Origin of the sequence: Aquimarina rhabdastrellae (assembly GCA_947387485.1) — a bacterium.
In the GTDB taxonomy this organism is placed as follows: Bacteria; Bacteroidota; Bacteroidia; order Flavobacteriales; family Flavobacteriaceae; genus Aquimarina.
Map to the genome: position 1 here is coordinate 57,672 of CANDNT010000010.1, position 57,671 is coordinate 115,342.

49 protein-coding genes and 3 tRNA genes (3 of these 52 running past the window's edge) are annotated in these 57,671 nt (G+C 30.4%); 25 read left to right on the top strand and 27 right to left on the bottom strand.

All coding sequences use genetic code 11. The features are described from left to right. Together ACYEKI_RS14620 and thrC are read left to right on the top strand one after the other, a co-directional pair. On the top strand, positions 1–52 hold the final stretch of the coding sequence (locus ACYEKI_RS14620; protein WP_459211942.1) for a homoserine kinase. It extends 875 nt beyond the left edge of the window; only the last 52 of its 927 coding nucleotides appear in the window; the start codon falls outside the window, past its left edge; it ends in the stop codon at positions 50–52. Further along, on the top strand, positions 49–1,338 hold the full coding sequence (gene thrC / locus ACYEKI_RS14625) for a threonine synthase (RefSeq protein WP_459211943.1): 1,290 nt from the start codon (positions 49–51) through the stop codon (positions 1,336–1,338). Before ACYEKI_RS14620 ends, thrC begins: the two co-directional genes overlap by 4 nt. Before the next feature lie 54 nt (positions 1,339–1,392). On the opposite strand, the gene ACYEKI_RS14630 is transcribed toward thrC, so the two are convergent. Next, positions 1,393–2,283 carry a M28 family metallopeptidase gene (locus ACYEKI_RS14630; protein ID WP_459211944.1) on the bottom strand — a complete coding sequence of 297 codons (891 nt, stop codon included), beginning with the start codon at positions 2,281–2,283 and terminating at the stop codon, positions 1,393–1,395. Between the two features lie 369 nt (positions 2,284–2,652). Between ACYEKI_RS14630 and gcvT the strand changes: the two genes are divergently transcribed. From gcvT to ACYEKI_RS14645, 3 genes are all read left to right on the top strand, one after another. Further along, complete coding sequence (gene gcvT, locus ACYEKI_RS14635) at positions 2,653–3,735, top strand: glycine cleavage system aminomethyltransferase GcvT (RefSeq protein WP_459211945.1); 1,083 nt, start codon at positions 2,653–2,655, stop codon at positions 3,733–3,735. Between the two features lie 87 nt (positions 3,736–3,822). Continuing rightward, positions 3,823–4,644, top strand: coding sequence for a sugar nucleotide-binding protein (locus ACYEKI_RS14640; protein WP_459211946.1), 822 nt, complete (start codon positions 3,823–3,825; stop codon positions 4,642–4,644). A 51-nt stretch (positions 4,645–4,695) separates the two neighbouring features. Next, entirely contained in the window at positions 4,696–5,112 is a 417-nt protein-coding gene (locus tag ACYEKI_RS14645; RefSeq protein ID WP_459211947.1) for a thiol-disulfide oxidoreductase DCC family protein, read from the top strand. On the opposite strand, the gene ACYEKI_RS14650 is transcribed toward ACYEKI_RS14645, so the two are convergent. Next, positions 5,109–5,486 (bottom strand): S8 family serine peptidase, encoded by a 378-nt coding sequence (locus ACYEKI_RS14650; protein WP_459211948.1) that lies wholly within the window; start codon positions 5,484–5,486, stop codon positions 5,109–5,111. The genes ACYEKI_RS14645 and ACYEKI_RS14650 overlap by 4 nt on opposite strands. Positions 5,487–5,695: 209 nt before the next feature. Continuing rightward, positions 5,696–6,112, bottom strand: a complete 417-nt coding sequence (locus ACYEKI_RS14655) for a hypothetical protein (RefSeq protein WP_459211949.1) — start codon at positions 6,110–6,112, stop codon at positions 5,696–5,698. A gap of 506 nt (positions 6,113–6,618) precedes the next feature. Between ACYEKI_RS14655 and tssD the strand changes: the two genes are divergently transcribed. Continuing rightward, positions 6,619–7,020: a type VI secretion system tube protein TssD gene (tssD, locus tag ACYEKI_RS14660; RefSeq protein ID WP_459211950.1), complete on the top strand. Its 402-nt coding sequence runs from the start codon at positions 6,619–6,621 to the stop codon at positions 7,018–7,020. A gap of 695 nt (positions 7,021–7,715) precedes the next feature. Here the strand turns inward: tssD and ACYEKI_RS14665 are convergent. Next, entirely contained in the window at positions 7,716–11,279 is a 3,564-nt protein-coding gene (locus ACYEKI_RS14665; RefSeq protein ID WP_459211951.1) for an ABC transporter permease/M1 family aminopeptidase, read from the bottom strand. A gap of 6 nt (positions 11,280–11,285) precedes the next feature. Next, positions 11,286–12,155 carry an ABC transporter ATP-binding protein gene (locus ACYEKI_RS14670; RefSeq protein WP_459211952.1) on the bottom strand — a complete coding sequence of 290 codons (870 nt, stop codon included), beginning with the start codon at positions 12,153–12,155 and terminating at the stop codon, positions 11,286–11,288. A gap of 203 nt (positions 12,156–12,358) precedes the next feature. Here ACYEKI_RS14670 and ACYEKI_RS14675 point away from each other — a divergent pair, with 203 nt between their 5' ends. Together ACYEKI_RS14675 and ACYEKI_RS14680 are read left to right on the top strand one after the other, a co-directional pair. Beyond that, positions 12,359–13,489 (top strand): sensor histidine kinase, encoded by a 1,131-nt coding sequence (locus ACYEKI_RS14675; RefSeq protein ID WP_459211953.1) that lies wholly within the window; start codon positions 12,359–12,361, stop codon positions 13,487–13,489. Next, positions 13,482–14,180: a LytR/AlgR family response regulator transcription factor gene (locus ACYEKI_RS14680; RefSeq protein WP_459211954.1), complete on the top strand. Its 699-nt coding sequence runs from the start codon at positions 13,482–13,484 to the stop codon at positions 14,178–14,180. The genes ACYEKI_RS14675 and ACYEKI_RS14680 overlap by 8 nt, the downstream gene beginning before the upstream one ends. 85 nt (positions 14,181–14,265) lie before the next feature. On the opposite strand, the gene ACYEKI_RS14685 is transcribed toward ACYEKI_RS14680, so the two are convergent. From ACYEKI_RS14685 to ACYEKI_RS14705, 5 genes are all read right to left on the bottom strand, one after another. Continuing rightward, a complete protein-coding gene (locus ACYEKI_RS14685; protein WP_459211955.1) occupies positions 14,266–14,736 on the bottom strand; it encodes a hypothetical protein in 471 nt (156 codons plus the stop codon). 61 nt (positions 14,737–14,797) lie between these two features. Further along, entirely contained in the window at positions 14,798–15,934 is a 1,137-nt protein-coding gene (locus tag ACYEKI_RS14690) for a transglutaminase domain-containing protein (protein ID WP_459211956.1), read from the bottom strand. Between the two features lie 85 nt (positions 15,935–16,019). Next, positions 16,020–16,727: a class I SAM-dependent methyltransferase gene (locus tag ACYEKI_RS14695; protein ID WP_459211957.1), complete on the bottom strand. Its 708-nt coding sequence runs from the start codon at positions 16,725–16,727 to the stop codon at positions 16,020–16,022. Between the two features lie 77 nt (positions 16,728–16,804). Continuing rightward, positions 16,805–17,374 (bottom strand): Crp/Fnr family transcriptional regulator, encoded by a 570-nt coding sequence (locus tag ACYEKI_RS14700; RefSeq protein WP_459211958.1) that lies wholly within the window; start codon positions 17,372–17,374, stop codon positions 16,805–16,807. Between the two features lie 51 nt (positions 17,375–17,425). After that, positions 17,426–18,442: a Gfo/Idh/MocA family protein gene (locus tag ACYEKI_RS14705; RefSeq protein ID WP_459211959.1), complete on the bottom strand. Its 1,017-nt coding sequence runs from the start codon at positions 18,440–18,442 to the stop codon at positions 17,426–17,428. A 222-nt stretch (positions 18,443–18,664) separates the two neighbouring features. Between ACYEKI_RS14705 and ACYEKI_RS14710 the strand changes: the two genes are divergently transcribed. The 5 genes from ACYEKI_RS14710 (at position 18,665) to ACYEKI_RS14730 (ending at position 25,189) form a co-directional block, all read left to right on the top strand. Continuing rightward, a complete protein-coding gene (locus ACYEKI_RS14710) occupies positions 18,665–19,273 on the top strand; it encodes a hypothetical protein (protein ID WP_459211960.1) in 609 nt (202 codons plus the stop codon). Between the two features lie 178 nt (positions 19,274–19,451). After that, the gene (locus ACYEKI_RS14715) at positions 19,452–21,950 is read left to right on the top strand and encodes a PIG-L family deacetylase (protein ID WP_459211961.1); all 2,499 of its coding nucleotides are present in this window, start codon (positions 19,452–19,454) and stop codon (positions 21,948–21,950) included. A gap of 159 nt (positions 21,951–22,109) precedes the next feature. Next, entirely contained in the window at positions 22,110–23,795 is a 1,686-nt protein-coding gene (locus ACYEKI_RS14720; RefSeq protein ID WP_459211962.1) for a sodium:solute symporter family protein, read from the top strand. A gap of 180 nt (positions 23,796–23,975) precedes the next feature. Beyond that, the gene (locus tag ACYEKI_RS14725) at positions 23,976–24,590 is read left to right on the top strand and encodes a hypothetical protein (protein ID WP_459211963.1); all 615 of its coding nucleotides are present in this window, start codon (positions 23,976–23,978) and stop codon (positions 24,588–24,590) included. A gap of 92 nt (positions 24,591–24,682) precedes the next feature. Continuing rightward, positions 24,683–25,189: a macro domain-containing protein gene (locus tag ACYEKI_RS14730; protein ID WP_459212026.1), complete on the top strand. Its 507-nt coding sequence runs from the start codon at positions 24,683–24,685 to the stop codon at positions 25,187–25,189. 106 nt (positions 25,190–25,295) lie between these two features. Here ACYEKI_RS14730 and ACYEKI_RS14735 read toward each other — a convergent pair whose 3' ends face one another. The 16 genes from ACYEKI_RS14735 to ACYEKI_RS14810 all read right to left on the bottom strand — a co-directional run bounded on the left by ACYEKI_RS14735 (position 25,296) and on the right by ACYEKI_RS14810 (position 46,271). Beyond that, positions 25,296–26,018, bottom strand: a complete 723-nt coding sequence (locus ACYEKI_RS14735) for a thioesterase II family protein (RefSeq protein ID WP_459211964.1) — start codon at positions 26,016–26,018, stop codon at positions 25,296–25,298. Positions 26,019–26,059: 41 nt separating this feature from the next. Next, positions 26,060–26,821 carry a DUF5457 domain-containing protein gene (locus ACYEKI_RS14740; RefSeq protein WP_459211965.1) on the bottom strand — a complete coding sequence of 254 codons (762 nt, stop codon included), beginning with the start codon at positions 26,819–26,821 and terminating at the stop codon, positions 26,060–26,062. A 2-nt stretch (positions 26,822–26,823) separates the two neighbouring features. Continuing rightward, positions 26,824–29,229 carry a type VI secretion system protein TssR domain-containing protein gene (tssR, locus tag ACYEKI_RS14745; RefSeq protein WP_459211966.1) on the bottom strand — a complete coding sequence of 802 codons (2,406 nt, stop codon included), beginning with the start codon at positions 29,227–29,229 and terminating at the stop codon, positions 26,824–26,826. Next, positions 29,226–30,167 carry a PKD domain-containing protein gene (locus ACYEKI_RS14750; protein ID WP_459211967.1) on the bottom strand — a complete coding sequence of 314 codons (942 nt, stop codon included), beginning with the start codon at positions 30,165–30,167 and terminating at the stop codon, positions 29,226–29,228. The genes tssR and ACYEKI_RS14750 overlap by 4 nt, the downstream gene beginning before the upstream one ends. 6 nt (positions 30,168–30,173) lie before the next feature. After that, positions 30,174–30,629, bottom strand: a complete 456-nt coding sequence (tssO, locus tag ACYEKI_RS14755) for a type VI secretion system TssO (protein ID WP_459211968.1) — start codon at positions 30,627–30,629, stop codon at positions 30,174–30,176. Positions 30,630–30,651: 22 nt separating this feature from the next. After that, positions 30,652–31,152 carry a hypothetical protein gene (locus tag ACYEKI_RS14760; protein ID WP_459211969.1) on the bottom strand — a complete coding sequence of 167 codons (501 nt, stop codon included), beginning with the start codon at positions 31,150–31,152 and terminating at the stop codon, positions 30,652–30,654. Positions 31,153–31,162: 10 nt separating this feature from the next. Next, on the bottom strand, positions 31,163–32,314 hold the full coding sequence (locus ACYEKI_RS14765; RefSeq protein ID WP_459211970.1) for a hypothetical protein: 1,152 nt from the start codon (positions 32,312–32,314) through the stop codon (positions 31,163–31,165). 157 nt (positions 32,315–32,471) lie between these two features. After that, positions 32,472–33,371, bottom strand: a complete 900-nt coding sequence (locus ACYEKI_RS14770) for a TssN family type VI secretion system protein (RefSeq protein ID WP_459211971.1) — start codon at positions 33,369–33,371, stop codon at positions 32,472–32,474. Positions 33,372–33,391: 20 nt separating this feature from the next. Continuing rightward, positions 33,392–34,396 (bottom strand): hypothetical protein, encoded by a 1,005-nt coding sequence (locus tag ACYEKI_RS14775; RefSeq protein WP_459211972.1) that lies wholly within the window; start codon positions 34,394–34,396, stop codon positions 33,392–33,394. 2 nt (positions 34,397–34,398) lie between these two features. Continuing rightward, positions 34,399–36,837 carry an AAA family ATPase gene (locus tag ACYEKI_RS14780; RefSeq protein ID WP_459211973.1) on the bottom strand — a complete coding sequence of 813 codons (2,439 nt, stop codon included), beginning with the start codon at positions 36,835–36,837 and terminating at the stop codon, positions 34,399–34,401. An 11-nt stretch (positions 36,838–36,848) separates the two neighbouring features. Beyond that, entirely contained in the window at positions 36,849–38,579 is a 1,731-nt protein-coding gene (locus ACYEKI_RS14785; RefSeq protein ID WP_459211974.1) for a type VI secretion system baseplate subunit TssF, read from the bottom strand. 47 nt (positions 38,580–38,626) lie between these two features. Further along, positions 38,627–39,055 (bottom strand): GPW/gp25 family protein, encoded by a 429-nt coding sequence (locus tag ACYEKI_RS14790; protein ID WP_459211975.1) that lies wholly within the window; start codon positions 39,053–39,055, stop codon positions 38,627–38,629. 152 nt (positions 39,056–39,207) lie between these two features. Then, entirely contained in the window at positions 39,208–40,566 is a 1,359-nt protein-coding gene (locus ACYEKI_RS14795) for a DUF5458 family protein (protein ID WP_459211976.1), read from the bottom strand. Between the two features lie 42 nt (positions 40,567–40,608). Next, positions 40,609–41,058, bottom strand: a complete 450-nt coding sequence (locus tag ACYEKI_RS14800) for a hypothetical protein (protein ID WP_459211977.1) — start codon at positions 41,056–41,058, stop codon at positions 40,609–40,611. Between the two features lie 303 nt (positions 41,059–41,361). Beyond that, entirely contained in the window at positions 41,362–45,024 is a 3,663-nt protein-coding gene (locus ACYEKI_RS14805; protein WP_459211978.1) for an AAA family ATPase, read from the bottom strand. 38 nt (positions 45,025–45,062) lie between these two features. Then, the gene (locus ACYEKI_RS14810) at positions 45,063–46,271 is read right to left on the bottom strand and encodes an exonuclease SbcCD subunit D C-terminal domain-containing protein (protein ID WP_459211979.1); all 1,209 of its coding nucleotides are present in this window, start codon (positions 46,269–46,271) and stop codon (positions 45,063–45,065) included. Positions 46,272–46,386: 115 nt separating this feature from the next. On the opposite strand from ACYEKI_RS14810, the gene ACYEKI_RS14815 reads away from it, so the two are divergent. From ACYEKI_RS14815 to scpA, 6 genes are all read left to right on the top strand, one after another. Then, on the top strand, positions 46,387–47,463 hold the full coding sequence (locus ACYEKI_RS14815) for an anhydro-N-acetylmuramic acid kinase (protein ID WP_459211980.1): 1,077 nt from the start codon (positions 46,387–46,389) through the stop codon (positions 47,461–47,463). Between the two features lie 57 nt (positions 47,464–47,520). Continuing rightward, a complete protein-coding gene (gene udk / locus ACYEKI_RS14820) occupies positions 47,521–48,129 on the top strand; it encodes a uridine kinase (protein ID WP_459211981.1) in 609 nt (202 codons plus the stop codon). A 49-nt stretch (positions 48,130–48,178) separates the two neighbouring features. Continuing rightward, positions 48,179–48,517: an FtsB family cell division protein gene (locus ACYEKI_RS14825; RefSeq protein ID WP_459212027.1), complete on the top strand. Its 339-nt coding sequence runs from the start codon at positions 48,179–48,181 to the stop codon at positions 48,515–48,517. A gap of 11 nt (positions 48,518–48,528) precedes the next feature. After that, positions 48,529–49,899, top strand: a complete 1,371-nt coding sequence (locus ACYEKI_RS14830; protein ID WP_459211982.1) for a methylmalonyl-CoA mutase subunit beta — start codon at positions 48,529–48,531, stop codon at positions 49,897–49,899. Between the two features lie 133 nt (positions 49,900–50,032). Continuing rightward, positions 50,033–50,608, top strand: coding sequence for a hypothetical protein (locus ACYEKI_RS14835; protein ID WP_459211983.1), 576 nt, complete (start codon positions 50,033–50,035; stop codon positions 50,606–50,608). A 54-nt stretch (positions 50,609–50,662) separates the two neighbouring features. Further along, the gene (scpA, locus tag ACYEKI_RS14840) at positions 50,663–52,795 is read left to right on the top strand and encodes a methylmalonyl-CoA mutase (protein WP_459211984.1); all 2,133 of its coding nucleotides are present in this window, start codon (positions 50,663–50,665) and stop codon (positions 52,793–52,795) included. Positions 52,796–52,878: 83 nt separating this feature from the next. Here scpA and ACYEKI_RS14845 read toward each other — a convergent pair whose 3' ends face one another. Then, complete coding sequence (locus tag ACYEKI_RS14845) at positions 52,879–54,462, bottom strand: hypothetical protein (RefSeq protein WP_459211985.1); 1,584 nt, start codon at positions 54,460–54,462, stop codon at positions 52,879–52,881. A gap of 321 nt (positions 54,463–54,783) precedes the next feature. Here ACYEKI_RS14845 and ACYEKI_RS14850 point away from each other — a divergent pair. Continuing rightward, positions 54,784–54,865 (top strand) — tRNA-Ser (locus ACYEKI_RS14850). 17 nt (positions 54,866–54,882) lie between these two features. After that, positions 54,883–54,957 (top strand) — tRNA-Pro (locus tag ACYEKI_RS14855). Positions 54,958–54,972: 15 nt separating this feature from the next. Then, positions 54,973–55,046, top strand: a tRNA-Arg gene (locus ACYEKI_RS14860). A 302-nt stretch (positions 55,047–55,348) separates the two neighbouring features. Further along, positions 55,349–56,404, top strand: a complete 1,056-nt coding sequence (locus tag ACYEKI_RS14865; protein ID WP_459211986.1) for a ComEC/Rec2 family competence protein — start codon at positions 55,349–55,351, stop codon at positions 56,402–56,404. A 4-nt stretch (positions 56,405–56,408) separates the two neighbouring features. After that, positions 56,409–57,671: the 5' portion of an ABC-three component system protein gene (locus tag ACYEKI_RS14870; RefSeq protein ID WP_459211987.1), read on the top strand. Its footprint extends 9 nt past the window's final position; 1,263 of the gene's 1,272 nt are visible here — the first part of the coding sequence; the start codon lies at positions 56,409–56,411; its stop codon lies off the right edge, out of view. Next, on the top strand, positions 57,667–57,671 hold the 5' end (the start) of the coding sequence (locus ACYEKI_RS14875; RefSeq protein WP_459211988.1) for an ABC-three component system middle component 1. 556 nt of this gene lie beyond the right edge of the window; the window shows 5 of its 561 coding nt (coding positions 1–5); its start codon is at positions 57,667–57,669; its stop codon lies beyond the right edge, outside the window. Before ACYEKI_RS14870 ends, ACYEKI_RS14875 begins: the two co-directional genes overlap by 14 nt.

Below are 57,671 nucleotides of genomic sequence, written 5' to 3' on the forward strand. Positions count from 1 at the left end.
GATTCATATTTCTAAAATCAATACTCAAGGTATCAAAACTCTGTCCTCATGAAATATTATAGTTTACAACATAATTCTCCAAAAGTTTCTTTCGCGCAAGCTGTTATTAAAGGTATAGCTCCTGATAAAGGATTATACTTTCCTGAACAGATTACACCATTATCACCATTGTTTTTTGATGCAATTGAAACTATGAACAATAATACTATTGCTTATGAAGCAATAAAACAGTTTGTCGGCAATGAAATTCCAGAAAAAGATTTAAAGTCCATTCTTACAGAAGTCTTATCTTTTGATTTCCCTATAGTTGAGCTTAATGAAAATTTAGCTACACTTGAATTATTTCATGGTCCTACCATGGCTTTTAAAGATTTGGGTGCTCGATTTATGGCTCAATGTTTATCCTATTTTATCAAAGATCAAAAACAAGAGATTACAGTACTTGTAGCTACTTCTGGTGATACTGGTGGTGCCGTTGCCAAAGGTTTTTTAGGAGTTAAAGGCATTAATGTTGTTATTTTATATCCTTCCGGTAAAGTAAGTGCTATTCAAGAAAAACAGCTTACTACACTAGGTAATAATATCACTGCTCTTGAGGTCGAGGGAACTTTTGATGATTGTCAAGCTATGGTAAAACAAGCTTTTCTCGATACAGAAATTCAATCTCATCGACAACTCACTTCTGCAAACTCTATTAATGTAGCTAGGTGGCTTCCGCAATTGCTCTATTACTTTTTTGCTTACAAACAACTCAAGCATAAAAACAAGAAATTTGTTTTTTCTGTCCCTAGTGGAAATTTTGGGAATATCTGTGCTGGAATTGTAGCTAAAAAATTAGGACTACCTATTAATCATTTTATTGCTGCAACTAATAGCAATGATACGGTTCCTCAATTTTTAAAAACCAATAATTATATTCCTAAACCATCTGTGGCTACAATTTCTAATGCGATGGACGTAGGAGATCCTAGTAATTTTATTCGTATTTTAAACTTATATCATCAAGATGTTGCTAAGTTAAAACAAGAATTTTCTTCGTATAGTTTTGATGATACTTTGACAAAAAAGGCTATTCACAATCTTTTTTCAACTTATAAATATATAGCAGATCCTCATGGGGCTATAGGTTATTTAGGATTACAACATCACCATTTATCAAAGGAACACTATGGTGTATTTCTTGAAACTGCTCATCCTATTAAATTTAAGGATATTGTAGAACAAACTTTGAATACCACTATAGCAATACCTATACAAATACAAGAAGTATTACATAAAACTAAAAAGAGTATTGTTATAAATAACTATGCAGATTTAAAACATTATTTATGTTCATAAAAAGAAAAAACCCTAGGATTCCTAGGGTTTTTCTATCTCAACTAGTTTGAGTTTTTATTTTAAAAACTCTTTAAATACTTTGTATACTGTTTGTGTCGTAGAGGCTAGAAAATCAAAATTTACTGTCTCATATGCATCACCTCTGTGATTATGATATGGAGTAGTATCTCCTGAGCTAACTTCTTCTGTAACTCCTACAGTATTAAATCCAGCTTCAGTAAATATCTGACGAGCATCTTTATTTTGGTTATTCTTATATACCGTCATTTTAGACTCAACTCGATAAGCACTTTCAACTTCTAAATTAGGAGATTCTAACTCTATTGCTTGATCTCCATCTTTATCCCAACCAATTTGATCTATGATGTGTACAGAATGTACTTTTGCCTTATCACCTCTATCTTTGATTTTTTCGGCGAAAGCCATACTCCCTATAGATCCTTCTAATTCTTGATCTAAGAAAACAACAACAATATTTTTACTTCTATTCTCTATGTTTGCCAATTTTGGGGCAATAAATTGTACTAAAGCAACTCCTGTTGCATTATCATTTGCTCCTGGACTACCTTGAGCAGAGTCATAATGTGCTCCTAAAACAATATATTCGTCTGTTTTTTCTTGTGCATCGATTACTGCATAAATATTTATTCCTTTATAGGCAACGTCATTATGCTTAATTTTATACTCTTGCTTTTTTACGTCAAGATCATTTTCTTTTAAGTAGTCAAAAAGATACTCAGCAGCAATTTTTCTTTCTTCTTCAGAATTTCTACTACCAAGATCGATTTTTTTATTTATAGGCTCATATCCTGTTAATTTTCCTACAAAATGTTTTTCTGTAGATATTATTTCAGATAATGATGCTGGTTCATCTGACTGTGCTTCAGTCTTATTAGTAATCAACATCACACTTAATAATAGGGGGAATAAATAGTGTAATTTCATAATGATAATTAATGTGTTTTTCGTAATAACTTTGAGAACTAATTTTTAGTATATAAATTAATTAAAAAAACTATTCTTATAGTCGGAAATAATACGTTTTTTATACAAAAAAACAAAGAAACTATTAAATTCTTCTTCATTTTTTGATTTTAAAGTTCCTAATCTATTTATTTTGAGTAGTTATTCTTCTAAAAAAAGAATATCATTTTTACTTTTCTAGTATTGGTAAAACATAAAATTATTTAAAATACGTTCTGTTCTTGTATAAAATCATAAAGCCATTGGATAGCTACATAAAGTTTCATACATTCGGCAATCGTTATGATGGTCAACTAAAACTATACACTATACTAAAAAACTTTTAAACAAATGAAAAATACTGCATTAACAGAAACTCACGTCGCTTTGGGTGCAAAAATGGTTCCTTTTGCAGGATACAATATGCCTGTTTCTTATGAAGGAGTTAATATAGAACATGAAAACGTTCGTAAAGGTGTTGGTGTATTTGATGTTTCTCATATGGGAGAATTTTTTATCACTGGTCCTAATGCTTTGGATTTGATTCAGAAGGTAACTTCTAATGATGCTTCAAAACTTGTTGATGGTAAAGCGCAATACAGTTGTTTACCAAATGATAAAAATGGAATAGTTGACGACCTTATTGTTTATAAAATTGCAGACGAAAATTATTTATTAGTTGTTAACGCTTCTAATATTGAAAAGGATTGGGATTGGATTAGTAGTCATAATACTATGGGGGCTACAATGCGCAATGCATCTGATGAGTATTCGTTATTGGCTATTCAAGGTCCTAAGGCTGCAGAAGCTATGCAATCGCTTACAGAAGTGGATCTTACTGCTATGAAATTTTATACTTTTGAAATTGCTAATTTTGCTGGTGTAGATGATATTATTATCTCAGCTACTGGTTATACTGGTAGTGGTGGTTTTGAAATTTATTGTAAGAATGAGCATATCCAACAAGTTTGGGCTAAAGTATTTGAAGCTGGTGCTGCTCATGATATTAAGCCTATAGGATTAGCTGCTCGTGATACTTTACGTCTTGAAATGGGATATTGCTTATATGGGAATGATATTAATGATACTACATCTCCTATCGAAGCTGGTTTAGGATGGATCACAAAATTCACTAAAGACTTTATTAATGCTGATGCTTTAAAAGCTCAAAAAGAAGCTGGTATTTCTCGTAAACTAATTGCTTTTGAATTGGACGAAAGAGGCATTCCTCGTCAAGATTATAATATCGTTGATGATGAAGGTAATGCTATTGGTGTAGTAACTTCTGGTACTATGTCACCTTCTTTGGGTAAAGGTATTGGTTTAGGTTATGTCCCTAAAGATTTATCTAGTGTAGGTTCAAAAATCAATATCCAAATACGTAAAAAAGCTATTCCTGCTACAGTTGTTAAATTGCCTTTTTATAAAGGTTAATTACTGTTAATTATATAACTTTTAATAAGCTAAATTTCAATATTATGTATTGAGGTTTAGCTTATCTTATCATATGTCATTTTTATTTTGAAAAGGATCTTAATTCTTGGTGCTAGTGGTTTTATAGGTAATGCGCTCTATAAAGAGCTTCATTCTTATTATGATACCTATGGTACTTATTATACTCCTACTCCACATCTTGATGACAATCAAAAATTCTTTTTATTTGATCAAGAAAAAGATACTATTCTTTCTATAATAGATACTATTAATCCTAGTATTATTATTGCATCTCTACGAGGTAATTTTGCTGCGCAAATCACCGTTCACTTGGATCTCATCGATTGGTGTAATCAAACTGGTGCACATCTTATCTTTTTGTCTAGTGCAAATGTTTTTGATTCGTTTATTAATTATCCTTCTTATGAGTATGATAAAACTTTTAGTGAAAGTGTTTATGGTCGTTTTAAAATAAAAATAGAGAACGCATTAATGCGTATGCCTAAACAAAATTATGTTATTGCTAGGATTCCTATGATTTTTGGAGCTACCAGTCCTCGTGTTTTACATCTTAAAAATGCGCATAAGTTTAATGCTCCTATAGAGGTTTTTCCTAATGTAATTATCAATGCTACTACAATCTCAAAACTAACACAACAATTACATTATATCATTAACAAAAACCTAACAGGTATTTATCACTTAGGTAGCACTAATCTTATACATCACTATGATCTTATTATTGAATTTTGCAATCAACTAATATTAGATTCTCCTATTTTTAAGCAGGTTTATAGTTCTAATAATGATCGATATCTCGCTGTATTGCCAAAAGATAACTTGTTACCTAATCATTTACAAATCACAATCGAAGAGGTTATTGATCAAGTTTTAATAAATAAGTTTTAATTATTTCTAAATACCATTTTTCATTTTCAAATTCATCTTATCTTTGTATGTATGAATACTAAAGGGAAACAAATTATATTATTTGACGGTGTTTGTAATTTATGTAATAATGCTGTCAACTTTATTATTAAACATGATAAGCATGATACCTTTAGATATGCTTCATTACAAAGTGATGTCGGCAAGCATTATATCAATAAGTTTAATATTGATACTCAATTATTAGATTCTATTTTACTTATTAAAGAAGATGCTGTTTATTATCATAAATCTTCGGCTGCGTTACATATTGCAAAAAAACTTTCTGGTGGTTATTCTCTTATGACTATATTTTTAATCATACCTAAACCTCTTAGGGATTTTGTATATGATTATATTGCTAAAAATAGATACAAATGGTTTGGCAAAAAAGAAAGTTGTATGTTACCTTCTCCTAAAACAAAGAATTTGTTTCTTGATCAGATTTAATTCTCTTTATAATTATTAATTGTAGTAATGTAGTTTAATTCTACACTTTTTACATTTTTATATTTCATCAATTTTTTAACCAATACTTTTTCTTTTCCTTTTGGTACTTTAAATATTCCTATTTTAAGATCATCTATTTCTGCAATCAGCTTTTCAAAACTTATTTTATATTCTTTCTCTATATTTTTGATCGTGTCTTTATAGTCTTCTAATGTCAAAAAAGAAACTATCAATTCTCCTTCTACATAATTATCCATGCTATTTTTGGGCAAAGCACTTGGTGTTTCTAATGGTGTTCTATCCTCTTTGGATGAAATTCCTTTTGCACATCCTATAAGTGTAAAAACACATATCCCTACAATAATTCTATACATCTTTGTTGCTTTTCTCTTCAAAAAATACAAAAATAATACCACACTAGATCTCATTCCAGTATTAAATCCACTAAAATGCTCTTTTTAGTTCTTACTTAGCCTAATCTGTACTCATTTAAAAAGTAAAAAGACTATTTAAACAATTTAAATAGTCTTTTCTTTGATCCCCATCAACCTAAAATGTAATACTTATGTAGTATACATTTTTTTTAGTTCATCATTTTTGAGCTATACTCTTGAATTAATTTAGCTTTTTCTGTCATATACTCTCCTAAACGTTTTGCATCTTCAGCACTAATATTTCCATTAATTTCTTGCGCTTTTGTAGCTAACTCTTGTCCTTTTTGTCCTAAAGCAGCAAAAGCAGACATATCTTTTTTCTCTGCAGCTTCTTTATACTCATTTAAATAAGCTTCATAAGCATTTACATACTCTTGAACTTCTTTACTGTCAAAACTAGGAACTCCATTGGCAGCCTTTGCTGTAGTTTTTTTCTCTTCTTTTTTTGCTTCTACTTTTTCTGTTTTTGTAGCAGTTGTTTCTTTTTCTGTTTTTGCTTCGTTCTTACATGAAACACCAATTGTCAATGTAGCGATTGCTAATGCACTTAAAACTATTTTTTTCATATTATAGTAAATTAGGTTGTTAATTTTACAGTACAAAAGTACATCATCGTACATCTTTTAAACAACCCTATAAAAGGTTAAAATATACTCCCTGAAAATGGGGATTCATTCATTTTTACTTTTATAAATCTATAAATACATATCAAAAACACTACTTTTTACTATTACACCATAACATCATTATGGCAATACCACAAATTTCAATAATTCACTAAAAATCTTTGCATTAGACACATTTTATATAGTATAAAATAGTACCTTTAAGGTAAGAAATGACAATTTAGAATCTTCCTCTTTCTTATAAAATAAACTGTCATCCTTAATACACCCGTAGGTATATTCTATACTTACTATGGGCATCCGCCCTATGTATTTTCAGTTTATTTATTTGGTAGAGTATTTTTTATCTTGTCGTGACTCGTTAATCTCTTTTTATATGTTTAAATCCTATAAGAACATATAAAAAGGTCAATCAATTAATTATTTAAATAAAAAATCAAAACATTATGGGATCATTTAGAGCTACATTAGAGTTTGCAGGAAAAGAATACGACGTCCTAGACTTAAAGACTTCTTTTAAAAGAGAAATTGACAGAAAAGGTAAAGTTTCTTCGAGTGTATCTTCTCCAGACGGAATTACTATTACTGTTGAATCTACTGAAAATACAGATATAGCTGAAGCTACATTAATTAGCCAGTTCAAGCCTGTTGACGGAAAGGTTATCTTTAAAAAGGTAGACCAAGATTCAAAAATGAAAGAATTAGAATGGAAAAATGGTTATATCGTTTATTACGAAGAGAATCTTAATGTAAATAACGAAGTACCTATGACCATTACTTTTACTGTATCTGCAGAAGAAGTTAGTCTAGGTAAAGCATCTATCAACTATCGTTGGCCTATTGCTTAATGATATAAAATATCAAAGGAGTAAAATTTTTACTCCTTTGATTTCTTTCTTCTATTTCATCTTATCATTTTTAAATAACAATACTTATTCTCTTTAGTTTAGAAAGTATTCCCAACATGAGCTTGTAAAAGTCACTGTCGAGTATAATCCTAAAGAAATAATAAAAACTGCATCAATATACCTACTTTTAAAAGGTTCACAACTAGAAGAAAATAAAGCTCCTATAACTGCAAATAATCCTGAAAAAAGAGGTATTAAGATAAAAAGTGTTGCATACATAGAAAAGCCTATTTCTTTATAAAAAATGCTTACTTCTCTATTTTGAGCGCACACAATGAGATGAAAACCTATAAGTAATAGGTTACAAAATAAGATTAGTTTTTTTAACATGGGGAATTAACTAACTATTTCTAGGTTTCCAAAGTATTATTTTTTCGTTATAAAATAAAATCTTTGATGAAAGCTTATTCCCACAAAACACACTACAATCTGTGTATCAAAAAATTACAACACTTCTTTTGTTCTCAATAGTTTCAATACTTCAATAACAACTATCAATATTGTCTCCTCATATATAGTAACAACTATTTCCATTTCAACAAAATTTATCAAATCTACAGAAATTAAAAGAGCTAGTACTGTATATTGTACTAGCCCACTACTCAATTTTAATCTCTAGATGAAAATCGAGATTTTCACAATGCTATTGTATTATCTAATTGGTTTTTATCTAATCTTGTTCCATAAGGATCTATACTTATATATTGAGGTTTTTCATCTACTATAAAACGTATTTCTTGTTCCTTTTGATGAATTCGTTTTGTATTCAGTATTATAATATCATCTTGGTCGGTAATTTCTTTAGGTTGCTTTTTAAACATACCCAATGTAATAGGTTCGTCTATTGCTATTGGTGATTTTTTTCCTTGCTTATCACTATAACGTTGTGCTTTTACAGTCAATCTTATTTCATATTTTCCATTCTTCATCTTTTTTATAGTCTTCTCTTTAATACTTAAATCATAAGTTATAACGCGTTTAAACCAATCATCAATAAGTTGATGATATTCTTGAGGAGTTACTTTATACACTTCATTAATAAACTCTAACGAAGTTGCTTTTAGTGCTGTAGTATCTCTATATCTAGTTATTAACTTTTTTAATACACCATTTACTTGTTCTTCTCCTATTAACTCTTTTAAGGCTAACATTACTGTATATGCTTTTCCGTAAGCCAAATAGTTTTCTCCTTCACTTAAATATAAAGGGGATTCTTCTTCATTACTATATGATTTCCCTCTAAAATAGCGATCTATTGCCGATCTACTCAATTGCCATATTGCTTTTTTACCATGAGTTTTTTCCATGATTACAGCTTCTGTATATTTAGCAAAACCTTCGATAAGCAAAGTTCCTCCTGGAGCTAATTTTGGTGCTAACATTCTTCCCCACCATTGATGCGCTACTTCATGAATCGTACGCTTAGAAACCACATCAAACCCCAAACTATCTTCTACATTTGTCAAGTACAATCGATCTTCGACCATACTTATCACTCCTGGATGTGCATATCCTCCAAAACTCCAATGTTTAGGTACCTCAACAAATCGAATATGAGATAATGGATATTCTCCATAATTAGTATCACAATACGCTAATGTTTTTTCTATTACTTCTTGCATGCGCTTAATATTTATCTCATGCGTTTTGTGATAATAGTTTTCTATAGTTATTCCTTCATAATTATTAATTTCTCGTTTATAATCTCCAGAAAAATATCCTATTGTTGGTACTATTGCTTCTTCTGCTTTAAATCGATAATAATTGCGTCCGTCTTGAGTCCATTGATCAATAAGTTTTCCTGTTGAAATTCCTACTTGATCTTCGCTTGTAGAGAAAGTCGTTTCAAAACTTAATTTATTATAACTCACTTCTTCTTTATCAAAATGTCCTATATCAACAGGTATTACTTCGCGTTTTGATAGTTCTCTTAACTGTCGTTCTTTATTATTTTTTAGTTCTCTATTTAAACTATATCCTAATTGTGGTGCTATTTCTAGAAATTGGATATAACTTCCGTTTTGTAATACTGTTCTATTGGTTTCATATCTGCCATATGTTTTCTTTATTTTAAAAGAAATGCTTACGGTTTCTTTAGGTAAAATAGGTTTATTCATTTTGAATAAAAAAGTACCTGTATTACTGTCTCTTTCAACCAATTTTCCATTTTGCAATGTTATATTTTCTATAGGAGCCTTTTCTGTAATAAACACCGTATCAATTATTTCTTCATGCTTATTTATAAGTTCGTAATTTATAGTGGCTTCATATTTATTTTGTTTTGGATATATCGCTATATCAGATTGAATTGAAATTGGATATAGCTGTGGTAATGCTTTATATTTTACATAGTTCTTTTCATATAAAGCTTGATTATCCCATCTTTCGCTCTGCGTATAAAATACATTCTTGATATGTAAATTATAATATATCCATCCTCCAGTAGTAAGATATAGCACTGTTACGGTAATTAGAGCATATCGTTTTTTACTGCTCCAATTAACTCCTATTGTTTTCCACAATTCTTTTGTTCCTTTTAAATTCCCTCTTTGCCATATGTGTAATGTTATTAACATGAGTATTCCTCCAAAAAAACTCCAATACACCCCATGATCTATAAAAGTATTTAGTCCTAATTCATATCCACTTATAGCACTGTATGAAGGCGGAACTATATTAGCTAATTTTATTAATGGATGTCCTAAACCAATAGAAGAACCTACTTGAGAGCCTAAAAGTGTTAACACTATTGCCATCACTCCCATACCTACATATTTATTGGTTACTATAGTCTGAAAGAAAAATGCTAGAAATGCATACACCAGATATAAAATTCCTTGATGAATATAGACTAAAAGGTATTGCTCAAGTTCGATATGAGTATATCCATTATATAATTGAAACCCTATACTTAATATTATTGCAGTTGTAATAATTGTAAAAGGAATACTCATTATAGCAATCAATTTTGTGCTATAAAAAACAGTGTTAGATATTGGTAATGTATCTATAATCTGATAAAAATTTTGATTGCGTTCTCTCCAAATCAGTTCTCCACTATAAAACACAATTAATAACAACATAAACTTAGGTAATGGATCTGTAAATAATTCTATTATTAAAGCTGTAGTAGGATACATACTGCTTTGATACTCTCCCCCTTGATGAATTCTTAAATAAACCTCGGTAATCACTATGACTATCCACAAAATAAACATGAATACGAATGACAAGCTCTTATAAATACTCAAGCAATTCATCTTAATAAGAGCTAAAATACTTCTCAAATAATGTCTGCTATCACATAACTGTTTTACACTATAATATTGATATATTGTTGTAGCATTAGTTATGACTTCTTCTTTTACGCTCTTTATTTTATGTTTTGTTATCTTAAATCGAAATAATGTATATGTTATCACCAATATCAGCACACTTAAAACCATCCATATCACACGATTAATCAATAAGTTACCACTCATACTTATTATTAAGTTACTTTTTTCATGGGGTGTCCAATATTGAGTTTGTTCAAAAAATGCATTTAATCCAAAAGGATCAAAAATTGCTCCCCAAAAGAGTGCTGAAGCGTCTACTTGACTTGAACTTGCCATTAATGGAGAATTAAATGCTACTGAGGTTATAAAATAAAGTGCATAAATGAGTATTGCACTTGTATATATAGCGATACTATTTCTTGACAGTATAGCGACACTTGTAATTATTGTAAAACAAATAAAGATATTGGGGATGATAAGAAATAACCAGCTACTTATATAGCTATTTATAGCCATAGGCATAACCATTTCTGGGTCGTGCATAGGTAATTCAAATCCTATCATAAGTCCCAATAAGAAAAAGGTCATACAACTTAAACTTGCTATGTAAATAGCTATACATCTACTTATAAAAAAATCGTATTTCTTGAGCTTTGTAGTATATATTAAAGTTTCCATTTGATATTCTTTATCTCTTAGTATTCCGCTAATCGCAAAAAACATGATAAAGAATACGCTTCCTAAAGTAAACACTCCACTTTTATAGGCAATTTGATATGGTGTATTTATAAAAAGACTTCCTGCCACAGCTCCTTTTGTAAACACTATACCTAGAAATAATATTATTAAAGAGCATGCCCAGAATAAACGTTGTTTGAATTGAAAAAACAACTCAAAGCGAATCAATTGTAATATTAGCATAGTGGTTTATAGTTGTGTTTGTGAAAAATAAAGGTCTTCTAGATTAGCTTTTTTAGGACTGAATCCTTTTTCTGGATTCTCATCACTTAATACGGTAATTTGTGTTTGTCCTGCAATCAACTTGGTTGCGATAACTTTATACTGTTCTTTGTATGAGATTAACTCTTCTTTGGTTATTAGTTTACTCCAAACTTTACTCTCTAGTGTCTTAACCAATTCTTGAGGTTTCCCTTTAAGTATAATTTGTCCTTGATCAAAAATTGCCATTTGGGTACACAAATCATATACATCATCTACTAAATGTGTAGACAGTATAACTATCACATGTTCTCCTATTTCACTTAATAAGTTCAAAAAGCGATTACGTTCTTCTGGATCTAATCCTGCTGTAGGTTCGTCTACCAATATTACTTTAGGATCTCCTAATAAAGCTTGTGCAATACCAAAACGTTGTTTCATACCACCAGAAAATGTTGCTACTGCTTTTTTGCGATATTGGTATAAATTGGTTTGATACAATAAACTTTCTACTTGTTTTCTCCTTTCTTTTACATTAATCACTCCTTTTAACACGGCTAAATGCTCTAGTAATTCTTGTGCAGAAACTTTGGGGTATACTCCAAATTCTTGTGGCAAATAGCCTAAACAATTCCGAATATCATTAGGGTGTTTAACAATATCTTTTTGGTTAAAATAAATAGTTCCAGAAGATGGTTTTTGAAGTGAGGCTATAGTTCTCATTAAAGAAGATTTACCTGCTCCATTAGCTCCTAATAAACCAAACATACCATCTTTTAGCGTAAGCGATACATTATTTAAAGCCAATACTCCATTAGCATATCTTTTGGTTAAGTTTTCAATCTGTAACGTGTTCATACGAATAGTTTTTATCACTACGAACCTACAGCGCTAATTAGTGTATCACTAATAAAAAGGATAAAACCAGACTCTTTTTATATAGAAGTATCTTGTATACTCTCCAACTAGTGTTCATCCAAAAAAACAGTTGTTTTGTATTCATTTGATATCGGTTTATCAAGTTAATTGTTTCAACCGTTCAATACCTTTAATTTTGCAATATGATTGCTTTATTAAAAAAATACAAAGGATTTCTTATTGGTCTAATCGTCACTAAGCTTCTAATTACTTATTTAATATCTATTGATCGTCTTCTTATAGATGAGTCAGAGCGTTTAATTAATATTATAGGTTTTCTCTTTTGGTGGTTGATTATTTCCATTCCTTTTCAATTTTTTTCTTTTTTTAAAAAACATCGCCTTGTCGTTTTTAAAATTTTAGGAATCCTTGCTATTTTTATTATGCTCATTGTAGTTGACTCTATTATGAATATCCCTGATAATCCTGCTACAATTTGCCTTTTAATTACTTTATTTTTTGCGATTACATATCTTATTACACCTAAGTTTTTTCATCAATATAAAACCTGGATGATCGTTATTTATGTATTGATTCTAGGATACTTTGTCAATGTGAGATTATTTTCAGAAAGTATGGATTATTATATAAATCAAAAGAAAAGCTTTGCACTTTCTCTGTTTTTTATTCCGCTTCCTTTTATCATGGCTTTATGGTTGTACGAACAATACAAATGGGTAAAGTCTATTCGTTCTGAAAAGACAAAAGCTGAGCTTGCGCTTTTAAAAAGTCAAGTAAATCCTCATTTCTTTTTTAATACACTTAATAATTTATATGCTCTTAGTGTCAAAAATTCACCTAAAGCTCCAGAAGTAATTTTAAAACTTTCAGACATGATGCGTTATACTATTTATGAAGGTAAAAAAGATTGGGTAACCCTTTCTGAAGAAATTGAATATCTACAAAACTATATTGAACTTCATCAAATTAGGTATCATCAAAAAATAGATATTTCTTTTATATACGAAGGTGATACCTCTCTAAAAGTCACTCCGCTTTTATTCATTATTTTGTTAGAAAATGCCTTTAAACATGGAGCCGAAACCTTGACAAAAGATGCTTTTATTCACCTCTCCTTATCTTCATCTGGTGATAAAATCATATTTAAAGTCATTAACAACTTTGATCCAGAGAGCACTTCTAAAACAGTTGGTATAGGATTACAAAATTTAAAGCATAGATTAGCTTTGGTTTACCCCAAAAAACATATATTAACTTTGGAGCAGCATAACGAAATTCATACTGCCATTTTAACTCTTGAAACTAATGCTTGATTATATTATTATAGATGATGAGCCTCTTGCGCATGAACTTATTGAAGGATATTGTGATATGTTACCGCAATTGAATTTAAAAAAGCATTGTTATAATGCTATGGAAGCTCTTGAATTCCTTAGTAAAGAAAGTGTTGATCTTATTTTCTTAGATCTAAATATGCCTAAACTAAAAGGGTTTGATTTTTTGAGAGCTTTACCTAATCCTCCCAAAGTTATTGTAACTACAGCTTATAAAGAGTTTGCTCTAGAGGGATATGAGCTTAATATTGTTGATTATTTATTAAAACCTTTTAGTTTTAATCGTTTTACAGCTGCTATAAACAAACTTACTCAAACAGAGGCTACAATTAAAGAGCATCAACCTACAAAAAGCACTCATATTTCTTCTTCTCGCTTTTTTATAAAAGGGGATAAAAAACAGCATCAAATACATATACCTGACATTTTATATATCGAAGCCTATGGTAATTATACCAAGATATTTTTAATTAATGAAATGCTAATTACTCATGAAAAAATATCCTATTTTGAGAACTTATTATCTTCTCACGATTTTTTAAGAGTACATAAATCTTTTATTGTGGCTGTAGCTCAAATTAAAGCTATTGAGGGTAATCGTATCGTAATAAACGATATAAAAATCCCTATAGGACAAACATACAAAAGTCAAGTTACTAAACTATATTAACTACTTAATTGAGATATACATCTTTCTCTGATTTCCCATAATGCTTTAAAACTATACGGACATTTATTTTCTATTATCCATTCTTTTAAAATGCTTGATGATATGTTACTTTAAAAGTATTAACCTGATCAGGCTGTATTTCGATTTCTTGAATAATATCGTTTTCTATTGCTGTAAAATCAGATTGTTTTGTAGTACTATCTATCGATTTTCCATTTATTTTTAAGTAGCAATGTGCTTCTGGAATATATGTCAATTTATATGTTTCTAATACACTTTTTATTTTTGGTGTATTGTTTGCATTCATTTTAAACATTCCTAATATTAATGCAACATCTTCTTGTTTCCATAATGTTGCTATTTGTTTTAATAAAGCATGTTTTGAACTACAAGTTCCTTTTTCTTGAGATAAAACTAAACTTAAATCATATCGATTACTATTTCTACCATAGGGTAAATTTTTAATATATTTTAATACTGTACTCCAATCTTTTATTCCTTTTTGATTGAGCAATTGTATTATTTTTTGTTCATCGTTATATTCTCTTGTCACCATGATTTATAGTAAGTTTTATTAAAAAAAAACACCCTATAAATATAGGGTGTTTTTAATGAATTTATTTTTTTGGTGCTTCCCAAAAAGCTTCTGGATTATTTGTTTTATAAATAACAAATTTAGTTCCGCTTTGAGATGCTATTTCCTCTTTATCTGGCTTTTGAGTAGGATAATCAAGAGGCGATAATGAGATATATTCTATGGTCTTTCCTTTCTCTTGAGTTTCTAAATTGTATCCACTATTTACAGGGGTTTCAAATCTATATAAATTTTTTGCCATGTATTCGTATAAATGATATTCTTTGGTTGTTGATGCTTTAAAATTCCAATTTGCATCTGGATTAAGGATTAATGGTTTATCGTTAATTAATCGCTCTCTAACTTCGTCAATTCCTAACAATTCTCCTTTTTCATTCATTACATAAGAATCATGTGTAGGATCAATCCATAGCCATTTCTTCAATTCTTCTGCATAAACCATATTAATCACATGACATTCTGTATCGTTAGGATCTTTAGGTAAGCAAGTCACAAATCTTGATTTAATTCCCATTGCAAGATAGCACTCATTAAGTACTGTTGCTAGACCTCTACAGTTTAATCCTCTTCCTTCTGCTTTACATACTTTCAACATATTCATAGCATTCTTTACTTGAGGGTTTCCATGTTGCCCATCATGAGGAATCACTCTATGCACCCAGTGTAAAAGGTTTAATATTTTTGATACTTCATTACCAGTACCTGCTATAGAATCAAGTTTTAACCCTTTTCTTAACGCTACAAGGTTGGGATCATTTTTATCTTGATATGTAAACTCTGGTATTTTTCTATTATCTGCCGAGTTAAATACATGTGCATTTTTAAGTGTTTCTATAAAAGGTGGTGCATATTTTATTTGAGTATATGCTTTCTTTGTACCGTTTAATAATATTATAAAATCAAATTGCGTATCTTCTTTTACATCTACTGTAATTGAATCTATATCAGTGTAAAAAGTAACTTTTTCATTCTTGGATCTAGTAACATACACATCAGGTTTTGCTTCTGGTACTATTGTCCAATTATTTTTATTAAAAACCTTTCCATCTCGGATACTAACTAAATTTGAGTTTGCTTTTATTACAGGAAGTTTTTCTTGTGCACATAATAGTTGTCCCATCATTACAACTATCATTAATACTGTCGTCGTTATTCTCATAATGTTGCTGTTTTGTTTTACGACGACACAATGATTAAAATGTAACATTCTAAAAAATAAAAAATACTTGTTTTATTCTATTTATTTATCTTTTTATCGCTTTAATTCCCATAAACGAAGGGAAATCATTTAGTTCTTCATAATGTTTAGCATCCAGTATTTTAAAAGCTTCAACAGGTTTAGGTTCTGTTAATTGATCAATATAAAATCCATTATTAACTATAGGTATAATATATTCTTGTAATGGTCTACGATAGGTATGCATTTCTATTGGTTTTCCAAAACCATTCCACACACAAGAAACATTTTCTAATGCAAAATATTGATCAGAAGTATAATATTGGTAATCAAAAAAGGGATGTTGTGTCGAGATCACAAGTTCTCCTTTGGGACGTAATACTCTACAAAATTCTTGTATCGTATTATCCCAGTTTTCAATATATCCCATCGCCAATGCACAAACAATTTTATCAAAACTAGCTGTTTTTATTGGTATAAATGGTTCGCTCAAATCTTGTATAAAAAAGGTTCCTTTTTCTGGATTACGTTTTTGAGCTAATTGAACCATTGTAGGACTCAAATCAAATCCTGTAACTCTCGCGCCTTGAGCAAGAAGGATTTCGGCATACTTACCTGGACCACACGCAGCATCTAGAACATCTTTATCTTTAACTTCTCCTAATAAAGCTAAGGTGCTAGGCCTATCATAATATGCATTATGAGGTTTGTGATCTATTAGATTATCATAATTATATGCAATGGTTTCGTAGGCTTCTAGAATTTTATGTTTCATGTCTATAGCGTTTTGTTTATTTAAATTACAAAAATGCTATATCATTGTTTAAGTATGACTTGATCCAGATCAAGAAATCACCATTCTTTACTAATTTTATTACGTATCCTGCTCAACGTTTCTGGAGTACTATTAAGATAAGAAGCAATCACTTTTTGAGGAAATTCTTGCATAAACTCTGGATGTATTTTTAATAACTCTTTATATCGTTCTAATACACTTATTTCTTTTCTTAATAACATACTTCTAAAACTAGGTTTCAAGAAAAATGTTCCCAATTGAAAAAAGCGTTGTGATTGACTAATTAAATTATGAATTTGATCCATATGGATAGCATATACTATGCTTTTTTCTCTAATCTTAATGTATGACGAACTGGGTCTTTGAGTAGTAAAACTTTGATAATCTATAATCCAATGATGTTTACTGTATAAATTTATGATTTGCTCCTCATTATTGGTATCGATTTCATATTGATATGCAGTTCCAGAAGCTAGTATATAAATGTTTTTACAAATTGCTCCTTCTTTTAATAAAAATTCATTCTTCAATAAAGTTTCGCTCCTAAAAGATTCTGCTAATAGAATTAACTCACTTTCTGTAAATAAACTTTCTCCAAATATCTGTTTAATAAAAGTCAACTTCATTATATAACAAAACTAATTGCTTTTACCATAAGATCATAATGTCATTATATGCTATGAATTAATAATCTCTAATTGTTTTATAATTTCTTCTTTGGTTACAGGATAAGGTTTTTCAGTTCTAATCGTAGCATATACATCGTCAAAAACAGACAGATACGATCCTCGTTTTGCCTGAATCTTTTCAACTGATTTTTTACCGTTTATAATAGTAGTTAATATGCCCTGTTGAGATTCGTCTTCTATACCAAATAGCACATCATTAATCGATACTCCTGTTCTTAGTTGTGTTTCTTGTACATCTGATCGATGCTTTATAAAAGAACCTGTTGTACCATGTAAGACAAATGCAGGTTGTGGATCTGCTACCAACATACTCATTGTTAAATATACCTGCATCCCATTAGGATAGGATAACTGTATTTGTGCATAATCATCGACTTCTGTATTGGGGCGAAACTTACCTAGTTGTTTAGACCATGTTTGAGGTTGTCCAAATAACGAAATTGCTCCATCGATAATATGAGGCCCTAAATCATATAATAAACCACTTCCAGCAATATCCTTTTTTTCTTTTACTGCCTTACTTCCTATTTCATATCGATATCTATCAAATCGAAAATGCACTTCAACAAAATCCCCTAACTTTCCTGAAGTTATTATTTCTTTAACCGATAAAAAATCACTGTCATATCTTCTATTTTGATACGCCAAAAGGTGTAATTGCTTTTCTTGTGCTAAATCAAAAAGCGTTATCACTTCATTTACAGAAACTGTAAAAGGTTTTTCCATCAAAACATGCTTACCAGCTTCTAGTGCTTGTTTAGCATATTCATAATGAGTTGCATTAGGTGTATTAACAATAACCAATTCTATCGCTGGATCCTCTAAAAGTGCCACTACCGAGGCATAACTTTTGATATCTGGATATGTCTCTTGTGCACGTTTTTTTGTACGCTCTACTACAGCATCTAGTTCAAATCCTTCGTGTTTATCAACAAAAGGAGCATGAAATACGCTACCCGAAAGTCCATAAGATAATATTCCTGTTGATATCGTTTTTTGTTTCATTCTTTAACATTGTGCTTACAATAGTATGGTATACATACTATTTTTAATGTTAATATACCTATAAATATTTCACTTTGATTAAAGTCTTTTGATACTTCTTATCTATTCTCAAAATCCACACTCTCACATCAACCCATAAAACACTAACAATCAAACAAAAGCAACCTTTAAAAAAAATAAGCATCTCACTAAAAAAAGAATCATAAAAATCAACTTACTTAGATGAAACGAATAGTACTATTACTACTTTTATTTAATACCATTATAATTAGTGCTCAATTCGCCGAAAACAATGCCATTTACTCAACAACAGCACTTAATTTTGGTAATTACTTTGGAACAGATATTAGTTTTAATTATATCTATAAAACAAAATATGCTTTCAAATTTGGATATACTGGAAATATACGAAAGCCTAAATCGTTACCAGAAGATTATCATACTGGTTTATTTAATGGTCTTTCTTTTGGCATATCTAATCCATATGATCAATTCGAAAATTATCATATTAGTTTTGGAAAAGTTTATAAACTGAATACCCGTGGAACCTTAAGAGTTCATATTTCTATTGGTTTAGGGTATAGTATAATCAAAGAACCTGAAAATTGGGTAAAGTTTGACTCCTCATTTTTAGTTCAAAATTACGTATGGACTTATAATGGCTATAAAACGCTAAGTTTAGTTTTAAATCCAAAAATAGAGCTACCATTCTCAAAAGTTTATGGATTCATACTCTCACCTATGCTACAAATAAACAAAGACAGAATATACTTAGGTATCTCTGTAGGACATATGTTTGGATTATTGAGAGGTGATAAAAAACAACACTAATCGTATATAAAACAGTAGTTAAGTAATTATCTATTTTTCCTTTTTATTACCAAAAATATTATAGTCAAGATCAAAATAACATAGATATTCTAGTCTTGTTAAAGTATCCTTAAACCAAAACTGTAAATCTTATATATTTCTATATTTGAAACTTTAGTATTAAAAAGTAAGAACAATCATGCGTAAATTACTTCTCGTAATCTTCATTAGTATAGTAACTCCATATACTATATTAGCTCAACAACCTAAAAAATTAAACGCTTCACAAATTCACGAGGCTATAAAGAAATTGAACTTCTTGGGATCTGTATTATATGTAGCAGCACATCCTGATGACGAAAATACTCGTATGATTTCATATATGGCCAATGAGGTAAAAGCTCGTACAGCTTACCTCTCTTTAACTCGTGGTGATGGTGGTCAAAATTTAATTGGTCCAGAGATTCGAGAATTATTGGGTGTGATTCGCACACAAGAATTATTGGCTGCTCGTCGCACAGATGGTGGTGAGCAAATGTTTACTCGTGCAAACGATTTTGGATATTCAAAACATCCAGATGAGACCTTATCGATCTGGGATAAAGATAAAGTGCTAAGTGATGTGGTTTGGGCTATACGTAAGTTTCAACCAGATGTAATCATTAACCGTTTTAATCATAGAACTCCAGGAACAACGCATGGACATCATACGACCTCTGCTATGTTAAGTGTAGAAGCTTTTGATTTGGTTAACCAAAAAAATCAATATCCAGATCAATTACAATATGTAGATACTTGGCAACCTAAACGTTTATTTTTTAATACCTCATGGTGGTTTTATGGAAGTAGAGAAAATTTCGCGAAAGCTGACAAATCTAATTTAATATCGTTTGACACTGGAACATACTATCCTTCTTCTGGTTTATCAAATACAGAAATTGCATCATTAAGTCGTAGCCAACACAAATCTCAAGGTTTTGGTAGTACTGGATCTCGTGGTAGTCAAGAAGAATATATCGAATTGATTAAAGGTGATATGCCTAAAGATAAAACCAATATTTTTGAAGGCATTGATACTTCTTGGAATCGTGTTAAAGGTGGAAAAGCTATTGGTGCTATTTTATATAAAGTTGAAAAAGAATTTGATTTTAAAAATCCTGCTGCAAGTTTGCCAGAATTGGTTAAGGCTTATCAATTAATCCAAAAACTTGAAAATAAACACTGGAAAGCAATCAAAACACAAGAAATCAAAGATATTATAGCAGCATCAACTGGGTTATATCTTGAAGCTGTTGCTACACAAGCTGCAATTGCTAGCGGACAAACAACTAAGCTAAAATTAGAAGCTATTAATCGTAGTAATGCCGCTATGCAGTTAAAAGAGATTGTATTTACTCCAGCAAAACAAAAAGAAACTCCTGCTATTGCTTTAAATCCAAATAAACGATGGAATAAAACTATAGATTATGCAATTGATTCATCGCAAGAAATTACTTCTTCTTATTGGTTAAACCAAAAAGGATCTTTAGGACTTTATAATGTACAAGATCGTTTATTAATAGGTAAACCTGAAACGCCTAGACCAAACAAAGCGACTTTTGTTGTAACTATCAGCGGAATTGATATTCCGTTTACCAAAGAAATTGTTTACAAAGAGAATGATCCTGTAAAAGGTGAAGTTTATAAACCATTTGAGGTAATTCCTGAAGTTTCTGTAGGTATAGAAGAAAAAGTAATCATTTATGCCGATGGTCAAGCCAAACAAATTCCGGTTAAGATTAAAGCTGGTCGATCAAATATCTCGGGTACAATACAATTGGACATTCCGCAAGGATGGCAAGTTTCACCTAAAACAGCTAACATTAATCTAGCACAACAAAGCGAAGAGCAGGTAATTTCTTTTACCCTTACTCCTCCTACTACACAAAGTGAAGGTTATATTATTCCTAAGGTAACTATCGGAAATAATACTTATAGTAAAGAAATAAAAACTATTGATTATAATCATATTCCGTATCAAACTGTAGTGCTTCCTGCTACTTCAAAAGTAGTACGTTTAGACATTAAGAAAAAAGGACACAACATAGGTTATATAGAAGGTGCTGGAGATGTTGTTCCAGAGAGTTTAACTCAGATTGGATATAAGGTTACTACTATTGATCCAGAACATATCACAGCAGCAACTTTGGCTAATTATGATGCTATCGTAGTAGGAATTAGAGCTTATAATACGGTAGAAACTTTGAAGTTTAAGCAAAAATTCTTACTAGATTATGTTAAAAATGGTGGTAATTTAGTTATTCAATACAATACAAGTCATCGTCTTAAAGTAAAAGAAGATTTAGCTCCTTATAAACTAAGTTTATCTAGAGACCGCGTTACCGACGAACATGCTTCTATCAAATTCTTAGCACCTAAACACGCTGTGTTAAATACACCAAATAAAATCACAGACAAAGATTTTGAAGGTTGGGTTCAAGAACGTGGTTTATATTTCCCTAACAAATGGGGTAAAGAATTTACACCTATCTTAGCGACATCTGACAAAGGTGAATCTACAAAAAAAGGTAGTTTACTTGTAGCACCTTACGGTAAAGGATATTATATCTATACAGGGTTGAGTTTCTTTAGAGAATTCCCTGCTGGAGTTTCAGGTGCATACCGTTTATTTGCTAATATATTATCTTTAGGCAATTAATACACTCAACATGGAAGAACAAAAAAACAATTTAAAGTGGAAACCTTTATATACAGCTGTACTCGTTGCAAATTTCTTGTATATTTTATTTTTCTATTTTATAACCTATAGTTATTCTTAAACTCCCTTTAATCAATTATTGAATAAAAAAAGTTATTTATGCAAACCTTAGATTGGATCATTCTTTCGGGAACTTTATTGTTTATTGTACTTTATGGTAGTTGGAAGACCCGAGGCAGTAAAAGCGTTCAAGATTATATTAAAGGTGGTAATGAAGCAAAATGGTGGACTATAGGATTATCGGTTATGGCTACACAAGCCAGTGCCATTACATTCTTATCAACTCCAGGACAAGCATATCACAGTGGTATGGGCTTTGTGCAATTCTATTTTGGATTGCCTATTGCTATGGTGATTATTTGTATGGTATTTATACCACTATATCACAAGTTAAAAGTATATACTGCTTATGAATATCTAGAATCGCGTTTTGATCTCAAAACGCGTACACTAGCTGCTATCTTATTCTTGATACAACGTGGTCTAGCTGCCGGAATTACTATTTTTGCTCCTGCAATTATTCTATCTGCTGTATTAGGATGGGATTTAAACATCTTAAATATTCTTATCGGTATTCTAGTAATCATCTATACGGTAACTGGTGGTACCAAAGCCGTAAGTGTTACTCAAAAACAGCAAATGGCGATCATCTTTTCTGGGATGTTTATTGCTTTTTTCTTAATCATTAGTTATTTACCTGAAGGTATTACCTTTTCTAAAGCACTTGACATTGCTGGTGCTAGTGGAAAGATGGAAGTTTTGGATTTTTCTTTTGATCTTAACAATAGATACACCTTCTGGAGCGGAATTATAGGTGGTACATTTTTGGCTTTATCATATTTTGGTACAGATCAAAGTCAAGTGCAACGTTATCTTTCTGGTAAATCGATTAAAGAAAGTCAGTTAGGTTTATTATTTAACGGATTACTTAAAGTACCTATGCAGTTCTTTATCTTATTGGTAGGTGTTATGGTTTTTGTATTCTATCAATTTAACGCTTCACCGCTAAACTTTAATCCTGCTACCAAAACAGCTGTAATGGATTCTGAATACTTACAAGAGTATAAAAAATTAGAACAAAAGCATGCCGAAATTACTTTTGCAAAACAAGAAGCAATCCAAGAATATGTTGCTCATCCAGAACAAGCAGCAACAAATAAATCCAAAATCTTTCAATTAAATCAAGATGAAAAAGAAAACCGTGAAGCTGCCAAAACTTTAATTAATAAAGCAAATGATACGGTTGAAACTAACGATAAAGATTATGTTTTTATTCACTTTATACTAAATAACCTACCTAGAGGATTAATAGGTCTTCTATTGGCTGTTATTTTATCCGCTGCAATGTCATCTACTGCATCAGAGTTAAATGCACTAGCATCGACAACAGCTATCGATCTCTATAAACGTAACGTAGGAGAAAAATCTGAAAAGCATTTTGTAAATGTATCTAAACTCTTTACGCTTTTATGGGGTATTCTAGCCATTATTGTGGCTTGTTATGCTAATTTATTTGATAATTTAATCCAATTGGTAAATATTATCGGTTCTATATTTTATGGTAATGTTTTAGGGATTTTCTTATTAGCATTCTTCTTTAATTTTGTAAAAAGTAATGCTACATTTCTAGCTGCTCTTATTACACAAGCAGTAGTAATTTTAGGTTGGTGGCAAGATTGGATGCCTTATTTATGGTTAAATCTTTTTGGTTGTGTATTAGTTATTGTTTTAGCTATCCTATTACAACCTTTTATACCCACAAAACCTAAACCTGAAAACGTATAGTAGTTAGTTTTTCTATTATAATTTATTAAGACTAAAACACCCTGGTTTAAAAATAAACTAGGGTGTTTTTTTGTTTTTATTTATGCTACCTCTTAATCATATTTATTATTTTTAAATTTAATAAAGTATGATATTAAATTGTATTCAATAACCTCATAGAATTCTTATTTATAAAACAGAATGAATATTTACATATCTGAAATAATTAATAAAATCAAAAAATTTTCCAATAAACTTGAAAGTAATTCTAAACTTAAAGACAAATTTTGGGTATTAGTAGACGATTTAAAAAGTTCAAAAACAGTATATATTTTTAGAAATGAAAATCAATTATTAATTTCTAATAACGGAAAAGTAAAAAAAGTTCATTGGGATTATTTAGGTAATGATTCTATTTTAATCGAATCTAATGATAGTTCATTTTTTTATAGATTAGGTTTTTTAGATGAAAATTTTCTAATTCTAAATATTGATGGTACTGAAAATTATTTAACTTTAATGAATGAAGCTTTCATTATAAAAGAAATTCAAACATTAAAAAATGTTTTTGATTTTTTACAAAAAGAATATATCGAAGATATATCTACCGATGAATCAAAAAATGAAAAAAATGATTGGACCATTAAAGAATATTCTACGAAACATGGATTAATCAAAATCCATTGTTTGAATCCTAAGAGATATTTTATAGGAGATAAAGTTTTTGTTAATAATCAAATAGCAGAAGATGGAAGTTATGATTTAGACTGGTATTCTAAAATCAACGTAAAAGATGGTATTATCGCTGAAATTTAATTATAAATCAAATATTTCTCTAGTGTATCTCCATCTTATCAATTTTATCTCCTATAGAAAAAGCTTTTAAAGATTTATCTAACATCAAAATAATCCATGGAAAATTTGAATATGTAAAAGAATTTGATTGTTTAGTTAGTCCTGCAAATTCTTTTGGTCTAATGGACGGAGGAATTGATCTTGCTATTCGAAACTATTTTGGGATGAAAATCCAATATGCTGTTCAAAGAAGAATTCAAAAAGATTTTTATGGAGAACAGTCAATAGGAACATCTTTTATTGTATTTACAGAAAATGAATATCATCCATTTCTTGCTCATACACCTACCATGCGAGTTCCTTCTGACATATCTAAAACAGATAACGTTTATAATGCTTTCTTTGCTATGTTAACTGCCGTTACTAATTACAATAAAAACAATAATATTAGAATAGAGAAAGTACTTTGCCCTGGAATGGGTACTGCTACTGGAAAGATGAATGCTACAGAAGCAGCACGACAAATGTCTCTCGCCTATAAAAACTTTTTAAATCCAACAACAAATATGAATTGGAAAAATTTAAATAATCGCCATAAAGAAATAATAGGAAATAATTAATACAATTATTTATTCGTTTATGCTTTTATTCAATGTAAATCAAAAATTATATCTAATCTTAATTCTTCTATAGAATCCTAATTATTTTTAACATTTTTTATTCTGCTTAATACATTGTTATCTTGTTATATCGTGCTATTATATTAACAATCTCCTTGGTTTGGTTATATATAAAAAAATGATGTCCTGGTAAAATATTATTTTTAAAAGATGATATTGTAAATTGCTTCCAATTTTCGATTTGATCAGATGTTTTTTCTTGATCTCCCATAATAGCATGAATAGGAGTCTTTATTATCATCTCTTCTTCTATTCCTTCTTTTTCTTCTAATATTTGAAAGTCTGCTCTTATAATTGGATTAAAAAACTCATATAATTCTTCATTAGTTAAAACTTCTTCGGGTACTCCTCCTAATTCTCTCAAAACATCTTGGAAATCGTTATCTGGTAACAGATATCTTTTCTCTTTTTCAATAATTTTACCATTCTCATCCTTTTCTTTAGCTCCTGGACCTGCATTACCTGATACAATTAATTGTACTGGAGCATCTCCTTTTTCTTCCATTCTTTTTGTTACAGATAGCCCTAACGTAGCTCCCATGCTATGTCCATATATAATATAAGGTTCAGCATTTCTTAGCTTACATATCTGACTTACATAGTCTTCTATAGCTTCAATTTTGTCTGTGATTAAATCTTCGCCAAATCTTTTTCCTCTGCCTGGTAATTCTAGAGCATAAGTTTTAAAGGTATAACTTCCTATCTTCTTTCGTAAAAAATCATAGGAATAACAATTTCCTCCTGCAAAATGAAGTAAAAACAATTGCATAAATATCTTTATTATTAATTTATTCTTCTTTAAATAATTTACTATCGCTTTCTAAAAAACACAATCACTATTAATCCTAAAAACAATACATTACATACCATTATCTTTTTAATAATACCATTGGTATATTCAATATTGTAATTAATATTTTTATCTACTTTTAATTGCATTTGATTAATCTCATTTTGATAATGTTGATGTAGACTATCTATCTTTTTATACAATACAGAAACTTCATTACTCATTACTCTATTGTTGTTATTCTGCATCAAAAAGGAATACGAAATACCATTGAATTTTTCCTCTAGAGCAACATCTTCTCCATGTGCTACATACAGTTTTTTCATACTTGGTACTCTTTCTTCTATCGTTGAAATAGGCGGAGTCACTGTTGATAACTGATAATCTCTTTGCATTTTTACAAACAGATAAGTCATAATTAACACTAATAGCACTCCTATTCCTAAAAAAATACGATGTTTCCATTTTTTAAACGAAAACCCTTCTGGTTCTGGGTCTATATAAAAAGTTGTTATCTCTTCGTCATCATCTATAGCTGCAAATCTTGTTTTTAATTCTAAAAACTCATACCTGTCTAATGTATATTTATTGAGATATGTAGTTACTTTACGTTCTCTTACTAACCAATTTAATACTTCTTTTACATAGCGCTCTGTGATTTCTGGATTATCTATTTTCCATAAAATATCTTCTGGCGAAAGTGTTGCTGGCTTTTCTTTATCTTCAAAATACATGATCCTTAAGATCACCTCATGTATTGGTAAATCTGTTGTGGTACTCATAGCTATAAAATATCTTGGGTGCTTATGAAATAGTATTTTTCTCGACTTCCGTCTAAATAGATTTCGGTATTATCATCAACCAATTTTTCTTCTAATACTTCTATTTTTTTACGTAATGTTTTTATTACAATAGTAAATTCATCAAAAGATGATTTTACTCTGCGTTTTATATGTCTAATTTTTAATCTATGAAAAAGTTCATTCTGCACTGGTAAGCCTGTTTTTGCAAAAATTAATTCTGCAACAACTTCTCGCTTTCTCAAGCTTTTCTTCAGCATACTTTCATTGATCTTTTTAATATATGTTTTATACATTCTATAGACTACTCTTCGCTCTTTTCGTTTAAGGTTTTCTTTCGCAAAAAGCGGTATTAAAGCCTTATAATTGTCTATTAAATTTTCTAATTCTTTTTTATTAAGTAAGTATCCTGATCTTAAATCTGTATTGTCTGCTATACTCAACTGTTCGTCTTCATAATAACGTTCATACATAAAGTTCCTGGGCAAGAAATCAACTTTGTTATTGTATATAGAATCTTTAAGAATCATTGATGTAATCTGTTGTCCAGGTTTACTTCTTAAAAACCCTAATTCTGCAGCATAATGCTCTAATGATTTTATAAACGTATCGTTAAAAGCTATTGTTTTAGTAAGTACCGAATCTAATGTAGTATCAAAAGATGTAGGTAATAGACTTTTATTTATTTTAGGGAAAGCTATTCCTCCTTGATATGTACTGTGTTTGGGCGCATCATACACATAGATATTATCCTGTGCTGGAATATTAACAAACGTATTATTACTCTTGATCAAGTCATTATCTACTATATATGCTCTTATAAAATCGGCGTGTGATTTACCTACATTATTTAATATTGCCTTTGATTGTAAGATATATTCTTGATAAGTATCTGATGCTTTACTTTCTAATTGGTAAAAAATCAATCTAGAAGAGGTTTCTCCTAATTTATGTATTATTGGTGTTATATAGGATGGTGCATAATATTTTTTTGCTCCTGATACTAAGATTATTGTATTTGAAAAGCTTTTACTAGGAATACCTTCTAGTGCATAGTCAAAACATTGTGCAATTCCTTCTATATTACGCTTTTGTGTTTCTACAGTTTCATCTTCTAAAAAAACTTTTTGTAAATAATCAATCCAAGCCGAAAAGGATTCACTTTTGGGAAAGGTGTAAAATTTACCACAACCAAATGAACTTGCACTAAAGCTTATTTTATATCCTTTATATTTTTCACTTTCTGTAAGTGTCAACCATATACGCTGTAACGAAGTTAATATCATTAATTGTTTTCTTCTAATATCTTCACTACAATCAAATGCTAAATGGAAGTTAAGGACTTTATGCTCTTTTTTAATTCGTTCTATCTCTCGTATAAAAACATCTCCTCCATCGACATTTATCAATTTATTATCATAATGATTCCATACACTTAATGGAATTCCTATAGGAACTGTATCTTTTTCTTGTACTATTTGTGGATGATTTGCTTCTAAATTAAAGAGGTATTGTCCCTCTATAGCTCTAGTTTTTATGTATTTATTTTGAATACTATCTTCTGTAACAACTTGTATACTATCTGTATTATTTACTGCAAAAACCTGTTGTTGACCTATAGCTTTTACTAATGCACTAGGAACCCATCCTATTTTTTGTTTTAAAGAATCAAGTGGCATGATTTTCTTTGTATTAGAAACTAATGCTGCTGTCCTCTTTTCGTTATATTTATAAAGATACACGATCTGATTCATTAACATTTTTGAGCCTTGTTTTTCTTTAAACATAGGATCTTTATATATCGTTACCGAATCTTTTTTAACATGTTCTTTTATTTGATATAAGGTATTTAAATCTTGAATTCCTAAAACATATCTCTTAGGTCTATAGTTATACTCGCTAAGTTTAGGATGTCCAAAATGTAACAAATTATCTTTGTGTATCCATCCTACATACGGTACTGTTTTTGCATCAGAAAAAGTATATTTCCCACTAGATAAAAATGCAAATATTCCTTTAGGTTTCCCTATAATACTAGGATCTGCCTTTACTAATTCATAAAAATCATTTTCCTGATTAATAACATAATACGGTGATAAGAATTGTTGTTCTTCTCCTTTTTTTTGCGCATAAGCATCTAAATACACATTATTATGTGCCCTATCTGAATATACTTTATAAAACTCTTTATCTTTTTTTTGTCTTTTGTGAGGTTCATAGCTATCTAAAAAATTATATGTACTACGATCAACCTTATCTACCTTCTCATATTTCTTTACTTGTGCTTCTACTGTCGTAAAAAACAAAGCGTTTAATATAAATGCTGTTATAGTTATATAACATTTTTTTAACCCCAATATTCTATTATTATACTTTATATACGAAATCATTTATTTATAACGCTTTGTATTACTTCTATTCGTTTAAGACAGTTAAAAGTGTCTATAGCTACTTGATTTATCTCTAATGTCTTACTCCCTTTTCCTTCTAAGTAATGTAGTCCTTGACAGTAACTGTATAAATCATTATACCGATCTCCATTGACTACTACTACTACCTCATCTGCATCATTACAAGTATATCGTTGTTCTATATGCTTAAGGTTTCTGTAGTAAATCTTTTTTTCTTTGATTGTAGCATCTGCTATCGCTTGCAATCGCTTCTTGATATCATTCTGAGCAAGGGACAATGAATCTACTGGGTCAGAATCTGCTATGGCCTCAAACAAGGGTAAGATCTTTATATTATGATATACTGGATAGCGAGCTGTATTGGTTTTCAGCTTTACTATATAATCACCTGGTTCTTTATATACATAAACAACCTGACCTTCATAAGCATCTACTGTTCCTGTTTCTCCAAACTCCCAAAACCACGAGTCGACACCTGGTGCATATGAAGAAAACACTAACTCTTCTCCTACATACCCTACATCTATCCCATGTATCTTGGGTATAGAATCTATTGCTTTTTTTTGTGGTAAGGATATAATTTCTATATATTTTGAAACCTTATATTTATCATCAACCTCAAGGGTTATCATATATTTCCCTTTTTCATCAAAAGCATATTTAGCTTCTTTGGGTCTCATTAAAGTATCTCCATTACCAAAATACCATACAGTTTTTCTATCTCTAAACTCACTACTATCATTTACTACAAAAGCCAATTTCTCATTAATCTCGTAATGATAATTTAAATTTGAATCGTGTATATAGAAATCCAGATTGCTCATTTTACTCGCAAAAGGCATCCATATTGCAATCGCAGCAGCTATTATAATTAATAAGATAAATAAGGCTATGACTATTTTTCTATCTAATCTCATCTGTTTTTAAATATTTGCTTTACACTCATTGAGATTATCTACTATCACTTTCTTATTTCTAAGCAAAGAACTGTGCTCTTCTCTGGTATTAAAATAGATCTGAAGAATATTTGCCGATTGAATTCCGAACATATATTTTGAATTCATCTTATTATCCTTATAAACCGATCTTATGCCGAATATCTTTTTATTAATTTCGTCTTGCTTTTGAACTTGATGAATATCAAATTCCATGGCAGTAATCTCTTCATGAATTTCTTTAATTTTTACTGCATAATCTTTTTGTTTATCAATAATCACCTCATAGTCTTGAATAGCGTCTAACAATTCATTATTATCAACTACCGGGATTTTTAACATAAACTTGGTCTGTATGATATAAATCAAGATTACAGAAAGGGTAAACAGGAGTACATATTTAATCTTTCGCCAAAAAACTTCACTTAAATTGTCTAATTTCATGGGAGTAATGGATTGGTATTTGCTATTTTTTTGTTTTTAATTCTATCGCTCTATACTTTTCTCTACATTTCTCTAGTAGCTCTTTATTGTATAGATATTCTTCTGCTTCGTTTTCGTAATTATCGACCGTAGTTTGAATTTCTTTTATTTGAGCTAATAGTTCTTTATACAATTGAAACTGCTCTGCATCAATAAGTTCTTCGGTAATAATAATTTTAGTTTCTATATCTCTTCTTAGATTAGAAATCAACCCTTGAAACTGTTTGTGTTCGTTAAGCGTACGTTTTTTATTTTTTAACTGATATAACATTTTTATAATGTTATCCATATCAAAAGTTATCGCTGCTTGCTTTTCAAAAACCTCGTTATATTCTGCATGTTTTTTTTCTAAAACTTCGATTCCTTTTTTTCCTGTGTATAAGGAGACAAAACTACTCCAAAACACTACAAACAAACAGACTACAAAAACAATAACAAACTGTACAGTTGAGCGTTTTCTTTCTTTATAATTTAATGGTTTCATGAATTAAGCTTTAATCGATTATAGACCAAGATCTGCTCTTCTCTGGTTCTTTTATACTTATACTTTCTTCACTAATCACAATATTATCTTTACGCTGTCCTATATATTCTAAATCGCTTAAACGTTTCCATAAACGATCAATTATAGCTATAAAATAATCTACTGTATCTATCATTTTATTGATATCATTATGGTCGTATTGCAAACCAATTAAATCACCTAGAGTAGATTCAAAATCAGACGGTTTAACATCTATCCATTCATAATAATATTGCAATAACTTTTCTTTATCTACCTCTTCCATTATAGCTAAGGCTGTAGATAGATAATTAGCGAGTATAGATACTTTTTGAGCAATGTATATCGGTGGTTGTTCTTCGATCAATTGATTGAATTCAAACGTATGCTGACTCACAAAATCCATCACTTTATTTGTTAATGAAAATGTGTTGCGTACTAATGAATTGGTTTGATATTTTTCTTTATTCTTTTTCTGTATAATAATAGAATAATTGCGAAGGTTGATTAACACTTGTGCAATACGTTTACTAAACGCATGTAATGATTTATGATATCGTATTCTTGATACTGGCGGAATATATTTTTGATCTATAATAAAGCTTCCGTTCTTCCACTGAATTTTCCCAACTAATAAATAATATTTTTCAAAGAAATTGGTATTGAATTGATTTTCAGGAATAATATTCAAATTAATTTTAGGCAATACATATGGATGATGTAATGGTATTACTTCTGGATCTGGTTCTCCTATTGGCACTAATTCAAAAGGATTAACAGTAAGCATTAAATAAAATTCTAAATTACTATTTACATCTATATCTTTTGATTCTATTATAGCAGCTGGTAATTCTTCTCCATACATCATTGATGAAAACTCAATTCTACAACCTCCTGCTGTTACTGCATTACAATTTTGTAAACGTATTTCTAATCGTTCTTGGGTATGTGTATGTATTTCTAATTCTAGCGATGATGGTGCATTTTCTCTACTTTTTAATAAGCCATAATCATAGGTATGGATTTGAGCAGCTGTAGCTTCTCTTATATTTTCTACTGTATTAAAATAACTTTCTGTAAAATGGTCTTTAGTAATTTTAACCCCATCTGTCCAATTAATTGCATAATGATTTGTGTGTGCCATTCGTGTATTGTTTTGAGGGTTTGTTTGTTTTGATTTTATGATTCTTATTGATTAATTGTTCTGTACTTTATACTTTCTATATAATAGAATTATGCTTATACTTTTCTATTTACTATGCTGTTAGTTTTAACTTCTAATTTTGCTAAATCTTCCATAATCATCCTATAATTTGGTCAGTTCCTTCTTCTCCATTTTTTGATACTCTTCTCACATATAAAACTGCTTTGTTTTTTATTCGGTTAAAAATTACATCTTCTTCAAAATCGAGCATTCTTGTAAAAATTGGTATTGGTAACCATTTACTCGTATATAAGATCCATCCAAAACTTCCCTCTTCATCTTCTGTTTGAATAACATTATTAGGAAATCTAATGTTTTGGTCTTCTACAAATCGATTAAACCATTTTCCTAAGGTGACATCTTCGGGTAGCTTTACAGAAAATGATGCATATTGCTTAGATTCTGGCAAACGCTTGATTTTTACGGTTACTTGCATTAATCTAAAAGTGTCTACATTACTCCAGTACTCATCATCATTTACTTCTTTATCAATAATCCATAGCTTGTAAAATGGACTTGGAATTTGTAAAAACATACTGCGTGTAAACACGTAAAATGGAGGTACTAAGAACCATATTACAGTAAGCATAGCCCATATAGCATAGCCTAATTTATTAGCCCATGAGAATACCAAATAATATAACCACCCTGCTAATATTACTGTAATAAATAAGGCTAACATTATCAACCAAGGATGAGTGTCTTTAAGCCCTATAGATTTAAATGTTTTTGATTTTGAAAACCAATTAAACATCATCCCTAAGGTGATATAACATATAATATTAATGATTAATCCTCCCCAGACAAATTCGTATTTTAAAAAACCTAAAAGACTCGGTAAGGTTAATATAATGGCAGTTAGTAATACAAAAAAGATTAGCTTTCTTAATTTCAATACAGCAACCCCTTTTGACACATAGTTTAAAGCAAATGTTGCTACAACGATAATTATTGGTGCTAATAAGTATTTTAGAAAAAATGGTATTAGTGTGCTCATTTGTTTATCTATATAATTTTTTAAGCTATAGGTTCTAGAATATTGGTTTTACTTTTTTCTAGTGCTTCTATTGCTTCTTTAGTTTTATTATGTTTTATAGTTTTTCCACAAACAATCGTATCGTATCCTAAATAATTCATCCCCAAAGTCATTTCTTGACTAGAGATAAAACGATATTGAATCTTTATTTCTCGATAGGCCAAAACAAAGAACTCTAATATGCTTTGAATGATACGTTTATTTCTCTTTAACTCTTTATATGTCAATTGTTCTTCTAATAGAATTGTAGCATATATATCATCATATTCACTTACTACATTACCTTGAGTTCCTAGTGTATATCCTAAAATCCCTTCTCCTATTACTTTAAAAGGGCTCTTTTGTAATACACACGGTCTGTATTCTAACTTGATTGTTAATCCTATAATAGTTCTCAATAATTTCTCTAGCTCTGGTAAATTTTCTTTAAGAACTTCTGCATTACATAAGTTTAAGAACAGCTTATAAAATTGTGCTTTGGTAAGCGGAATCTCCTTATCTATGACATCCTTGGCTAGAGTAAACAAATTTTGTCTTGCATAAGCATCTGTAAAAATGTTGAGATGTCGATTACTAAGTTTTAATTTTTGTTCAAAAATTTGAGTATCAAATGGAATAAAGAAATGTATATTGGCTTCTTCTTTTCGTTTATTTTCTTTAATAGCTTCTACAACTTCTCTATTACTCATTGATGGATTACTAATCACAAGAGGGTGAAATAAAATCTCTGGTAATTGATGATAAATGCTATTACGACTTAAATGGATATAAATAGTATCTTGATGTAATTGCATACTCAAATAATCATAGTTGGTTGTATCTAACACATCTTTTGAATATGCTCTACTGTTCATTCCATGATTCTTAATCCATATCTGCTGATCCTCATAGTTTTCTCCTAAAATAAATTTTAGTTCTTCATAGAAAACTTCTGCTACATAGCCATTGATTTCACTCTTTTTTATGTCGTCTAAATAGCTTCCCATCTCTATAGCTTTTCCCAGATCAAACTTTCGTCTTTATAATCCACTAGTATACGATCTCCTGCTACAATACTTTCTGCTACTATCATTCTTGACACTGCTTTTTTAAGATATGTACGTATCACTCCTGCAATTGGTCTAGCTCCATATTTTTTTGAATATCCTTTACCTGATAGATATTTCAAAGCTTCATCTGATAGATTAATCTCAATATCTTTTTGTGTCTGCAATTGCTCTTTCAATCGTCTAAACTGTAATGTAAATATGAGTTGCGCTATCTGCTCATCTATTGGCGCAAATGGAACAACCTCTGTTAGTCTACCTAAAAACTCTGGTCTAAAATGATTACTCATCACTTCTATTAATTGATTTGAAGCTGGTATTTTTCCTTCATCAAACTGATCTGATATCCATTGGCTTCCTATATTTGAAGTAAAGATGATTATCGAATTAGAAAAGTCTCCTTCTCTTCCTAATTTATCATGAATTTGTCCTTCGTCCATAATCTGAAGAAACACATCATAAACAGAACTATGTGCCTTTTCTATCTCGTCAAATAATACTATTGCATATGGTTTTTGTCTAATTTTATTAACCAACATTCCTCCTTCTTCATATCCCACATATCCAGGAGGTGCTCCGTATAACAAAGCTGCTGAGTGTTCTTCTTTAAACTCTGACATATCAAATCGTATCATCGCATTTTCATCGTCAAAAAGAAGTTCTGCTAGTGATTTTGTCAATTCTGTTTTACCTGTACCTGTAGGTCCTAAAAAGAAAAATGATCCTATTGGTTGTTTAGGATTACTCAATCCACTTCGTGATTCAATAATAGCATCAGATAAGGTAGTAATTGCATGATTTTGTCCTTTAACACGTTCTTGCAAACGTTCTTCTATCATTAACAAACGTTCTTTTTCTTCGGCTTGAATCTTCCCTATCGGAATTCCTGTTAAATGTGCTACTAGTGCAGATACTTCGTGCGTTGTTATTTCTTTTATTGGTTCTTTGGCTATTACTGCAGCTTCTCGTAGGTATGCATTTAATTTTGTATCGAGTTCTTCTTCATTCTCTATTGCCAAAATCTCATAAGTATTCTTAATATTATTAAGTATTACTGGACTGATTCTATCTATTGCTAAACGGTATAAGAATTTTAATTCTGTAATTGTTTTATCCGTTTGTTTAGGTATAGCTTTTAATTGTTGTTGTAATGCCTCTATTTCTTTTTCGGCATTGGTATTACTCATTTTTACCGCAGCTAATGTTCTATCTAATAGATCAATTGCTCCATAGGGTAATTTATTTTCTTTAAAGTATCGTTTTGAATATTGTACTGCTTCGTCTATAGCTTTTTCTTCTATCTTTAATTGATAATATGCTGTAAGCTTGATTCTGTGATTTTCTAAACACTTTAATAACATTTCATGCTCTAACTCTTCTAATTCTATTAGTTCTAGCTTTCTATGTATAGCATGTTTTTCTATGATTTTACGATATGCATCTGGTGTTATCGTTGTAATCAAATTTATGCTTCCGTCATTTAATTGTGCTGAGATCAGGTTAGTTATCGTATTAGAGTTCCCTTGATTCCCTTCTAATAAAATTTCGATATTATCGATAATAAGAATACAATTATCTAACTTCTCTACTTTATCAAAAAGATCACTTAATTTCTTTGAAACCTCATTAACATTGGCACTATTAGCCAACAGTTTTGATGCATTAAGTCCTAATACTTGTTTTTCTGCTAGCATAGGATTTTTTGAAGCTGCAATATGTGTAATTAGTCCTTTTATGACTCCTGTTTTACCTACTCCAGAATCTCCTATGATAAGTATTCCTCTATTTTCTTGTCGTTCTAAACTTTCTAGAATACTACGAATTTCTTTATCTCTTCCTATAATAAGGTTTCCTTCATCTATATTTTTTTGAGTAATCAAACTACTACAATGCGATATAGATTCAATATATTCTGTACTTTCTTCTTCTGTTAAGCTTTTACTTGCATAAAGAGGCGAATCATATAAATTAAAAAACTCTTCTTCGGTAACTGTTAGTGTTTCTAATTGTTTATTACTATAGATTACTCCATTACGTAATATGGCTGTAAAAACACAAATCCCGTCAATATAATCTGTTCCTAATTTAAGTTTTGATCGTTCTGACTCTTCTAATACTTTTTCTACCTCATCATCTGGTATCATTTCTTTGGTATCATGCGATAGAGGTTCGTACATCTCTTTACGCATTTCAAACCACTCCTGAAGATAGTCTACATCTTTCCCCATACTCATCAATACATCACTTACTCCTGTAGGCTCATATAACACTCCCAAAGCAAGATGTGCCACACCATAAGAAGTATGTCCTGCTTGAGATGCTAATGATTTTGCTAGTCGTACTGCCGATAGTAAACTTGGACTAAAATTATTATCTATCATTATTTATTATATTATATTATATGAATACAGTATGGTGTATTATGTATTGATTTGTGTTCTAATTCTCGTTGTAAATAATGCTCTAACCGCTTCTTATTTTCACTAGTTAAATAGGTATCGTTATCCATTTCAATCTCAATATGAATGGTACGTATCAACCCTTGTTTTCTTTTATGCGAAATCGCTACTCCAGAGCTTATGGTTATCTTAGAGATAGTCTCTCCTATATTTTTTTTAATAAAAGCTTTGATATCTTCATTGGACACAATTCGATCTTTCGAAATTAATCCATATCTCAAGCTGTTTATTTTTTCTTTCTTTCCTGTTTTTATATTCCCTCCTACAGTATCTGTGAGTAGTTTTAAGCTATCTGCTTGTAATATCCCTGTTTGATATTGACTACATATTGTTCCTGATTTTATAGTATTTGCAAAAGTTCCTGTAGTTGTCCAATAATCACATTCATAAGTTTCTGATTCTTGATGTGGTATTGTTAATAAGTATAGCTTATCGCTACTTTCTGAAACATTTTTATATCTAAAATTCACTTTTTGCTCCAGTTCATTAAGTTTCTTATTAAGGTCTTCGAGGTAAGCATTTAGTAGATCATATCCTACAGCAGAGAACGAACTTCCTTCTTCTCTCACAGTTTGGATTACTTGATTTAGCACTGCTTTTGCATTTCTCTTATCAAATTGCTCAATGTCTCCAAAATATAAAGAGTATGATCCTGCCAAATCTGAAATATCATTTTCTAAAGCACTAGCATATTCGTTCCCCAAATTGTCTTTTAAGGATTCTATATTCAAGAAATATTCGGACTCATTGGCATGTAGCGAAACTATTTTACCATTTCTTTTGATTTGATGTTGTCGGTACTCTTTTTTCCTATTTACTATTGGGAACGTATTGAGATTAATCGCTACTTTATCAAGTTCTTCTTTGGTAAAAGGAACAGGAAATTTAAATGCTAACCAAAAAAGTGCTTTATCATAATCCTTTAATTCTTCGTTATTAAAAGTAGCTCCAAACTTCTGGATTATAGTTTGTTTTTTCTTTGTACTATTTTTTAAGTTAAGTGTATATAGGTTATCCTGATAAAAACGCATAACCGTCGCATAATAATGTTCTGGTCTAGATATTATTTCTTCTTGATCAAATTTTATTGCTACTTCATTATGTTCTATATCACATACTTTAAGCACTTTTAAATATGGTGTTAAGTTAGAATCTCTTAACAATACACTTACAGGTAATTCTTCTAGTGTTTCTAATATAGAATCGGCAATATCAATACCTATCCATATGGTTTGTTCTTCTATTCTATGCTCTCTTTTGCTAGAAATAAAAAAATCTGTATCTGTATCTAATACTAATTTTTCATCAAAGACTTTACAAGACACCCTTGCATCGATAAGCTTATGTTTTTTAATCGGAGTAAAAAACACATCTATGATTCCTTCTTGTGTGTGCTTTTGAAAATACAATTGTGTATGAGCATCAACTATTTCTATTTCTTCTAGAGGTCTCGCCTGTAATAATGCATGAGAAGGAATAGGTAAGGACCAGTTTTTATCTACAAGAATTTTTGCTAATCGTTCTAACAATTTAGCATCAGACAATTTAATTTCTTGGTGAATTTTGGACAATTCATAAGAAAAAACATCTAATAATAATTCTATGATAGGATCGACAAACTTATGGTCTTCTATACCCCATAACTCCATAGAACGCGTTTTCATGCGTTCTTTTATTTTTTTATAATGATTATCCACCATATCTCGGATTCTTATTGAGATAATGGACTCACATATACAGTAGTATTGAATTTAAAAACCTCTCCTGTATGTTCCATTATTCCTTTGACATCAATTATTGCTTTACGTCTTATGGCTGAGTAATGCTTAGAATCTACATCGGTATCTATCTCACTTAATGATACATTTACCTTGATATTTTTTAATCGTTTTTCATACTTAGTAATAGCTGTGAGTATCGATGTTTTTACACGTTCTTCCCACTCATATAATTTTACTAATTGATTAAATTCTAATTCCCATATATCAGAACCAAAATCGTGTCTTCCGGCTACTTCTCCATACCGACAAGTAATTTGCATCATGATGTATTGAGCAATGGATTCTTCTAGAGTACATTTCTGCCTTGGCTTACCTTTAAGCATATTAGAAAAGTCCAATGGCAATTTTAAGTAATTCATTTGCGCTATGATTTTGTAATTACCAAATATGATTATATCAAAATACTGCTATACTTTATAATATAGAGTATAGCTATAGTAGAGCACCCTTAAATTAAGGGTACTCTAATCATATTTTTACCTTATGGATTAGTGTTCCGGAATATTGTTAATTATTCTTGCTTGTATTCACTATGCCATACTGCATTTTCTGGTCCATCTCCTTTGTGACCATCTAATTGTATTACAAAACTTTTTGCAGGAAAATATGGTGTTATATGTATGTCTAATAAAACACGATCTTTTTGGTTTTTATCCTGTTCTATTTTCATTACTTTAAAACGTTCTATTAAGCTTGAAGGTCCTTGGATACTATCCAAAAACTTAACGATTTGACTTCTCAAATCTGCTTCAGTTCTTGTTGTCCAATTTTCAAAAGCTCTTCTGTTTAAGAAATCAAAAAGAACCTTAGTAATATGATCGAATACTCTTACTACAGAGTATGTTTGAAGTCCTAAATTATCTCCGTTAAATAAAGTCTTTGCAGAAAATGCCATTACTTTACTATACTCATTGACCATAGGTACTAATCCCATTTTTTCTAATTCTGAGATTTCGCTTTTCTTAAGATCAAAACGTACACTTTCTACTTCATTTATTCCACCGAATTTTTTACCAGCAACAACCTGAGACATTAATGTGCTGTAAATTTTACCTGCAAGTGCAGATGATGGTGGTACATATAGGTTTTCTTCTTCGCCTACAATATCATCTTTTGATCTACCTAATAACCAGTTACAAGTCATTAATGTATTTGATTTATATACATCTCCTCCTGTATGGTTTGCGTTAAAGAAAATATCTACTACATCATCTGGTGACTCTAAATCCTGAAAGTCAGTTACTAATATAGTTTTATTATCGTGTGCAATTTTTGACCATTTATCTAATACTGCATTTGAGCCTAAATATCCTGGAATATTTAAAATTCCGTAGTTATTTCTCAAGTCTAATCTATCAAAATTTTGTTTCAACTCATTTGAAACATAATCGATAAATAACGTATTATCTAAATCCTTTATCTGCTCAATATCAGCATTAAGGATAGTAATGTTTTTTACTTTATCAGACTCTGTATTTTTATAAAATAAGGCTACAGATCTATACGATCTTTCTAATTCTTCTGTAGCACTTAATGCTTTTCTTAAATTTACATTTAAGGTTTCTTCTGCTTTTTGAGAACGCTCTTTAGCTATATCACGCATTCCTTCTGCGTCCTTACCACTCTTTAATAATTCTAACCAAACATTAAGTCTGCTCGTAAGGTTTTTACGTTCAGTCTCCCATTGCTCGTCGTTTAAAAAGATATTACGTCTAGCTTTTCTCTTTGGATTAAGGTTTGAGAATCCATCTATTATATTTTCAACAAATGAGAATCCTCCGTATTCTGCCAATGCATCGACAGATGCTACTGCCTTTTTTGAAGTTTGTTTTTGCGTAGCAACTTGTTGTTCTTGAGCTTTTACCGCCATGATTTTTTTATGATTTAATGATGTAATGTAATTATTGAATTATTATGATTTTGCTCCTTCGATTTCTTTAACCGAATTTTCTAATAATTCTATAATAGCAGCTCTGGTATCTGGATTTTCTAACGCTTTTTTAAGTCCTCTATTCGATGTAAGTTGACGTATAATTTTAGCGTTTTGTTCTTTTTCAATATTAAGTTTGCTTAAAAACTCACTATTTTCTCTAATCGATTTTGATCCAAAATCTCCTAGATTCTTAAAAGCTAATGTTTCCTTAATATCTGTTCCATTTTCGTCTTGAAACTCTATGTTTACCTTAGGTTCAAATTTATCGAAAACTTCTTCTACAGTTTGTAGTCCTTTAACTCCTTCTGGACTTACTGGCGGTTCGTTCGTTAGTTTTTGAATCAACAAAGTTCTATTTGAAGGTATCTCAGCTATAGCTTCACTAGCATCAACTTTGACTTCATTACCCCCAATTCCGTAATTGTACATTGACATAGTTGTATATTGATTTTTATGATTAATTTGCTATTAAATTTACGGATTATTCAATGACTAGAACCCTATTTTTTTGAATTAATTATAAAAAAATTACAACAAGCTAAACTACAATTATTTATAAATAAGATTATTTAATTTTTCGCCACATTTTCCACACTTTTTTGGGGATTTTTCCCCCAATTTTTTCCACATCAAAAACAAACGCATCTTTTTACATATCAACAAATTACGCTTTAACCGTAATGATATTACTGTTTAATTTTACAGCTATAAAATCTACCATTTTTTTGAGCTTTATCGTATTCTTACTTCACTTACTCCATTATTCTTTTTGAGTACTTGAATTTGGGTTGGTATACGTTCTTTCAAGTTTTCTACATGAGAGATAATTCCTATCATTTTACCTTGCTCTTGTAATGTTTCTAATGTAGCAATTACAGTTTCTAATGTGTTTGTATCTAATGTTCCAAATCCTTCGTCAATAAACAACGATCCTATAGAAACATTATTACTTGATAAATCTGATAATCCTAATGCTAATGATAAACTGATTAAAAACTTTTCTCCACCACTACATGTATCTACTAATCTAGATTCATTTGCTTGATAATGGTCTATCAACATAAAATTAAGCTCTTCTCCTTTTTTATAAGTTTCATTCATCTGTAAAGAGTATCGCTTATTCAAATTAAATAAATGAAGATTCGCTAGATGAATTAAGTTTTGTAGCGTAAGTCGCTGCACATAAGTATTAAAAGCATCTTTTGACCCTCCTATTGTTTGTAGTAATCTAGTCCATTTTAAAACGTGTAGTTCTTGTTGTTTTATTTCTGCAACAACAGTTTCATTACGCTGTTTTATTTTTTGATCTAATTCAAACTTCTCTTTTATAGCTCCTACTTGTTTTAACATCTCATTCCTTCTCTCTGCAATAGTTTCATAAACTGCTTTAGCTTCTTCATGAGTTGTTTCAAATTTTCTAGCAGCTTCTTGTTTCTTTATATCACTTTCGCATTGTTCTTGTTGCGTCTTTAGCTTTAAGCTTTCATCTTCAAACTGTCTCTTTAAAATATTATATTCTTTTTCTAAAGTAACATCTAATAGATTAAACTTAAGCTTATCAATAGTCTCAAAAGAAGTTTGTTTCAGTTTTGAAGAAAGTTCAGTGGTTGCTTCAGTAACCTTATCCTTAAGAATTGTTCCTTCTTTTTGTAATCGTTCTTGAGTTTCTTTTTGAGCGGCTAATTCTTTTTGCGTTTCCTGTAATCTTAATTTACTTTTTTCAGCATTTATCTTGGTTTGTTCTATAACTGTTTGTAGCTCTTGTCTTTTTTGTACTGTAGTATATTCTTGTGGTAAAATTTCGTTTCGCTCTACGCTAAAGCGTTTTAAGCTTGTTATAAACTCTTGATCTTGTTCTTTATGTTGTGTATATATTTTAGTCTTTTCTATACGCTGTTGTTCTAGATTTTGAATAGCTAAATCTAGTTTTCCTCTATTATTTTCTAATTGAATAACTTGCTTCTCTTTTGTGCTATATGCAGTTACATTAGCTTGAAGATTATGAATAAACCTTGAAATATCATCTACTTGTTGTGGTATCTGTAATTGATATAAAGCTAATTCTTCTTGTAACTCATTTGTTTTGAGTTCTACTTGTTCTACCAGCTCATCCTTTTTCTCTTTACGTTCTTGAATCTCTGCTATAAACAATTCGCATTGCGTTTTAAGCTCTGTTATTTTTTGCTCTATCGCTACAACTTTTTCTTGCTCTTTGGCAAACAACGTTTGATTTCTCTCCTTGGTTGTAATCATCTGTTGAGTTTGATTAATCAACGTTGCTGTTTCTTGATACTTTGAAATTGTCTGAGTTACTATTTCTTGTAATTTGATTGTCTCATTAATAGTATATGTCAATTCTAATATGGCAAAACTAGTTTGTAACTCCTTTATTTTACTTTCTAATTCTAGTTGTTGTGCATTCTTATTTTTATAGCTTGTATCTAATGCTACTGCTGCTATTTCTTGTTTCTTTAATTCTTGTTCAAGCTGTTGAAGATGTTGTTGCCTAGTTTTAAACTCTTCTTCTGTTTTTGATACATTAAGATTATCATATTGTGATACATATGGATGTGTAGTTGACCCACATAACGGACAAGCTTCGTCTGCTACTAATTTCTTTCGTTCTTCTTCATAGTTCTTTACTGCTAATTCTAATTTCAAGATTTTTTCTGCATCATTGACTGCTACTACCGCTTTATCTATTTCACCTTTTAATGATTTTATGTGTTTACTTGTCGCTTCTAATCGTTCTAGTAAGGTTTTATTCTCTTTTGTTAAAGCTTCAAATTGCTTGTATGTTGTTACATATTCATCTGAAACTTGTACTGCTTGTTTATAAACTTCTTGTTCTTTCTGTAATTTTTGTTGCGATGCTAGCAATACTTCTAGATCATTGTCTTTTAATTTTTCATTTATTGCTGCTATATCCTGCTGCCTAACAGTAAGTAGTTCTCGTTCACTTTTTATTTGCTTTTCATGCTTTTGTAGTTGTGTTTGATACTTAAAAACTTCTGTATCTTTTTGCTTTATCAGTAATTCTTGTTCTTTAATCTGTAGAATCTGTTGTTTTCTTAACTGTAAAGCAGCATTCCAATTGCTAATTTCTTTTTCATATAATAATACAGTTTTATGATCTTCTAAGTATCGCTGTAATTCTTCTATGCTTTTTTGTTCAGACTCGTGCTGTTTTTGTTTTTCTTTTATAGTGTGTTCAAAAGCTATTTTCTCTTTTTCAACTGTAGTTAAAACAGTTTTTATTTCTTGCTGTTGTTGAACTATAGTTTTGATCTGCGTATCTAGTGCTGTAACCTTTTCTAATTTAGGCAACCATTGATTTTGAGTTGCTATAGCTACTTCATATTTTTTTTCTGTATCAACAGCTACAGTTTCAAATGTTTTATGATCGCTGTTAAGCTTATCTACAACTTGTTTTAAAACCCCATATTCTTTTCTGCGTTCTACAAGTTGTTCTTCTAATCGCTGTATGTCTTCAAGTGCTTTTTTATATGGCAAAGCTTCTTCATGACTTTCTAGCTTTTTTAATTCTTGATTATATTTTATTTTATTCTCTTGAAGTGTTTTTTGTTTTAGTATTAAAGTTTCTGCTTGTTGCTTTAACTGTTCTTCTTTAACATACCATTGTAAAATCTCTTCAAGTTTTTTTGTCTCTGGTGCTATTTGCTTTAATTGTTCGCTAAGCACTTCTTCTTCCTTCTTTAAGGCTTGAAAAGTGTCTACAGGAAGTAAATCTTCGGTATTGATTTTTGCTTTAATACCTTCAAGAATTTTATATTCTTCTCCTCTTCTATTTATAATAGCTTCTCCAATCTTCTTATAAATTTCTTCTCCTGTAATTTGCTCTAATAAGGTACCTTTTTCTTTTGCACTTGCCGATAAGAATGCTGCAAACTCTCCTTGTGCCAGCATTACAGAACGTAAAAACTGTTCGTATGAGAGCTGCGTGATTTCAATTATTTTTTGCTTAAACTCTTGTTTTTTTTCTGCTATGATTCTCGCTGTAGTAAGATTTTTTAATCTCACTTTTTCATCTGGAGTACTTAATGGCTTACCATTTTTTCCTATAATACGCATCGACCATTGCGCTTCAAATCGAGCTTCTTTATTTTCAAAAGTAACTCGGGCTAATGCTTCTCCTGCACCATAACTCACTACATCTCTTAATGTCGCTTTGATATTTGATTTTTGAAATCTAGGAACTTGATTGTATAATGCTATAGTAATAGCATCTAGAATCGTTGTTTTTCCTGCTCCAGTAGCTCCTGTAATTGCATATAAACCTACATCACAAAATTGTTCTCCTTCAAAATCTATCTCAATAGGTTTATCTGAAGTTAATGAATTGATATTTTGTAGCTCGATTTTTAAGATTTTCACGCCTGTCTTCCTTTAATTTATAGATTGATTCCTGACAATTACTGTTTTCTTGCAATTTGTAATGCTTCTTGAAAAGCATCTAATAATTCTCGATCTTTTTCTAAGTCAATTGCAGCTTCTTCACATCGTTTTTTAAAAACTTCTAGCGGTTCTAATTCCTTAATAGACTGAGACGTTTTTACCAATTGTTCTAATCCTTTTATAGATCGATCATTCTTGATCGTTATCTTTAATATTTTGACTTTGGCAGTTTCGGCTATTTGATGTATTTGATGATATCCTGTATTAATCACAGTTTCATCTTCTAGTATCACTTCTACCCATGGCGTAAGTGTTTCTTCTACATATTCTAGTTGTTGTAGTTTAAAAATACATTGCTCTACAGTACCTTTTATTCTTATTACTTTTCTAAAATTGGGTACTGTAATTTCGTCTATGGCTGTAACCTTTTTATCTGTTAACGTTATCGTGATTACTTTTTTATCATAATTAATTTCACTAAAGCTTAATACATTAGGAGAACCAGAATATCTTATATAGTCTTTACCACCTACTTTTTGTGGACGGTGCAAATGCCCTAAAGCTACATAATCAAATAACTCAGGAAAATCATCTGCTCCTATATGCCCTAAATTACCTACATAAATATTCAATTCACTATCAGACGTACTTCCGCCTACAGCAAAAAGATGTCCCATAGCGATTACTGGTGTTTCATCTGTTCTTATCGACTCGCAATGTTGTGCTACAGCGGTATAGTGATTTACTAATGCTGCTTTGTATCTATCGTTAATTTCATCAAATGATTCCCCAGCCACAGCTCTACGTATATCTTGATCTCTAAGGTATGGTACTGCTGCGATGATTACTTGTTCTCCATTAACTTCTAATTCAAATACTTCATCTTTAACATCCTCGGTTGCTTTTCCTACTACATGAATTGCTAGAGCCTCCAGTAATGCTTTGGGTGCATTAATGGTTCCTGGAGCATCGTGATTACCTCCTGTAATTACTACATGTTTACAGCTCGTTTCTCTAAGCTTTATTAAAAAATCGTAATACAATTTTTGACTTTGTGTAGCTGGTACTCCTGTATCATAAACATCCCCAGATAACAACACAATATCTATTTCTTCTTGTTTTATTGTATGAATCAACCATTCTAAAAACAAAGCTTGTTCTTCATGTTGGGATTGTTCATGTAATCGATGTCCTAAGTGCCAATCTGCAGTATGGAGAAGTTTCATGAGGTTCTATGTTTACGACTCAAAGATACTTCAATATTCTATAATCTTCATTGCAATTTTATACTCTTATAATCGCAAATAATCTTAATATTGTAATGCTACAAAGTCTTTATTTATGAAATCATATAAAGTTATTGGTTTAATGTCTGGAACATCCTTAGATGGATTAGACATTGCTTATTGTCATTTTGAATTTATTGATCAAAAATGGAATTATAGTATTTTACAAACTCAAAATGTTTCCTATAGTACTGCAATGAAAAATCGCTTACAGCAAAGCGTTTTATTAAGTGCTACTGAGCTTATTGCTTTTCATAACGAATATGGATCATGGTTAGGGTCACAAGTCAAAAATTTTATAGATAAGCATAAACTAAAAGTAGATTTTATAGCTAGCCATGGACATACTGTTTTTCATCAACCTCATTTGGGATTTACATATCAAATAGGTTCTGGTCAACATCTAGCCAATACTGCTCAACAAACTGTAATCTGTGATTTCAGAACTAATGATGTAGCTCTTGGTGGACAGGGTGCTCCTCTAGTACCTATAGGGGATCAATTGTTATTTTCTTCGTATGATTTTTGCCTGAACCTTGGTGGTTTTAGTAATTTTTCTTTTCAAGAAGGATCAAAACGTATTGCCTATGATATTTCTCCAGCCAATATGCCTCTTAATTATTTAGCTTCACAATTAGGAAAAACTTATGATGCCAATGGAGAAATTGCACAACAAGGTCATTTAAACACTTCCTTGTTACATCAACTTAATGCTATAGCATACTATCATCAAGCACCTCCTAAATCTTTAGGTTTTGAATGGTTTGAACAAGAAATGCTTCCTTTATTAAAAGAATCAAACGATACAACTGCCAATCTATTACATACCTTGGTACATCATATTGCCCAACAAATTTCAAAAACAATAAAACTTCATATAACCAAAAAACAACATACACTATTAATCACAGGTGGTGGTGCTAGAAATACTTTTTTAATCAATACCATAAAAGATTATACTGCTGATTTTTGTACGATTGAAATCCCAGATAATACACTTATCGACTATAAAGAGGCTCTAATTTTTGCTTTCATGGGCGTTTTAAAAAAACGTAACGAAATAAACTGCTTACAATCAGTAACTGGAGCACAAAAAGATTCTTCATCTGGAGTGATCTATTCACCATCTTAAAGAAATTTCTTTAATATTTGATTGCAATCCTTAAATTTGCCAAAAAACTCATTAAGGATGCTAATTATTGGTATAGCCGGTGGAACCGGTTGCGGAAAGACTACTGTGGTAAATCATATTGTTAATGAATTACCTGAAAATGAAGTTTGTGTGATCTCTCAGGATTCTTATTACAAGGATACGAGTCATCTTACATATGATGAGCGTGTGAAAATCAATTTTGATCATCCACAATCAATCGACTTTGAATTGCTTTGTGAGCATTTAAAAGCATTAAAAAATGGAGAAACTATTGAGCAACCTGTATATTCTTTTGTAGAACACAATAGAACGAAAGAAACGGTTACTACTTCTCCTAGCAAAGTAATCATTGTTGAAGGAATTTTAATTCTTACAAATCCTCAAATTCGAGATATGCTCGATATTAAAATCTACGTACATACTGATAGCGACGAACGCTTAATTCGTAGATTAAAACGTGATATTGCCGAGCGTGGTAGAGATATGCAAGAAGTTCTTGAGCGTTATCAAACTACATTAAAACCTATGCACCAACAGTTTATAGACCCTACAAAAGAGTATGCAGATCTTATTGTACCTAATAATATCTATAATAATGTTGCTGTAGATGTTTTACGTACGATTATAAAAGAGCGCTTAGATTAGTTTTTGTATCTTTAAACCTCTCAAAATTACCTTTAGAAGCTTGAAGAAAATAAAAAAGGTTTTACATATCATACAGAGCAATCCTATCTTTACCATAGTGATTCCTTTTCTACTCAATAAATATATATTGATTAGTCTTGGTTTTATTATCTGGATGCTCTTTATTGATACCAATTCATGGCTTATTCATAGAGAATTAGATCATGAAATTAGAGAACTACAAAATAACAAGATTTACTATCTTAAAGAGATTAAAAAAGATCAAGAAACGATCAAAAAACTCAAAGACAGTAATGAGCTAGAAAAGTTTGCTCGAGAAGAGTACTTTATGAAGAAGGATAATGAAGAAATTTATATAATAGAACACCAAGATAGTATCCAAAAATAAAACACAATAGTATGAGTACACCACTATTTGATATGTTTGATCCGATTTCTGCCAAACAATGGAAACAAAAAATCCAAGTAGATCTTAAAGGTGCCGATTATAACGAAACCTTGATTTACAAATCTCATGAAGGAATTGATATCAAACCTTTTTATAATAGTGAGGATACTCAACATATCGATCAACAAATTGATATGCCTTCTTCGTGGAATATAGCTCAACAAATCGTTATCGAGGATGTAGATCAAGCTAATACATTAGCTTTGCAAGCAGTTAAAGAAGGTGCTGAAAGTTTATTTTTTCATATTCCCAATGAGACTATTGATTTTAAAGCTGTTCTGGTAGGTATTCCTACTACTATTTCGCTTTATATATCCATGGATTTTATTTCGATTTCGCTTGCAGATATCTTAAATCAGGTAGCAAATAATGGATATACTATCTATGCTTTAAATGATATTATAGGTCATCTTGCTCAAGAAGGAAATTGGTTTGACTCGCTTACAAAGGATCATCAAAATCTAGAGCAGATTCTTCAAAACTCAACACTTAAAAGTTCTTTAAGTATTGATTTAGAACTCTATCAAAATGGAGGAGCTACAATTATTCAGCAATTAGCTTATAGTTTATCTCATGCAAACGAATATTTAAATCATCTAGAGAATAAGGACATTACCATATTACGTAATACGCCTATTATCTTTAATGTGGCTGTGGGAGGTAATTATTTTTTCGAAATCGCTAAACTTAGAGCACTACGTCTATTATGGGCTACTCTTGCAAAAGAATATGCGGTATCAGAAGAATGTCATTTAATCGTTAGTCCTTCTCATCGCAATAAAACCATACTAGATTATAATGTAAACATGCTTCGCTCTACTACAGAGTGCATGAGTGCTATTTTAGGGGGAGCTAATACGGTTTATAATTTACCATATGATACTATTTATAGCAACCCTAATGATTTTGGTAATCGTATTGCTATTAATCAATTGCATGTGCTTAAAAGCGAAAGCTATTTTGGTATGGTAGATAATCCTGCCGATGGTGTGTATTATATAGAAAGTTTAACTGCTCAATTTGCAGAAAAAGCTTTAGTTTTATTCAAAAACATTGAAGCTGGTGGCGGATTTTTACATCAACTTAAAGAAGGTACTATTCAGCGTAAGCTAAAAGAAAGTACAGATAGAGAACAAGAATTATTTGATACAAATAAGATTTCGTTAACAGGTACGAATACTTATCAAAATAAAGAAGAACAATTACCTTCTCTAGAGAAATCTCCTTTTATGGAAATACGTTCTCGTAAAACATTGATATCACCAATACTAAAAAGACGATTATCCGAAAAAATTGAAAAAGAATTCATAAAAAATTCGTAATTTTAGAACTCAAACCTATTTTCTACAAGGAAAATAGTTCTTTACTAATCAATACTAAGACAATCACTAGGTGAATTTTTTATCCCCCATATCTAAAATTTCATCACTGCTTACGCTATTCATTTTATTATGCATGAATAGTTTTTGTCAGGAAACCAAATTTTCGTGTATTCCAGATGCACATAGAAATTTAATACTTCAAGCTATCTCTTCATTTGAAAATGACTTAACAACTCATTATGAAATGGCTGAAAATGATCCTGAATTATATGCTACTTTTTTATCTCAAGTAGCAAGTTTATCTCTCGATTTACGCAAACTTCCGTCTAGTAAATCTATTGCTATTGCACGAGATTTTAAGCGTAAAAACATTGAAAATTTATTCTGGATTCCGTTAAGTGAGTACGAACTTGATAGTACTTCTGCTATTGATGATACTCCTAACACTACAGCTACTGCTCAAGAAGTATTGACTTTTAATTATAGAGGTGATTTAATGCAATGTTTAAAGAACAATACACAAAGCCTTGTATTGAAACAAATCATATCAGATTTAAGTGCTAATGCTAATATTAGTCCTTCTATTATTTCATCTCAATTAAAAAACTTAGAACCTCAAAGTGACCTCATAACTGAAGAAGTTAAAATGTTTATCGCGTTTGATATCTATTATTCAATTTTATTGATTATCGAAAACGCTTTTGAGTAGTCAATTAAAAAAGGTAACTTTGAGAACTATAGATAGTATGATCAATTTCTAACAATGACAAGAAGAAATCTTCAGCAATTACAATTAAAAAAGTTAGTTTCAACTTCAAAGGTTAAAGAACCTAGTACGTTTAAAAGCTCAGAAGGTATATCCATCTCTTCATCTTATAATAAAGAAGATGTAAAAGATAGTGAACATCTTGACTATGTAGCGGGTTTACCTCCTTTTTTAAGAGGTCCTTATTCAACTATGTATGTTCGTAGACCTTGGACTATTCGTCAATATGCAGGTTTTTCTACAGCAGAAGAAAGTAATGCTTTTTATAGACGTAATCTAGCTGCTGGTCAAAAAGGATTATCTGTAGCCTTTGACCTTGCTACGCACAGAGGATATGACAGTGATCACGAACGTGTATTTGGTGATGTAGGTATGGCTGGTGTGGCTATAGATACTGTCGAAGACATGAAAGTATTATTTGATCAGATACCGCTAGATAAAATGTCAGTATCCATGACCATGAATGGAGCTGTATTACCAATCATGGCCTTCTATATTGTAGCTGCCGAAGAACAAGGTGTAGATAAAAACTTATTAGCTGGTACTATACAAAATGATATTCTTAAAGAATTCATGGTACGTAATACGTATATCTATCCTCCTACTCCATCGATGCGAATTATTAGCGATATTTTTAAATATTGCTCTCAAAATATGCCTAAGTTTAATCCTATCAGTATTTCTGGATATCATATGCAAGAAGCAGGTGCTACTTGTGATATAGAATTAGCATATACACTAGCCGATGGTTTAGAATACATTCGTAAAGGAATAGAATCTGGATTAGATGTTGATTCCTTTGCACCTCGTTTGTCATTTTTCTGGGCAATTGGTATGAATCATTTTACCGAAATTGCAAAAATGAGAGCTGCTCGTATGCTATGGGCAAAATTGATTAAACAATTCAATCCTAAAAATCCAAAGTCTTTGATGTTGCGTACGCATTGTCAAACTAGTGGATGGAGTCTTACAGCTCAAGATCCTTTTAATAATGTTGCTCGTACATGTATAGAAGCTAGTGCAGCAGCTTTTGGAGGAACTCAAAGTTTGCATACCAACGCTCTAGATGAAGCAATTGCATTACCTACAGATTTTTCTGCTCGTATTGCACGTAATACTCAGATTTTCTTACAAGAAGAAACAAATATCACCAAAACTGTAGATCCATGGGCAGGTAGTTATTATGTTGAGAAATTAACTGAAGAAATTGCACATAAAGCATGGGATCTCATTCAAGAAGTTGAAGAGCTAGGCGGAATGACAAAAGCTATTGAAGCTGGAATTCCTAAAATGCGTATTGAAGAAGCCGCTGCGAGAAAACAAGCTCGTATTGATAGTGAACAAGATGTAATCGTTGGAGTTAATAAATATAAACTAGAACAAGAAGATGCGATAAGTACGCTTAAAGTAGATAATCAAGCGGTTAGAGCACAACAAATAGACAGTATCCAAAAAGTAAAAGCTTCTAGAGATGAAGAAGCTGTACAAAAAGCAATTAAGCAACTTACTGAAGCTGCAAAAGACGATAGTCAAAATCTTTTAGCACTTGCTGTAGAAGCTGCTAGATTAAGGGCTACTCTAGGAGAAATTAGTGATGCATTAGAAAGTGTATTCGGTAGATATAAAGCAGAAATCAAATCATTTACAGGTGTGTATGCCAAAGAAATAAAAAATGATGCATCTTTTGCCAAGGCTAGGGCTTTGGCCGAAGAATTTGCAAAAAATAATGGTCGTAGACCTAGAATTATGATTGCCAAAATGGGACAAGATGGTCATGATCGCGGAGCCAAAGTTGTTGCTACTAGTTATGCCGATGTAGGTTTTGATGTTGATATAGGTCCTTTATTTCAAACACCCGTTGAAGCAGCAAAACAAGCTGTAGAAAATGATGTTCATATTGTAGGTGTTTCTTCTTTGGCCGGAGGTCACACTACTTTGGTTCCTCAAATTATTGAAGAACTTAAAAAACACAATAGAGAAGATATTATGGTTATTGTAGGTGGTGTTATTCCACCAGATGACTATGAACATCTATTTAACTCTGGGGCTGTAGCTGTTTTTGGTCCTGGAACAAAAATTAGTGATGCAGCTATTACCCTCTTAGAGATTTTAAATACTGCTTTTGAATAAAATTTACAAATAGTAAATATATACTCATATAAATAGAAAAGGATGGTTAATAACCATCCTTTTCTATTTATAGTTTTAATATCTTATTTAACTCCAGATAATTTAACTAATAGATCATTTTTCTTTCCGTCAAAAGCTTCCATTAAAAAATCATTATTCACTCTAATGATTTTGCTCACTCTTAAATGCTCTAATCTAGCGTTTCTAATATCTCTACCTGTAAGCAATGGCTCTTTTTTTATTGTTCCTGTTGAATTATCTAATACAAATGCTGTTAAATACAAGAACTCTTTTTTTCCATCATAGTATTTTGTAGGAGTTTCTTTTAATTCTTTTTTAAGATTTGTAAAATCGTCTATAAATAACAAATAATATTTGTTTTTATATTCAAATGGATAATACGACATACTTCCTTTACCTCTCATTCCCATCTGGGATTTTGGCATTTTATAAAGCCATGTCATTTCTCCATTGGTACTAAGTTTAAATGCATAAATATCGTTATAATAACTTCTAAACATCATTCTCCCTCCAGAAGAACTAGAACTTGAATGACGCGTTACATATCGTTGTTCTGCCAAAACTATTTCACCACCATCCTGAGTAGAAAAAACAGCGTTGATCTTTAGATTTTCAAAATCTTGTTTATCTTTTTCTTTTTGAGTTCCTTCATTAATTCTTTCTGTTCTTTCTAATGCTAACTGTGATACTTTCTCCTCTGGAAATTTAATCATTTGAATAGCATCTTCGCTATCCTTAATATATTTCTTAAACATTCCTGTAGCAATAGCACTATTCTCTTTTGTTGTATATAAACCAATAACAGTCATTCCTTTTGCAGTATGATCAATAATTGCTTCTTGTACTAGATTAGCTCCTAGTTTGATAATTTGTGAGCTTAAATTTTGTTCTTCAGCATCAATCGTATATACCTTTGTTTTATAAATCTCTGTAGCTTTGTCTCTTTTCTTTACTTCTTCTGTAAAAATTGACGCGGTCATATAAAAGTTTCCTTGATTATCAACACTAAAATCTTCATTGGTAACTCTATCATCAACTACTTCGAGTACAAATTTCTTTTTCCATTCTAATTCTAATCGATTATTAAAAACCTGAACAGCTATTTTACTCTTTTCATCTTCTTTGGATTTTAATTTATATACGATAACAATTTTATCTCCATTAGCTGATTTTTTTATTCCAAACTTATGAATACGCCCTCCCGAATCGAATTTATATGTACTTTGAAAAGAATAATTTGATGATACTCCATTCTTTTCATTAATCAATTGAATAGGTGCTGTAATTGATTTATGAGATAACGAAATGAATTGTCCATATACTTTATTTTTATTGCTATAAAACAAAGCTGCCCTATTACCTATTTTAGTAATTGTTTCAAAATCTCCTTTATCTTCAATAGCTTGTCTTAATTTTATATCTTCTTTTAAATCTGACAGTTTAAAACGTTGAAAAACAAAACCTTTTTTTGTTTTTTTTACGGATAACATATGCTCTCCATGAGCAACATAATAACTATTCAATCCTTTTTGATGTTTATATTTTTCTCCCATAGAAAACATAAAATCTTCAGACAATACAGGTCTTTGAGCTATTAGGTTTATCGGTAATATTATTAACATTAAGACTATAAGAATCTTTCTCATTGGTTCACGTTTTTTAAAGCAATACAAATATAAGTTTTATATCATATGTACTATTTGCTTTTTGATTATGATACTGATTTTAAAACTATACATTTTATATTTTATTCTCATTCTTACCTATCTTTTTTCAATATTATACTATTGAAACAAAAAACATGTATATTTTTTCAAAAATTAAGAAACTGTATTTCAGAAAGTTTCAAAAAAAACACTTTAAAAAAAGAAAAAAAACCTTAAAAATGTTGCACAAAACGTCCTTGTATTCTATATTTGCACCCGCATTACGGCGATAAGTAATGCATCGTTCTTAAGAATACTAACGGAGAGGTGGCAGAGTGGTAATGCAGCAGCCTGCTAAGCTGTCATCCTTAGGGATGCCCGGGTTCGAATCCCGGTCTCTCCGCTTTTTATTTTACACTTCGGGGTGTAGCGTAGCCCGGTCATCGCGCCTGCTTTGGGAGCAGGAGGTCGCAGGTTCGAATCCTGCCACCCCGACAAATAAGATCTAATGGTCGCGTAGCTCAGCTGGATAGAGCATCTGCCTTCTAAGCAGACGGTCACAGGTTCGAATCCTGTCGCGATCACAAAGCAAAACCTACTGATTTCCAGTAGGTTTCTTTGTTTTTATACACTTTACATTTTTTACGCTTTTTTCAATTTGCCCGATTTTTGCCCGATTTTTTGTGCTTCATGTAAGTCTTTATAAGCTTATTTTAACATTAATTTTTTATATCATTTCTCCCATAACTTTTGGAATTGATCCTTGGTCCCTTTATTACTCACAAGAATTAAAAAACAATAAAATTGAATTATTTTCTGTTTTTACGGTTTTCCGTAAACAATTAAAATCATCATTTTTTACATTTATGATTTAATATTCTTTTTTATGGTTATAAAATTTCTACAAGCTTTTAATGGAGATTCGATATGGATCAACCTAAAAGAAAATAATCAATCGCTTAACATATTAATTGACGGAGGAACGTCCACAACCTATTCATATAAGAGTAAAAAAGATGGTAAAATAAAAGATGGAGATTTAAAAAAGCTCATCACTTTATTGAGAGATAAAAAGGAAAAATTAGATTTAGTTATCCTTACCCATATTGATGATGATCATATCGATGGTTTTTTAAAATGGTTTAGTAAAGATCAATATGCAATTAATTGTATTAAAGAAGTCTGGTTTAATTCAGGAAAAAATATAAAAAAATACTTGAATGATCAAAAGTCAAAAATTGATGCTCTTAAATTTAAAGAGAAATCTACATTAACAAGTGTAAAACAAGGAGTAAATTTTGAAAAATATATAAAAGACAAAGGTGTATGGAATGGTCGAATATTTAAACAAGAAGACATAATTCCATGGAATAATATCACATTCAGAGTTTTGTCACCAAATGACTCTAAACTTAATAAACTACTTGAAAAATGGGAGGAAAAAGCTCCTGATTCTTTATTAGATACATCTAGAAAAAATGATTATAAGAAAACATATAAAGAGCTAATCAAAAACGATGAATTTAAAGAAGATAAAAGTCCTTATAATGGAAGCTCAATAGCTTTTATTCTTAATTATAAAAATTCTAATTTCTTATTCTTAGGTGATGCACATCCAACAGTAATAGTTAATGAGCTTAAAAAATTAAAATATAGTGAAAGTAATAAATTAAAAGTTGATTTTGTCAAATTATCTCATCACGGTAGTCAAAAAAATACTTCAATAGAACTTCTTAAACTTATTGAGACTGAAAAGTATATAATCAGCACAAATGGAGATCTTCATAATCATCCAGATAAATTAACCCTAGCAAGGATAATTCAAAATAATTCTAAAGCAAAGTTATACTTCAATTATCCTCAACTGATTAAAAAAATAATTATGGAAGAAGATATGCAAGATTACCCTAATGTTGAATATTTAGATGTAAAAACGTTATAGGGTTATGGTTGACGAATTACAATTGTTTACTGTAAAAATTGCTAATGGGAGTGGTTGTCTATTTCAGCCATTAAGTGATAATTATAGTTATGTTTTAACAGCTAAACATGTTATAGAAGACGAGGAGAATTTAGAAATAATTAGACAATTTATAAATATAGAAGGACAACAAATAAATGAAGAAATAGATATACTTGAACCTCCATATTTACATAGCGACCCTAATAAAGATGCAGCAATAGTAAAAGTTAAAAAAGTTAAAAACTTAACACCTATCCTAAGAGTTGATTTAAACTCTATCGAAAAAAACAATTGGTATTTATGTGGGCATCCTGAATCAAGAGAGGAGAATAATTTTTCATATAGAAAGAATAAATTAGCTCTACTGAATCCAGTCAACAACTATATTGAGGCTGAAATAGAAAAGAATGTTAATCATTCTGAAATAGTAGGTCAATCTGGTGGAGGTATAATTAAAATAGAAAACTCATGTTTTCTATTAGCTGGAGTGCAAAAAAAAATGGCTGCTAAAGATGAACAAGAGTCTCTTTCTAGAATTCATTTCGCACCATTAACATTTTTCGATGAGATTGTAGAAAAAAATAAAGATAAACTATCTCAACTCTTCCCTCCTTATATTGGAACTTTCAATTTTTTATTAAAAGAAATTTTTCCCTTACCGAATCTCTTAGTAAAAGCTGACTTAATAAAACAAACTTTGAACTCAATTTCAAAGAAAGTTTGCGAAGGCGCTAAGCCTGAAAAAATAATCAATGATTACACTGGTGATTTCTTAGTAAAAGGAACCCCAAAACATATCATCTATCATAAAACCTTATGGAAGTCATTATTAGAATTTTTTACAATAATAAAATTGTATGAGGAAGATATAGCATTAAATGATTTAGCTAGTATTCACAAGAGAAGAAAGATGTTAATTGTAGATGCAGATAAATGGACAATGAAGTTAGAAGATATTTATAAATCAGATTTATCTGAAATAGAAAAAGGAGGCACTATAGTGGTATGCGCAACAAATGAAGTAGAAACCAATAAAACAGAAATACTACCAGATGAATTAGTTGTTATCGATATATCAACACCAATTGATGAAATGAATATTAGTAGTACTGTAGAAGACCCTTTTAGAGATTTAAGGCTAGTAAATATTTTTAAATTTCAAGATCATGTAATTAATAATGCATTTGAATTAGCTAGTATCAACAGTATTAATTCTAAGTCAAAAATTAAATTATTAACTGATGGA

Coding starts and splice junctions, on each gene's coding strand:
- thrC (WP_459211943.1), top strand. CDS start 49: ATGAAATATTATAGTTTACAACATAATTCTCCAAAAGTTTCTTTCGCG.
- ACYEKI_RS14630 (WP_459211944.1), bottom strand. CDS start 2,283: ATGAAATTACACTATTTATTCCCCCTATTATTAAGTGTGATGTTGATT.
- gcvT (WP_459211945.1), top strand. CDS start 2,653: ATGAAAAATACTGCATTAACAGAAACTCACGTCGCTTTGGGTGCAAAA.
- ACYEKI_RS14645 (WP_459211947.1), top strand. CDS start 4,696: ATGAATACTAAAGGGAAACAAATTATATTATTTGACGGTGTTTGTAAT.
- ACYEKI_RS14650 (WP_459211948.1), bottom strand. CDS start 5,486: ATGTATAGAATTATTGTAGGGATATGTGTTTTTACACTTATAGGATGT.
- ACYEKI_RS14655 (WP_459211949.1), bottom strand. CDS start 6,112: ATGAAAAAAATAGTTTTAAGTGCATTAGCAATCGCTACATTGACAATT.
- tssD (WP_459211950.1), top strand. CDS start 6,619: ATGGGATCATTTAGAGCTACATTAGAGTTTGCAGGAAAAGAATACGAC.
- ACYEKI_RS14665 (WP_459211951.1), bottom strand. CDS start 11,279: ATGCTAATATTACAATTGATTCGCTTTGAGTTGTTTTTTCAATTCAAA.
- ACYEKI_RS14670 (WP_459211952.1), bottom strand. CDS start 12,155: ATGAACACGTTACAGATTGAAAACTTAACCAAAAGATATGCTAATGGA.
- ACYEKI_RS14675 (WP_459211953.1), top strand. CDS start 12,359: ATGATTGCTTTATTAAAAAAATACAAAGGATTTCTTATTGGTCTAATC.
- ACYEKI_RS14680 (WP_459211954.1), top strand. CDS start 13,482: ATGCTTGATTATATTATTATAGATGATGAGCCTCTTGCGCATGAACTT.
- ACYEKI_RS14685 (WP_459211955.1), bottom strand. CDS start 14,736: ATGGTGACAAGAGAATATAACGATGAACAAAAAATAATACAATTGCTC.
- ACYEKI_RS14690 (WP_459211956.1), bottom strand. CDS start 15,934: ATGAGAATAACGACGACAGTATTAATGATAGTTGTAATGATGGGACAA.
- ACYEKI_RS14695 (WP_459211957.1), bottom strand. CDS start 16,727: ATGAAACATAAAATTCTAGAAGCCTACGAAACCATTGCATATAATTAT.
- ACYEKI_RS14700 (WP_459211958.1), bottom strand. CDS start 17,374: ATGAAGTTGACTTTTATTAAACAGATATTTGGAGAAAGTTTATTTACA.
- ACYEKI_RS14705 (WP_459211959.1), bottom strand. CDS start 18,442: ATGAAACAAAAAACGATATCAACAGGAATATTATCTTATGGACTTTCG.
- ACYEKI_RS14710 (WP_459211960.1), top strand. CDS start 18,665: ATGAAACGAATAGTACTATTACTACTTTTATTTAATACCATTATAATT.
- ACYEKI_RS14715 (WP_459211961.1), top strand. CDS start 19,452: ATGCGTAAATTACTTCTCGTAATCTTCATTAGTATAGTAACTCCATAT.
- ACYEKI_RS14720 (WP_459211962.1), top strand. CDS start 22,110: ATGCAAACCTTAGATTGGATCATTCTTTCGGGAACTTTATTGTTTATT.
- ACYEKI_RS14725 (WP_459211963.1), top strand. CDS start 23,976: ATGAATATTTACATATCTGAAATAATTAATAAAATCAAAAAATTTTCC.
- ACYEKI_RS14735 (WP_459211964.1), bottom strand. CDS start 26,018: ATGCAATTGTTTTTACTTCATTTTGCAGGAGGAAATTGTTATTCCTAT.
- ACYEKI_RS14740 (WP_459211965.1), bottom strand. CDS start 26,821: ATGAGTACCACAACAGATTTACCAATACATGAGGTGATCTTAAGGATC.
- tssR (WP_459211966.1), bottom strand. CDS start 29,229: ATGATTTCGTATATAAAGTATAATAATAGAATATTGGGGTTAAAAAAA.
- ACYEKI_RS14750 (WP_459211967.1), bottom strand. CDS start 30,167: ATGAGATTAGATAGAAAAATAGTCATAGCCTTATTTATCTTATTAATT.
- tssO (WP_459211968.1), bottom strand. CDS start 30,629: ATGAAATTAGACAATTTAAGTGAAGTTTTTTGGCGAAAGATTAAATAT.
- ACYEKI_RS14760 (WP_459211969.1), bottom strand. CDS start 31,152: ATGAAACCATTAAATTATAAAGAAAGAAAACGCTCAACTGTACAGTTT.
- ACYEKI_RS14765 (WP_459211970.1), bottom strand. CDS start 32,314: ATGGCACACACAAATCATTATGCAATTAATTGGACAGATGGGGTTAAA.
- ACYEKI_RS14770 (WP_459211971.1), bottom strand. CDS start 33,371: ATGAGCACACTAATACCATTTTTTCTAAAATACTTATTAGCACCAATA.
- ACYEKI_RS14775 (WP_459211972.1), bottom strand. CDS start 34,396: ATGGGAAGCTATTTAGACGACATAAAAAAGAGTGAAATCAATGGCTAT.
- ACYEKI_RS14780 (WP_459211973.1), bottom strand. CDS start 36,837: ATGATAGATAATAATTTTAGTCCAAGTTTACTATCGGCAGTACGACTA.
- ACYEKI_RS14785 (WP_459211974.1), bottom strand. CDS start 38,579: ATGAAAACGCGTTCTATGGAGTTATGGGGTATAGAAGACCATAAGTTT.
- ACYEKI_RS14790 (WP_459211975.1), bottom strand. CDS start 39,055: ATGAATTACTTAAAATTGCCATTGGACTTTTCTAATATGCTTAAAGGT.
- ACYEKI_RS14795 (WP_459211976.1), bottom strand. CDS start 40,566: ATGGCGGTAAAAGCTCAAGAACAACAAGTTGCTACGCAAAAACAAACT.
- ACYEKI_RS14800 (WP_459211977.1), bottom strand. CDS start 41,058: ATGTACAATTACGGAATTGGGGGTAATGAAGTCAAAGTTGATGCTAGT.
- ACYEKI_RS14810 (WP_459211979.1), bottom strand. CDS start 46,271: ATGAAACTTCTCCATACTGCAGATTGGCACTTAGGACATCGATTACAT.
- ACYEKI_RS14815 (WP_459211980.1), top strand. CDS start 46,387: ATGAAATCATATAAAGTTATTGGTTTAATGTCTGGAACATCCTTAGAT.
- udk (WP_459211981.1), top strand. CDS start 47,521: ATGCTAATTATTGGTATAGCCGGTGGAACCGGTTGCGGAAAGACTACT.
- ACYEKI_RS14830 (WP_459211982.1), top strand. CDS start 48,529: ATGAGTACACCACTATTTGATATGTTTGATCCGATTTCTGCCAAACAA.
- ACYEKI_RS14835 (WP_459211983.1), top strand. CDS start 50,033: ATGAATAGTTTTTGTCAGGAAACCAAATTTTCGTGTATTCCAGATGCA.
- scpA (WP_459211984.1), top strand. CDS start 50,663: ATGACAAGAAGAAATCTTCAGCAATTACAATTAAAAAAGTTAGTTTCA.
- ACYEKI_RS14845 (WP_459211985.1), bottom strand. CDS start 54,462: ATGAGAAAGATTCTTATAGTCTTAATGTTAATAATATTACCGATAAAC.
- ACYEKI_RS14865 (WP_459211986.1), top strand. CDS start 55,349: ATGGTTATAAAATTTCTACAAGCTTTTAATGGAGATTCGATATGGATC.